This window comes from Burkholderia sp. AU27893, from assembly GCF_002223205.1.
Classification (GTDB): domain Bacteria; phylum Pseudomonadota; class Gammaproteobacteria; order Burkholderiales; family Burkholderiaceae; genus Burkholderia.
This window is the reverse complement of sequence record NZ_NKFD01000005.1, coordinates 687,371-744,349: the sequence shown is the minus strand read 5'-3', so window position 1 is coordinate 744,349 and position 56,979 is coordinate 687,371. Positions and strand designations below refer to the sequence as shown.

The window sequence follows — 56,979 nt, the reverse complement described above, 5'->3', positions numbered from 1 at the left end:
CATCGTGAGTCTGTTTCATTCGCACGCGCATGATCATGCGCACCACGGCCATGGCCACGGCCACCACCATCACGTGCATCACGGTGCGCCGCAGCCGCCCGGCGCGTTTCGCCTGCGCGTGGCGGTCGCGGTGCTGTGCGTGCTCGTCGCGCTCGCGGTCGCGAGCTTCGTGCAGGTGCGTGCCGGCGAGGCGTCGGTGATCACGCGCTTCGGGCGGCCTGTGCGCGTGCTGCTCGAACCCGGGCTCGCGTGGCGCCTGCCTGCGCCGATCGATGCGGTGACGCCCGTCGACCTGCGCCTGCACACCACGTCGAGCGGCCTGCAGGACGTCGGCACCCGCGACGGGCTGCGCATCATCGTCGAGGCGTACGTCGCGTGGCGCGTGCCGGCCGATGCGCGCGACATCGGGCGCTTCATGCGCGCGGTCGGCAACGAGCCGGACGAAGCGGCGCGGCAGATCCGCTCGCTCGTCGGCTCCGCGCTGCAGACGACGTCCGCCGGATACGATCTCGCGTCGCTCGTGAACACCGATCCGGCCCAGGTGAAGATCGGCGAGTTCGAAGATGCGCTGCGCCGGCAGATCGATGCGCAGCTTTATGCGGCTTATGGCGTGCGTGTTGCCCAGGTCGGGCTCGAACGGCTCACGCTGCCGGCCGTCACGCTTGCCGCGACGGTCGACCGGATGAGCGCGGAACGCGAGACGGTGGCCGCGCAGCGTACCGCGGAGGGCAATCGCGAGGCCGCGCAGATCCGTTCCGACGCCGAGCGCGACGCGCGCATCGCGCTGGCCGACGCGAACGTGAAAGCGGCCGGTATCGAAGCGCAATCGCGCAAGGATGCGGCCGACATCTACGGCAAGAGCTATGCGGGCAACCCGCATCTGTACACGATGCTGCGGTCGCTCGACACGCTGAACGCGGTGGTCGGCACCAATACGAACCTGATCCTGCGTACCGACGCCGCGCCGTTCCGCGTGCTCGTGCAGGGCCCGGGCGACGCGTCGGGGCAGGCCGCGCCGGCGCCCAACGCGCACAAGGCCGCGCGATGAGCGAGCCGTCCGCACCGCCGCTCGGGCCGGGCGCGCAGGCCGTGCGCCTGTCGTTCTGGTTCGTCGCCGCGCTCGCGGTGCTCGCCGCCTGCGCGTGGGCCGGCTCGAACATCCGGCGGATTCCGGCAGACAGCCGCGCGGTCGTGATGCGGTTCGGCGCGCTCGTGCGCACCCAGGACGCCGGGCTCGTGATCGCGTGGCCGCAGCCGTTCGAATCGGTCCTGCTCGTGCCGGGTGCCGCCCGCGTGCTCGAGCAGCGGATCCGCTCGCTCGACCGCGATCCGCGGGCGCTCGCGCTGTCCGCGAAGGGCGTCGCGCGGTTGTCCGACGCGCTGGCCGGTTCCGGCTACGTGCTGACGGGCGACGGCGGCGCGGTCGCGTTGAGCGCGGTGCTCTATTACCGGGTCAGCGATCCGTACGCGTACGTGCTGCAGCAGGCTCGCCTCGACGCGGCGCTCGAGCGGATCGTGTCCGCGTCGGCCGTCGAAGTTGCGGCGACCCGCGATCTCGACGCGATCCTGGTCGCGCGGCCCGAGCAACTGGCCGCCGACCGGCAGATGGCCGCGCGTCGCGAACGGTTGCGCGGCGATCTCGCCGATGCGATCGCGCGGCACCTGCGTGCACTCGACGCGGCGCACGCGGGGCTCGGCGTCGAAGTCGCGCGCGTCGACGTGCAGCCCGCGTTTCCCGGTGCGGCCGCCGATGCGTTCAACGCGGTGCTGACGTCGCTGCAGGTCGCCGAGCGGACCATCGCCGAAGCCCGCACCGCCGCCGAACAGCGGCGCCAGGATGCGCAGCAGGACGCCGACCGCATCGTCCAGGATGCGCAGGCCCACGCGGCCGAGCGTGTCGCGACCGCGCAGACCGATACGCTCGACATCCGGCAGCTCGACGCGACGCTCCGCGAGAACGGCGATCCGGGGCTGCTGGCGCGGCTGTATCGCGATCGCGTGCAGCGTGTGCTGTCGAAAGCCGGACGCGTGACGACGATCGATCCGCACGATACCTCGAACCTGATCCTGCCCGGAAACGCCCGATGAATTCGCTCGCCGAACCGGCCACGCAGCCGGACGCCGCGCCTGCCGGCACGACCGCCTACGCGCTGTCCTCCGACGAGCGCCGCACGATCACGCGGCAGATCGCGCTGGCGCTGCTCGCGGGCGGCCTGCTCGTGCTGTCGTTCGCATGGCGCATGCTGTCGGCCGGCGGCGACACGCTTGCACAACTGCTCGCCGCGCTCGCGTCGCTGATCGTCGCGGGGCCGGTGTTCGCGAGTGCGTGGCACAGCCTGCGCGCGCCGAGCCTGCACGGCGTGACCGATCGCCTGATCGCACTCGCGATGCTGGCCGCGTGGGCGATCGGCGACATGACGACGGCCGCGCTGCTGCCGATCGTGATGACGTTCGGCCATGCACTGGAAGAGCGCAGCGTGCTCGGTTCGCAGGAGGCGATCCGCGCGCTCGGCCGGCTGACGGCCGGCCGCGTGCGGCGCATCGGTGCCGACGGCCGTATCGTCGAAGTCGCGTACGACGCGCTGCGTGCGGGCGACCGCATCGAAGTGGTGGCCGGCGCGCGCATTCCGGTCGACGGCGTGGTGGTGGCGGGCACGTCGAGCGTCGACAACGGGCCGATCACCGGCGAATCCGTACCGCACGACGTCGAGGCAGGCAGCGCCGTGTATGGCGGCGCATTGAATCTCGATGGCGTGCTGCGCATCGACGTCACGCACACGGGCAAGGATTCGACGCTCGGCAAGATCATCGCGTTGATGCAGCACGCGGAACAGGCGAAACCGCCCGTCACGCAGGTGCTCGAGCGGCACATGGGCGCGTATCTCGCGCTCGTGCTGCTGATCGCGGCGATCGTCTGGTTCACGTCCGCGAATGCCTCGGCGATGCTCGCGGTGATCGTGGCGGCGTGCCCGTGCGCGCTGGTGCTCGCCGCACCGTCCACGGCCATCGCGGGAATCGCGGTTGGCGCGCGGCACGGCATCCTGTTTCGCAATGCCGCGTTTCTCGACAAGATCGCCGAAGTCGATTCGCTCGTGATCGACAAGACGGGCACGCTCACCCGCGGGGAATTGCAGGTGCGACAGGTGTGGTTGCAGCCCGGCGTCGACGGCGCGCACGCGCGGGCGCTGGCCGCGCGGCTCGGCGAGAGCAGCGCGCATCCGGCGAGCCGCGCGCTCGTTCGCGATGCCGCCGCGTCCGGCCTCATCGGCGCAGCGGTTGCGCCGTTCGAACGCACGCGGGAATTGCGCGGGCTCGGTGTCGTCGCCGACACGCCGGACGGCACGGCGGTACTCGGCCGGCCCGCGCTGCTCGCCGACCATGCCGGTGACCTGCCGTCGCCCCCGGAAGGATTCGACGGGCCGCTCGTCGGCCTCGTGCTCGACGGGCGGCTGCTCGCGTGGTTCGGTTTCGCGGATACCTTGCGGCCCGACGCGCGCGACGCGCTCGCCGAACTGCGGACGCTGGGCCTTGGGCGGCAGACGCTGCTGACGGGCGACCTCGAGCGCGTGGCCAGCAAGGTCGCGGCCGAGACGGGCATCGAGACGGTGGTCGCGCAGGCGCTGCCGCACGACAAGCTCGACTACGTGATGCGCGAGATCGGCGCGGGGCTGCATCCGCTCGTCGTCGGCGACGGGCTGAACGACGTGCTGGCGATCAAGGCCGGCTCGACGAGCATCGCAATGGGCGAGCGTGGCGTCGACATCGCGATCGCATCGGCCGATGTCGTGCTGCTGGGCGACGACCTGAAGCGGATTCCGACCTGCATCCGCCTTGGCCGGCAATGCCGTCGCACGGCGACGACCAATGCGGCGATCGGCCTCGCGTGGACGCTCGCGGTGATCGCGCTCGCCGCGACCGGCATGCTCGGCGCGGTATGGGCGGCGATCCTGCACAACGTCGGCACGTTCATCGTGATTGCGAACGCCGGGCGGCTGCTGCGGATCGACGAGGACGTGCACGGCGTGTGAGCGGTGGAGGGGGGTACGCCGTCGCCGGTCGCGGTCGTCACTGAAAGTGATGCACGTACCGCAGCACCATCCGCGTGCCCTGCGGCCGGTTGCGCGCATAGGTCTCGAAGTATGCGTTGAACATCAGATGATCCTGCGGCGAGAAGCTAACCATCGCCCCCGGGCCGATCGCGAACACGGCTTCTCGCGTGCCCGGCACGTCCTGCCCGTTTTCCTTCATGTCGGTGGTCTGGCGCAGCCAGTAGCCGTTCAGTCCCAGCCGCAGGCCGGGACGCACTTCATACTCGGTCGCGAAGTTCGCGTGGATCGCCTGGCCGGCCTGCGTCGACGACACGTCCGGGCCGAGCGACGTGGGCGGCTGATGGTTGGTCGCGTTCCACAGATAATGCAGCCGCCACGACACGGTCCATTTGGGCGTGAGCCACAGCGTCGCCGCCCAGTACGGATCGAACGACCAGACATGGCTGCCGGGATTGATCGCGCGCGAAGGATCGTACGCGCCGGTCGGCGCGATGAACTGGAACTCCACGCGCTGCGCGAAGCGCGGGCCTTGCGCGCCCATCACCGGGTCGAACTGGATGAACGGGCCGATCAGCAGGTCGCCGAAGCCGGCGCGTGCATTCAGCGCGACGTTGCCGATGCCGTCGTCGGTTCGCGCGGACGCGATCCACGGCAGGATCACGTCGAGGCCGGGATGCATGCCCGCGAACGTCCGCGGCGACTGATAGACGAGCTGGCTCAGCCCGGCGAACAGGTCGATGTCCTGCTTCGGCAACCCGACCTTGTTGCCCGCATTGTCGTTGACGCGGCCGGCCGTGTAGTACTGCAGGTACTGCGTGCCGTACCAGCCGGCGCCGGCCGGCGGCATCCCGTCGAGGAAGCTGGTCATGCCGAGGTTGACCGCCGGCAGGTCCGCCGCGCCGGCCGGCACGCTTGCGGCCATGCCGGCGATCGTGAGGCCTGCGACGACGAGCACGCGAGAGCCGAGTTTCATGTTCACCACCTCCTGGTATATTGATTTGTATAACTAATCAAATGGCGCGAAAAAGATCGGGATGATCGGCGATCGCGCGATACTGGCCCGCGTGGAACACCAGCGGTGCACGGCCGAACGTGTCGAACTGCTCGATCTGGCCGATGAAGAGCAGGTGATCGCCGCCTTCGTAATGGCCGACGTTGCGGCACACGAAGCGCGCGCTCGCGCCGTCGAGGCAGGGCACGCCGCCGGTTTCCGAATCGACGTGAAGCACGCCGTCGAACTTGTCGGCGCTGGGCGTCGCGAAGCGGCGCGACAGGTCGATCTGGTCGTGCGCGAGGACGTTGATCGCGAAATGGGTGGCCGCGACGAAATCCGGGCGGCTCGGCGCGACCTTGCGCAGGCTCCACAGCACCAGCGGCGGATTGAGCGACAGCGACGAGAACGAATTGGCGGTGAGGCCCACCTTGCGTCCGTCGGCCGCGCACGTGGTGATCACGGTCACGCCGGTCGGGAATTGCCCGAACGCGGCGCGCAACTGCAGCGGGTCGAGGGCCGGGCGATCGGTAGCGGTCGTTTCCATGTCGGTCACTCCGCACTCACGCTGTGTTCGCGGATCATCGCCGCGCAGGCCGACGGCTCGAACCACCACGGCGAGAACCGGCGCGGATCGTCGAAGCCGTCGACGATCGCCGCGGCGAGCGACGGCAACTGGCCGGCCGCGCCGAGCAGTTCGAGGATGTGCGGCGGTGGCGGCGTGAGCAGCGAGTTGGTCCAGCGCACGACGTGCTGCGCATACGCCCAGTAGCCTTCGAAGGTCTGCTGCATCCAGTCTTCACCGAACGGCGCGGCATCGCGTGCAACGATCGCATCGAAATACGCTTTCGCGCATTTCGCGGCGTTGTTCGATCCCTGGCCGGTGATCGGATCGTTGACGACCACCGCATCGGCCATCCCGAACACCGTGCGGCCCGACGGCAGCCGGAAGAACGGCTTGCGCACCGTCGGCGTGAAGCGCCCGGCGAGCGTGCCGTTCGGATCGGTGAGCTCGACGTCGCGGCAGCGCTCGAATTCCCACGGTACGTACTGCTGCAGGAACGACAGGCTGCGGTCCAGATGCTGGTCGGGCGTCTTCACGTCGGCCCAGCAGTCGAGCGGGCCGCCCGGAATGCCTTCGAACACCATGATTTCGCACGGGCCCGTCGTGGTCAGCGCGGGGAACACGAAGTACTCGCCGATGCCCGGCAGCAGGTTGAAGCGCACGCGCGAATACGGCTGGCTCGGCGTCATCCCTTTCACGTAGGTGAGGGCCAGCGCGCGTTGCGGGCGGTCGAACGCGCTGCGTGCGTCGTCGCGGCCGAGCAGGTTGACGATCTCGCCCTTGCCGGCCGCGAGCAGCACGAGGTCGTGGCTGCGCGCCAGTTCCTCGAGTTCGGGCACGCCGACGTCGGCAATGCGCACGTCCGCGCCCCGGCGCTTCACGCCGTCGAGCCAGTCGGCCATCTTCACGCGCTGGTCGACCGATTGCGCATAGCGCGTCAGCCGCGACGACCAGTCGATCACCTTGCGGCCGTTGCCGTCCGGATGCGGCACCGCGATGCCGATCCCTTCGACGGACGGGCACGCTTCCTCCCACGCGTTCAGGCCGAGATCGCGCTCGATCTGCAACGACGTGTGGAACATGCACTGGCTCGACATGACCTTGCCGGTGCGGATCTGTTCGGCGTCGCGGTTGGTCGCGAGCGTGACGTGATAACCCTGGTCGAGCAGGGCGAAGGCGAGTTGCAGGCCGGACTGGCCGGCGCCGACGATGGCGATGCGTCTCATGGATGTGTCCTTGGTTGGCCGGATGCCGGCCGGAATCGAAATGATGGCGGGAAGCGGCGGTGACGAACGGTCACTCCGCGAGACGCGGAATGGCCGGCACCGCCTGTTCGGGGCCCATCGCGGCATAGCCGCCATCCACCGCGTAGTCGGCGCCGGTCACGAAGCTCGCCGCGTCGCTGCACAGGAACGTCACGACGTGCGCGACCTCGGACGGATCGCCGACCCGGCCGAGCAGGTGGAACGGCGCGGCGACGCGATCCGTCTTCGCGCGGTCGCCGTGCGTCAGCTCGTCCATCACGCGCGACCACGTCCAGCCCGGCGACACCGAGTTGACGCGAATGCGGTCGGGCGCGAGATCCATCGCCATGCTGCGCGTGAGCTGGCGGATCGCCGCCTTGGACGTCGGGTACAGCCAGCGGCCGGTTTGCGCGCACTGCGCCGAGATCGAGCTGAAGTTGACGATCGCGCCGCCGCCGCGCCGGACCATCTGCGGATGTACGGCCTTCGCGAGCATCGCCGCCGACACGACGTTGACGTCCATCGCGGCGAGCCAGTCGTTGCGGGTCGCCTGGATGCCGTTGTCGACGTAGCTGCACGCGAGGTTGACGAGCACGTCGATCGCGCCGAACCGCTCGACGATGGCCGCGACCGCATGCGCGATCGCGCGATCGTCGGTGATGTCGAGCGCGACGAACATCGCTCGCTCGCCGAGCGAATCGGCCACGCGCGCGCCGTTCTGCGCATCGAGATCGAGGATCGCGACGCACGCACCGGCGCGGCTCAGGTCCTGCGCGACCGCGGCGCCGATCAGCGTGGCGCCGCCGGTGACGATCGCGACTTTGCCAGCAAGGGCAGTCATGGGGTGTCTCCGGAAATCGTTGGGTGAGGGAGGGGCCGCGTCAATGCGCACCCGCCGATGGTTCGCTGTCCTGCCAACGGCGCATCAGGCCGTTCGACGGCACGGTTTCGTCGAGCAGCTTGCGGGCCGTTTCGGCGCCCGCGACCGGCAGGCCGGCCGGATCGAGCAGGCCGATCTGCACGAGCACGCTCGCCTGGTCCCAGTAGATGTGCTCGTGATAGAGCTTGTCGCCGCGAAACTTGACGATCGCGACGAGCGGAATCTCGACGCGCTTGCCGGTCGGCGCGACGCCCGGCAGCATCCAGTCGATCTCGGTGGTGTGCGTGAAGCAGAACAGCAGCTCGTCGACGATCTGGCTCGCGCCGACCGTGCGCGAGATCGGCGTGATCGTCGTGTCCGGCGGATTCGCGTGTACGAAATGATGCGTGTAGAAGCGCTTGAGCGCGTCGTAGCCGACGCCGCCCGTCAGCGTCGGAATATGGTTGACGTACGGCTCGGCAACCATCGTCGCCATCGTGGCATCGACGTTGCGCGTGTCGAACTCGTGTTGCAGATGCGCTTCCCACAGTGTGGACAGGTCGTAGTGCGGGCCGAGCGCGGCACGGAACGCGGCGATCGCGCGCTGATGGGCCATGCTCGCGGCGGCCTTGTCGAAATGATCGCCGCCGGCGCGTGCGAACGCGTGATCGACACCCGGATACACATAGACTTCGACGCCGTGGCGCCCGGCGAGCGCTCCGGCGATGCGCTGCTGCGCGTCGGGCGGGCAGAAGCGGTCCTGCCCCGCGATCTGCAGCACGAGCCGGCCGTGCAGGTGCGACGCCTCGTCGAGCGCCTGCTCGATGCCCACGCCGTAGTAGCTGACCGCCGCGGCCACGCCCGGCAGCCGGCACGCGGCGAGATACGCGAGCTTGCCGCCGAGGCAGTAGCCGAGCACGCCGGCTTCGCCGGTGCATTCCGGTAACTGCTTGAGTGCGTCCAGCGCAGCGCCGACATCCTCGACGCCCTTGTTCTCGTCGTATTCCTGATAAAGCGCCATCGCGCGCTCCATGTCGGCGGCTGTGTAACCGAGTTCGATCCCCGGCGCCTGGCGCCAGAACAGGTCGGGCACGAGCACCGTATAGCCTTCCTCCGCGTAATAGTCGGCCGCTTCCCGCATCGTCGCGTTCGCGCCGAAGATCTCGTGACACAGCACGATGCCGGGCCCGGTGCCGCCGGCCGGCGTGCTCAGGTACGCGCGAAACGTGCCGCCGTCCGGCGACGGAATCTCGATGTGACGTCCTTGCATATGTCCCTCCATTCCAGTTCTTTGCTGCGACGGGCCCAGTATTGGCGGACGAAATGGGCACTTCTATCCGCTTTCTTCGGCCGGTATCCGCGAATTCCGGAAACCTGTTGCACCGGCCGCCGCGCGTGGGCAGGCGCGCGGCTGACTGCGGGTATGTGCGGATGCGGAAGCCCCGCACAGTTTTCTACGATGCGCGAACGGTCCGCTTCTTGCGTCATGTGGGCGGGACTCGCGTGCTTGGGCGGCCGGACTGTCCGGATACTCCGGACGCTATCCGGATCGTGCGGCGGATGCCCCCATACCGGGAACGCATGCACGGCGCGAGTGCAACGGAGCATGACGGGAGAACTTCGATGGCGCAATTTTCCGAAACGGGCTGGCTGCCGGATACGGCCTGTTTCAATCACGACAACTTGCTGCTGCAGTCGAACGACGTCGACGAGGTGCGCGCACGCGTCGCCGATGTCTTCAAGCCGCACCGGCTCACGCCGACCGGCGAATCGCGCGCGCTGCACAGCTGCATGCATCACGCGCGCTGGGGCAACCTATCGTTGAACCTGCTCGATTATGGCGGCGGCGTCAGCATCGAGCCCGGCCCGCTCGAGCACTTCTTCCTGTTGCAGATCCCGTTGCGCGGCGACGCGGAGATCGAGTGCGGATCGGCGCGTTTCGTGTCGTCGCCCGGCACCGCGTCGCTGATTTCGCCGACGCTGCCGCTGAAGATGCGCTGGGGCGACGCGTGTCCGCAAGTCATCCTGCGGATCGAGCGCGAAGTGATGGAGCGCCACGCGCAGCGGCATTTCGGCGACGACCGGCGCGCGCCGGTCGAATTCGAGCCGGAATTCAGCCTGTCGTCGTCGCAGGGCGCGTGTCTGATGCAGATGCTGCCGATCCTCGCCGGCGCGATCGCGACGGACGCGCATCCGCTGCGTCATCCGCTCGCGTTCGAGCAGCTCGAATCGACGCTGCTCAACCTGCTGCTGCACGGCCACCCGAACAGCGCGCGCAACGGCACGCGGCACCTGCCGGTGGCGATCGCGCCGTTCTACGTGCGGCGCGTCGAGGACTACATCCGTGCGCATCTCGACGAGCCGCTGACGATCGAACGGCTCGCCGAACTCGCCGGCGTCAGCCCGAGCACGCTGTTCGCCGGCTTTCGCCATCGCCACGGCACCACGCCGATGGGCTTCGTGCGGCAGTTGCGGCTGCAACATGTGCGCGAGGAACTGCTGGCCGACGCGTCGCCGGGGCTCGCGTCGGTGACGGACATCGCGCTGAAATGGGGCTTCGCGCACCTCGGGCGGTTCGCGATCGAGTACAAGCGGGCGTTCGGCGAGTCGCCGTCGGCGACGCTCAGGATGCGGCGCGGGCGCGCCTAGGGCCCGTTCACGCTAATAACGGGCTTGCGCTGGCCCCCAGAAGGGCCGAGCGCAAGGAATGCGACGAAGCGAATACTCGACGTATTCGCAAGGAGCATGACGCGGCGATCGGCCCTTCTGGGGGCCAGCCCCACGAGAGCATTTTTCCAAACAGGGGAACGTGCCTTTCCGCCCGCATTGCGGCGTCGTTCGTCGTTGCAATAGCTACGGCTATTGCGCCTCCTCTCTCCTTGCACTGCGGGCGGAAAGGCACGTTCGCAAGCCCGTTATTAGCGTGAACAGGCCCTAGCGGCTCGCGCGGCAGCCCGCTCGCCGACCCGCTACGGCAGCGGCACGCCCCAGACTGCCGTCACGTCCCCGCCGAGCCGCCATTCGGTGAACGGGCGGCGCGGCGCGATGATCGCCGGCAGCCGCGCGTCGTGAAAGCGCGCGTAGTACGGCTCGACCCAGCTCAGTTCATCGCGGAACGTCCACGGAAACAGATCCTGCCTGACCGGCGTGATGGCCGTGAAGCTGGCGGGATCGTCGACCGCGTTGATGACCAGGTTCGCCAGGCGGCCGATCGCGCCGTCGTTTTCCCGATAGAGATCGATATGGCGCCGCTGCACGAGTTCCGCCGCGAACACGAGCGGGAGCAGCGCGAACGTGTGATAGTGCAGCGCGCGGTTGCCGCGTTTGACTTCGCGTGCCAGCGAACCGTTGGGGCCGATGTCGCGGATGCCTTCGCGTACCCGCAGCAGCCCCGAATCGACGAGGCTCGCGTTGCCGGTCACGGTGCCGATGGCGATCAGGTCGAGTCCGGCCCAGTACACGAGGTTGTTGTGCAGATGGTTGATCGCTTGCGCATCGCGGGTGGCGATCGCGATGCGTTCGAGCCACGGATCGATCGCGTCGAACCGCGCGCGGTTCGCGTCGCGCACGTCGCGCGGCATGCGCAGGATCACCATCGCGAAGTCGGTGCCGGCCCACGAACGCTCGTAGTCGCCCTGGTAACCGGTGATCCGGCCCATCAGCGCATCGGCCCGCGCCCAGCTTTCCAGCAGGCTCACGGCGCATGACCAGTCCCCCTTGTCCGCCGACGCATTGAGCCGTGAAATGAAATCGCGCATCGGCTTGACCGCGCGCGCATAGCCGGCGGCGTCGTCATAGTAGCCGGGCGGATCGATCGTCGTGACGGCGGCCGGGATGTCACAGGCGCGCGCCGGCGGCATGGCGCAGCACAGTGCGCTCACCGCGAGCCACGCGGCGAGCAGGGGGCGAGTCGACAGGCGGCGCATACGGTCCTCGGTGGTGACGTGACGGTGACGCGGCAAACACGGAAGCCGAACCGGGGCGGACACCCTCGCGATGCAGGACGCGCGGCCGCCAAGGCACGACGAACCCCGGTGACGCGCGCGGGCCGTACAGCCCGCGGCCGTTTCCCGTGGCGCACGCAGTCTAGCGTCCCCATCTTTCATCCGCCTTGCCCGGCGCCGGCCGACGACGCACTTTCTTTTTCGAGACTGCGCCACGTTCGCCCGGTATCATCGCTGCGCTCGCGACCGACGCCATGGGCCAGCGCATGCCGACTCGCGCGCAACCAGCATCGCCAGGAAGACAACGCAGGGCGGACGCCGACGGCGCGTCGCGCCGCGATCGGGCCGAATCGGCCACCAGCACGACGGAGCAAGGAACGATGGTAACGGGGACGGGCGCGGCGCGACGCGCGAGGGCGATCGCGGCCGGGAGCGTGTGGGTCGTGGCGGCGACGGGCGGCGCACACGCGCAGGCATCGGGTGCGGCAGTCACGCCGCCGGCCGGCGCGGCGGCGGCCGTGCTGCCGACGATCGATGTGACCGGGACGGCCGACGGCGCGTCGAGCGGGCTCGTCGGGCTGCGCACCACGGCCGGCACGAAGACCGACACGCCGGTGGCCGAGATCCCGCAAACGATCAATCTCGTGACCGCGCAGCAGATCGAGATGACCGGCGCGACCGACCTGAACCAGGCGCTGCGCTACGTGCCGGGATTCGCGACGTTCGGCGCCGACAGCCGCACCGACTGGTATGCGGCGTTGCGCGGCTTCACGCCGACGCTGTACGTCGACGGCGTCGCCGCGCCGAATACGCCGGTGATCGCGAACTGGCGCGTCGACCCGTACACGATCGACTCGATCGCCGTGCTGCGCGGGCCGACCTCGGTGCTGTACGGCGCGGGCGAACCCGGCGCGATCGTCGATGCGCACACGAAGCTCGCCGACGGCGAGCGCATCCGCGAAGCCGGCGTGCAGATCGGCAACGACGCGCGCAAGCAGTTCATGCTCGATGTCGGCGATACGCTCGACCCGGACGGCCGCTATGCGTACCGCTTCGTCGGCGTGGCACGCGACGGCAACGCGGTCACCGGCCCGAACGGCGACCGGCGCGTCGCGCTGGCGCCGTCGTTCCGATGGCGGCCGACCGCCGATACGTCACTGACGCTCTCGGCGACGTTCCTGCAGGACGGCAGCGATATTTCGTCGAACTTCCTGCCCGCGTCGGGCACCGTGTTGCCGAACCCGAACGGCCGCCTGTCGCAGGATATCTACATGGGCGCGCCCGGGTTCAACGACTACCGGAAGAAGCAGTGGTCGCTCGGCTACGCGCTGGAGCATCGCGTGAATGCGATCTGGTCGCTGCACCAGGACGTGCGCTGGTCGCACCTGTCGCTCGACGACGCGACGGTGTTCGGTATCGGCTACGTGCCCCGCAGCAGCATCGACATGATGCGTTACGCGGGGCTGTTCCAGCTCAACTACAGCCGCTTCGACATCGACAACCACGCGCAGGCGCGCTTCGGCACGGGGCCGCTCGAACATACGCTGCTGCTCGGCGCGCAATATGACCGGCAGACGGCGACCCAGAGCGTGTGGCTCGCGCTGGCGCCGTCGCTCAACCTGTATCACCCCGTCTACCGGCCCGTCACGGACGCGATTTTCTCCGGCCCGACGTCGCTCGGCCACGTCGACCAGTACACGGCGATGAACACGTTCGGCGTGTATGCGCAGGACCAGATCCGCTGGCAGCGCTGGACACTGACGCTCGGCGGCCGCGAGGATTTCGTCAATGCGCGGTTCGACGACCGGACGGCCGGCACGCAGGCGCAGCAGGACGTCAGTGCGTTCTCCGGGCGCGTCGGGCTCACCTATCAGGGCGACGCCGGGTTGTCGCCGTACGTGAGCTATTCGACGTCGTTCGATCCCGTCATCGGCGTCAGAATGTACGGCGGCGGCACGCCGAAGCCGACGCGCGGCAAGCAGACGGAAGCCGGGCTGCGCTGGCAGCCGCCCGGCAGGAACCTGCTGCTGAGTGCGGCCGTCTACCAGATCGACCAGACCAACGTCGCGACGCCGACACCGGTGAGTCTCGACCCGACCGGCACGACGTCCGTGCAGACCGGCAAGGTGCGCTCGCGCGGGATCGAGCTGAGCGCGCTCGGCAAGGTCACCCGCGAGTTGTCGATCGTCGCGTCGTATGTGTATCAGGACGTCAAGAACGTGCAGGCGAACGACGCGTCGCTGAACCACTGGCCGGTGGCGGTGCCGCTGCCGCGGCAGATGGCGTCGATGTGGGCCGACTGGACCTGGCGCACGGGTGTCCTGTCGGGCGTCGGCGTCGGCGGCGGCGTGCGCTACCAGAGCGCATCGGCCGGCGCACCCGACAACTCGCTGACCGTGCCGAGCGTGACGCTGGCCGACCTGGCGCTGCACTACGAGATGCCGCACTGGCGGTTCGCGCTGAACGTCGCGAACCTGTTCGACCGGCGCTATGTCAGCGGCTGCCAGTCGTACGCCGTCTGCGTGTTCGGCAACGAGCGGACCGTGCTGGCCACCGCGAAATACAACTGGTAATCGCGTACGCGCGGAACGGCCCTACGCGTCGCGTTGCGGCTCCCGGCGCACGGTGCGTTCGCCGGCGTGACGCTGGCGCCGCCACTCGGTCGGCGTGAGGCCGAAACGTTCGCGGAATGCGGTCGCGAAATTCGCCGGCGTGGAAAAGCCGATCTCCTTCGCGATGCTGGCGATGCTGAGCGACGTCGAATCCAGCAGATCCTGCGCGATTCGCAGCCGCTCGTGCCGCAGATACTCGAATACCGTCTGGCCGAGGTTGTCGCGAAACGCGCGTGACAGCCGCTTTTCGTGCGTGCCGACCGCGCGGGCCAGCTGCTCCACCGTCGGCGGATCGTTCAGCGTCCGTGCCAGGTGGCGGATGGCCGCGCGCACGATGATGTCGTCGTCCTTGCCGGCCACGAACGGGCTGTCCATGTCGACCGGCCGCTCGCGCTTCGCGCGCGCGAGCTGGACGCGAATCCGCGCGAGCACTTCGGCGGGCTCGAACGGCTTCACCACATAGTCGACGCAGCCGATGTCGAACCCCTCGAGGCGCTCGTGCAACGCGCCGGCCACGGTCAGGAAAATCACCGGAATCGCGCACGTCAGCGGATCGGCGCCGAGCAGCCGGCACGCGGTGAAGCCGTCCATGCGCGGCATGCGGACATCCATCAGGATCAGGTCGGGCACGAGCGCCTGCGCGCGCTGGCACGCCTGCAGCCCGTCGGATGCAATGCTGATCCGGCACCCGGTGCCGCGCAGGATGTCGATCAGCAAGCGAAGCTGGTCGGGCTGATCGTCGACGATCAGGATATGGGCGTCGCCCAATGCGGAGGTCGATGGATGCATCGTGCACCTGTTCTGGAATGGCTGCTGGCTGCGTTCCTGCGGGTGGTCGGCCCGGTTCGGATCAATCGTCGGAAGCTGCGCGATGGCGACGTACAAGCGCATCGATAGTCGAATGTCGCCCCACGACACGACGGACGGCCGGTCGGCGTAATGCCCGGCATGGCGGGTGTTGATCACCGATCCGGTAAAGGCGCGGCGTGTTGTCGTCGCGCGCTGAAAGGTGCGCGCCGCCGGTATCGATTCGAGCCGAATTGTAGGGGCATATTTCAATTCTCGCCAGACGCATGAACTCTATTTGCTTCATGTCTTTTTCCGGATGATTCATCGTATATCGTGATTTTCGTTTGCGGTGCGGCATGTCGATGCCTGTCCATTTCCGCCATTTCCATTTGCGCCGCTACGTGCAGTCGCGCAGTTCCGCGTTTTTCGCGATAAACATCGCGATGAATTTTTCTTCAATCCGTTTCAGCAAAGGTTTTATCCGCCCGATAAAACATCTCGATTAATTTCGATGGCGCGAAATCGTTTGCGAGATGCGCGTTTTTATCGCAACACCTTGAATATATTGAATTTTACAATCTATAAAGAATGTCGGCTTCAATAATTTTAAATCGTGTCTCATAATTCGTCCGAACTTTGAGTGCAGGGTTGCACCAAGCAACGCAAGGCACGGCGGGTTGTGACGGACGGTGTGCGGTTCGGGTCCGGGGCATCAATTGATGTGACTCCGAGCGCAGGTCCGTTGGGCGCAAGCGAAAATCCGGTTGCCGTGGGTGAAATAAAAGAAGCGGGGTGGGTCGCGGTCGGCGCGACATCAAATCAGGGGTATCCATAACGGCGGGTTGAATCTCCGGATTCAGTCGCTGGGCGAATTCGCCCATATAAAACGATATGCATTCCTAATGCATCAACCGAATTAACGGAACGGGCCGTCACATGAACGGCGTGCCCGCGCTTTCGAACGTCCCGTCGCCACGGGCGGACGATGCGTGTCGCCCTCGGCACGCTCGAGCCGCGCACGGGCAACGGGTTCCGCACTGAAGTCGCAATCGCAATCGCAGCTGAAGTCTTCAACAAAAGTAAGTAGTCCGTATTCAAACCAAACGCTACAAAACGGAGCAGAAGACCATGAAGAGGAAGCAGATTTCGGCGCTCGCCGCCGCCATGTTCACGGGTGCAGGTGTCCTGATCGCGGGTGCCGCGCATGCGGACAATTTCGTCGACCGCGGCAACCCGGACAACGCGCTGAACGGTCAGTGCATCGACGGGACGAACCCGCTGTGTGTCGCGACCAAGAGCGGGAGTTACGTGGCCGTGAGCACGGCCAACGTCAAGATGGGCACGAATGCCAAGGCCGGCACCAGCGGGATCGCGATCGGCGACCAGTCGAATGCAAGCAGCAATGGCGGCACCAGCAGCGGCGGCGCGATCGCGGTCGGCGTGGGTGCGCAGGCGCTGGCGAACTCGGCCACGGCGATCGGCACGGTAGCCGTCGCACAAGGCAACACGGCGCTCGCCATCGGTCGGCAGTCGGCCGCGGTCGGCGATTTCTCGATGGCGCTCGGCAACGTCGCCGATGCGCACGGCACGAGTTCTATCGCGCTGGGCCACTCGGCGCTCGCCAGCGGCGACCGCTCGGTTGCGATCGGCGGCGCCAACCCGACGTCGAGCGACGGCGTGTCGGCCGGCGCGTCGTATGACGCGGCCACCCAGACGCGTGCCGGCGGCACGCAATCGGTCGCGATCGGCGCAGGCGCGCAGACGAACGACAACAACCAGGTGGCGATCGGTTCGGGCAGTGTCGGTGCGAACAATGGCGGCACGCCGGTGTTCGGCGGCACGGCCGCGCCGGTTGGCGGCGCGGTGTCGTTCGGCGCAATCGGCAAGGAGCGCCAGCTCAAGAACGTCGCGGCAGGCGCGGCCGATACGGACGCCGTCAACGTCCAGCAGCTGAAGAACGTGAACGGCACGCTCAGCACGAGCATCGCCACGGTCGACGCGCGCGTGACGTCGGTCGGCAATTCGCTGTCGACCACGATCTCGAACGTCGACCAGCGCGTGACCAACGTGGGCAACAGCCTCAGCACGAGCATCGTGACCGCCACGAAGAACGTCGTGAAATACACCGACGATTCGCATGCGGCGATCGCACTCGACGGTGCCAACGGCACGACGATCAACGGTGTCGCGGCCGGTGTCGCCGATACCGATGCGGTCAACGTCGGCCAGTTGAAGGGCAGCGTCGCGCCGCTGCAGACGTCCATTTCGACGGCGGCGTCGAACATCACGAACCTGCAGGCCAGCGTTACCGGCATCAACACGTCGCTGAGCACGGCAACCACCAATATCAGCAACCTGCAGGCAGCCGATGCACGCAACGTGAAGTACGACGGGCAGAGCGGCTTCGACTCGGTGACGTTCGCCGGCCCGAACGGCACGACGCTGCACAACGTCGCAGCCGGTGTCGCGAACACCGATGCGGTGAACGTCGGGCAACTGAACGGCGGCCTGTCGTCGCTCAGCACGAGCGTGACGAACAGCATCAGCACGACGCTGGGCAACCTGAGCACGTCGATCACGAACCAGATCGGCAACGCGACGAAGAACGCCGTGCAGTACGACGATGACGCGCACAGCGGCGTGACGCTCGGCGGCAAGGGCGCGCAGTCGCCGGTGGGCCTGCACAACGTCGCGGACGGTGTTGCCGCGAGCGACGCCGTGAACGTCGGCCAGCTCGGCAAGGCGACCGACACGCTGAACCAGTCGATCACGAATGTCGGCAACAGCGTCACGACGCTCGGCAATCAGGTGACGACGAACACGGGCAACATCGCGGCACTCCAGCAGGACGCGTTGTTGTGGAACACCACCCTCGGCGCGTACGACGCAAGCCACGGCGGCAACGGCCCGCAACGCATCGGCAACGTCGCGGCGGGCGTCGCCACCACCGACGCGGTGAACGTCGGTCAGCTGACGAGCACCGTCGCACCGCTGCAATCGTCCATCTCGACGGCGGCGTCGAACATCACGAACCTGCAGGGCACTGTCACAGGCATCAATGCATCGCTGAGCACCGCGACCACGAACATCAGCAACCTGCAGGCAGCCGACGCCCGCAACGTGAAGTACGACGGCCAAAGCGGCTTCGACTCGGTGACGTTCGCCGGCACGAACGGCACGACGCTGCACAACGTCGCAGCCGGTGTCGCGAATACCGACGCCGTGAACGTCGGCCAACTGAACGGTGGCCTGTCGTCGCTCAGCACGAGCGTGACGAACAGCATCAGCACGACGCTGGGCAACCTGAGCACGTCGATCAACAACCAGATCGGCAACGCGACGAAGAACGCCGTGCAGTACGACGATGACGCGCACAGCGGCGTGACGCTCGGCGGCAAGGGCGCGCAGGCGCCGGTGGGCCTGCATAACGTCGCGGACGGCATCGCCGCGAGCGACGCCGTGAACGTCGGGCAGCTCGGCAAGGCCACCGACACGCTGAACCAGTCGATCACGAATGTCAGCAACACCGTGACGACGCTCGGCAACCAGGTGACGACGAACACGGGCAACATCGCCGCGCTTCAGCAGGACGCACTCCAATGGAACGCGACCCTCGGCACCTACGACGCGAGCCACGGCGGCAACGGGCCGCAACGCATCGGCAACGTCGCGGCCGGCAAGAACGGCACGGATGCCGTCAACGTCGACCAGTTGAACGCGGCGATTCAGGACGGCACGAGCCAGCTCGACGCGCTCGCGGTGAAGTACGACGACGCGAGCAAGAAGCAGGTTTCGCTCGGCGCAGGCAACGGCGCGAGCCCGGTGCGACTGACAAATATCGCGGAAGGCAACGTCGCGGCCGGCAGCACGGACGCGGTCAACGGCGCGCAACTGCGCCGCGCGACCGACGGTACCGCAGCCGCGCTGGGCGGCGGTGCGACGGCGAATCCGGACGGCTCGATCAGCGCGCCGGCCTATAAAGTCGGCGGCGGCTCGTTCAACAACGTCGGCGATGCGCTCACGAACCTCGACGGCCGCGTCGGCAGCAACACGACGACGCTCGAGAATCACGAAACGCGCATCGGCAACGCCGAAACGAACATCGCCGGCAACACGGCCGCGATCGCCGGGCTGCAGCAGGACGCGCTCCAGTTCGACCCGAAGGCCGGCGCCTACAACGCGGCGCGCGGCGGCGCACCGACGAAGCTGACGAACGTGGCCGACGGCAACATCGCCGCGGGCAGCACGGACGCGGTGAACGGCGGCCAGTTGTCGGGCGTGAAGTCGTCGCTCGAACAGCAGATCACGCAGGTGTCCAACCAGGCGGGTGAGGCCGTGAAGAACGTCGTCAAGTACGACGTCGACACGAACGGCAACCGGCTGAATTCGGTATCGCTGATCGGCGGCGACACGAATGCGGCCGTCGTGCTGAAGAACGTCGCCGCGGGCACCGACGATACGGACGCGGTGAACGTGAAGCAGCTGAAGGGCGTGCAGTCGAGTCTCAACCAGCTCGGTGCGCTCGCGGTGCAGTACGACGACAGCTCGAAGAGCTCGATCACGCTCGGCGGCGCCGGCGGCACGCGCATCACCAACGTGCAGGCAGGCACGCTCAGCGCAACCAGCACGGACGCGGTGAACGGTTCGCAGCTCAACGCGACCAACCAGCAGGTCGCGAAGAACACGACCGACATCACGAACCTGCAGGGGAACGTGACCAACATCGCGAACGGCAAGGCGGGCCTCGTGCAGCAGCAGGATCCGAACGGCGCGATCACGGTCGGGAAGGACACCGGCGGCACCAGCGTGAACTTCTCCGGCACGTCGGGCGACCGCGTGCTGACCGGCGTCGCGGCGGGGGTGAACAACAACGACGCGGTCAACATGGGCCAGTTCAACAACGCGCTGAAGAACGTCGCGGCCAACGACCAGATCCGTGCGGCGGTGACCGATGCGAACACGTCGTGGATCGCGCGTGCCGATGCGGGTGCGATCGGGTCGACGGCAACCGCAACCGGCAAGAACGCGGTGGCGGTCGGCCAGGGCTCCGTCGCCGATCGCGACAATTCGTTCTCGGTCGGCGCGAAGGGCAGCGAGCGCCAGGTCACGAACGTCGCGGCCGGCACCGCGCCGACCGACGCGGTGAACGTGCAGCAGCTGAACGACAACCTGTCGGCCGCGTCGAATCAGGCGAAGGGCTACACCGACCAGCGCATCGGCCAGGTGTACAACTCGTTCAACGACCTGAAGAAGGACATGTACGGCGGCGTGGCCTCGGCGATGGCCGTGGCTGGCCTGCCGCAACCGACGGGCGCGGGCCGCTCGATGGTCTCGGCGGCGACGTCGAACTATCACGGCCAGCAGGGTTTCGCCGCCGGGTACTCGTACGTGACGGAAAGCAACCGCTGGGTCGTCAAGGCGTCGGTGACGGGCAATGCGCGTTCGGACTTCGGCGCGGTGGTGGGCGCGGGTTACCAGTTCTGACGTTGTTCGCGCAGCAATGATTGACCGGTGGTGCCGGGCAGTGGTCGTGATGTCCGGCACCGGCGGGAAATCCGTGGCCCTGGGGTGGTTTTGCCACCCTCGGGCCATTGACGCTTGATGCGTCGCGCAGCGTTCAGCCGCCGGCGCGGGTGTGCGAAGGCCGGATGCGTTCCGCCCAGTTCCGATCGTTGCAGCGCGCGACACCGCCGATCCGCACCACCCGCCACCCGACGCGCGGTTTGCCGCTCGGCCGGACTTCAAGAGCAAGAAACGGAGTGCCTACCTGTATGCAGCCGCTTACATTGCCGTGATGAACCTCACTCACGGGATGTGAAAACCATGACCTTGCTCGAAGGGAAAGTCGCCATCGTCACCGGTGCGTCCAGCGGTATCGGCCGAGCGATCGCGTTGATGTTCGCGGCGCACGGCGCGTCGGTCGTATTGGGTGCGCGAAGCGAAGCCCCGCTCAATCAGGTGGCCGACGCGATCCGTCGTCAGGGCGGCCAGGCGCGCGCCTGCGCGGGCGACGTCGGCCACGTCGATACGCATCGACGGCTCGTGGCAACGGCGCTGCGCGAGTTCGGCGGTCTCGACATCGCGATCAACAACGCCGGAACGGTCGGGCCGCTCAAACCGCTCGCCGACATGTCGCTCGACGATTGGCAGCAGACGCTGTCTACCAACCTGACGGCGGCCTTCCTGGGCGCCAGCAACCAGATTCCCGTGATGCTCGAACGCGGGGGCGGTTCGATCGTCTTCACGTCCAGCTTCGTCGGAACGAGTGTCGGGCTTCCCGGCATGGCCGCGTATGGCGCGTCCAAGGCCGGCTTGATGGGATTGGTGAAGGGCATCACCGCGGACTACGCGGCACGCGGGATTCGGGCCAATGCACTGATGCCGGGCGGGGTCGATACCGCGATGGCGGGAGACCGTGACCAGAAGGAATGGGCGGCCGGGCTCCACGCGATGAAGCGTATCGCGCACCCCGACGAGATCGCATCCGCGGCGCTGTTCCTGGCCAGCCCGATGGCCAGCTTCGTGACCGGCTCGGCCCTGTTCGCCGACGGCGGCAATGCGGCCGTGAAGTGACGTCCCGATGGCGCGCGCTCAACCGCCGGCGCGGGCCAGCCTGTCGATGACCGCGCGGGTGTCCGAAGGCCGCGTGATTTCCGTCCAGTGCAGATGCGCGAAGGCCGGGTCGTCCCGCAGGGCGGCGAACTTGATGCGATTCCTGGCGAACGTGGTGTACGACCACAGCAGCACCGACTCCCGGGAGAACGCCATCCGCAGCGATTCGCGGTTGCCGTGCGAAAGCTCGGTGCGCATGAACCCGCGGCTCAACGTGCGCCAGAGCACCCGGGAGAATACCGTCCGGCGTCCGAAGTTGAGCCAGACCACGTGCGTGGCGCTCGACCAGAGCACGTCGCGCACGGCGCTGTAGTTCCCGTCGGCGACCCAGCGCTCGCCGGCCGTCGCGGCCCGCACGGCGTTCTCGAACTGCGCCGGCGGCACGGCTGTCCAGTCGGGGCCCCAGTAGAGGCGATCCAGCTCGATGTAAGGGCAGCCGGCTGCTGCCGCCAGTGCGCTGGAGAAAGTGGATTTCCCCGCTCCGCTGGTTCCAACGACGACGACGCGCATGGGTTTGACCGCGGTTGAATGTTGAAGCCGCGTATTGTGCCTCATGCGTCGGCGACAACCGCGTGCACCACCGTTGACCGAGCATGAGCCTTCCGATGCAAAAGACAGTGTGACGTCCACATGCGATGGATTGCGCCGCGCCGCCCCACTCGACCGAACGATTCGTAGAAAGCATTATCTCGGGCGTCGCTCGGCAGTCATTGACTACGAATTTAAAGGCATCGTCGTCTAAAGCGATAAGCGAAGAGCCATTGAAATTTTCATTGGCACGCCGGCAATGGCAACAATCCAAATAAATATTTAATAAAGCAAGTAGTGTCTGCCGCTTTATCCCGGCTTCACCTCATCCGTCCTGCCCGACGCGTGCCGCGCGCCGCCTCGCCCAGGCGGCACGAGCCTCTCCGACACATTCCCCCGATGCAACCTTGTCGATCCCGCCATCGCGACCAACGAGATCATTTCAAGTTTCTCACCAAACCTTGACTCGATTAACAGCGATGACAGAAAAAATTAAACTGTCAGAAAATATCTTGTAATTATAAAAATGTCCTTCTAGCATCCCTCTGCGGTTCGTGACACGTCTTACATCAAAAGTCTGTACTTGATGCATTCCTCGAACATCACCCACTTATAAGCCGGGGGATTACATGAAGAAACTGTCTCGTCTGCTGTCCATCTCCGCGATTACCGTCGCGAGTCTCAGTGCTTTTGCCCAGGCCGGCGACCCGTCGGCTGCGGTCGACAAGGCACTGCAACTGATCCAGCAGAACCCGTCCGCCTTCAGCCTCGCAGCCGGCGGCGCAGCACGCACGTTGAAGTTCGCAGGGCCGCAGGCGAGCGCGCCGGCGGATGGCGATCAGTTCCAGGTGCGCGACGTGATCGTCGACCCCGATGGCACCGAGCACGTGCGTTTCGACCGCTTCCACGCGAGCCTGCCCGTGATCGGCGGCGACGTGGTCGTCCACTCGCGCAACGGGCAGTTGAAGCAGGCGAGCGTGACCCAGCTCGCGCCGATCAATCTCGCCGGCACGATCGGCAAGGTCGGAAACCGCGCGGTGGTACGCAACGCACCCGACATCGGCGCTGCGCGGGTCAAGCGCATCGCAGCCGCGCGTTTCAACTCGGACGTGCGCCGCGTCGAGGACGCGGAACTCGTCGTGTTCGCACGCGACGTCACGCCGACGCTGGCCTACGCGGTACGCGTCTACGGCAAGGCGACCGACGTGCATGGCGACGCGGTGCTGTACTACGTCGATGCGCGCACCGGCACCGTGCTCGACGCGCAGGACCTGATCAAGACGGCCGCCGCGACCGGCACCGGCCGCTCGCTGTACTACGGCAACCTGACGCTCACCACCGACCAGACGGGCACGAACGCGTACCGGATGCTCGATCCGAGCCGCGGCTCCGGCTCGGTCTACGACGGCCGCGGGCTGACCTCGGACGACGTCGAGCAGGCGACCGACCTGCCGATCTTCACGAGCAGCACGAACGTGTGGGGCAACAATACGACTACCGACCGGCAGACGGTCGCCGCCGACATCGACTATGGTCTCGCGCTGACTTGGGACTACTACAAGACGGCGCACAACCGCAACGGCATCTTCAATGACGGCCGCGGCGTGAAGAGCTATGCACACGTGGTGTTCAACACGGGCAGCGGCACGACCGGCGCGAATGCGGCATGGCTGGATTCGCACGTGATGGTGTACGGGGACGGCCAGCCCGGCACCAGCCTGCCGAAACCGGTCGTGTCGGTGGACGTCGCCGGACACGAGATGAGTCACGGCGTGACCGAGGCCACGGCCAACCTGAATTACTCGGGCGACGCGGGCGGCCTGAACGAGTCGACGTCCGACATCTTCGGCACGCTCGTGAAGTACTACGCCAACAACCCGAACGATCCCGGCAACTACGTGATCGGCGCGCGCGTGGTGAGCGGCGGCCTGCGCAAGATGTACAAGCAGGATCTCGACGGCCGGTCGTTCAGCTGTTACCCGTCCGGCGGATTCTCGTGGTCGAATCCGCGCCACGATCCGCATTTCACGTCGGGCGTCGGCAACCGCCTGTTCTACCTGCTCGCGGAAGGCCCGACGGTGCCGTCGACCGATACCGGCCTGACGAAGGCGCAACTGGTCTGCAACGGCGACACGACCTTCAGCGGCGTGGGCCGCGAGAAGGCCGGGAAGATCTGGTACCGGACGCTGACCGTGTATCTGAACGCCAACTCCAGCTACCCGAGCGCGCGTCGTGCGTCGATCCAGGCGGCGAACGACCTGTATGGCGCAAACTCGGCCGAAAGCGCCGCGGTCGCTCGTGCGTGGAGTGCGGTCGGGGTGAATTGATAGTGTCCGTGTGAGTGCGTCGAACGCCCGAAACGCGCGTGGCGGACCCTTCGCTTCGGAGTAGTGCGAACCAGTCGAAGCCACCCGATGCCCGGGCGAATAAAGGGCAGCCGTTGATCGACCGCCTGCGATTGCAGGCGGTCGATTTTTAGCATCCGGTTTTCATTCCACCCGCCGCCCAAACCCCCGTTCCCCCATCCCTCCGCGTTTCGGCACTTTTTCCCCAAAAAATATCTGCCGTGCAATCGTTTGCGCCCGGCCGCGCGGCGTTCAGTTTACTCATCGCATGCCGATATCGTGAAGGCGCGCCTGATCGAAGCGGCATGGCCGCCGCCGCGTCGATCGGGCATGGCATCGGCCCATGCGACGGATAGGGGAAGAAAGGTTTTGGTGACAGTTTTCGGGTGCATCGTTCATCGGCACAACCACTGGCTGGTGTTGCTTGCCGCACTGCTGTGCGCAGGCGGCTCGTGGGTCACCGCGCGCTTGTTCCAGCGCACGGTGAACACCTCCGGCACGCAGCGGATCGGCTGGCAGGTGCTGACGGCCATTTCGGCCGGCGTGGCGATCTGGTGCACGCACTTCATCGCGATGCTCGGCTTCGACGCCGGCGCGCCCGTCCACTTCAACCTGCCGCTCACGCTCGTGTCGCTGCTCATCGCGGTCGTGGGCAGCACGCTCGGCTTCGCGCTGACGACCTGTCGCATCGTCAAGGTCGCGCCCGCGCTCGGCGGCGCGATCGTCGGCATCGCGATCGTGCTGATGCACTACACCGGCATGCTCGCGTGGCGGGTCGAGGGGATCGTGTCGTGGGACGTCGGCTACCTGAGCGCGTCGGTGGTCCTGGCGATGACGCTCGCCGCGCTCGCGCTGCACCTCGCGATGCGGCCGTCGCCGCACGCCGTCAACCAGATGGCCGGCGTGCTGTCGCTCGCGATCCTCGCGCTGCATTTCACCGGGATGTCCGCGCTGCGCATCACGCCGCTGACGCTCGACGGCAACTGGACCGACATGAGCGAGATGCGTCCGCTCGCGCTGGCGGTCGCGGGCACGTCGCTCGTGATCGTCTGCACGGGGCTCGTGAGCTACGTGATCGACAGCAACGTGCGGGCCGAATCGCTCGAGCACCTGCGCCGGCTGGCGCTGAGCGACATGCTGACCGGCCTGCCCAACCGGGCCAGCTTCAACGAGCGGCTCGACCTCGAGATCGCGCTCGCGCAGGAACAACGCACGAAGCTCGCGCTGATCGGCATCGACCTGAACCGCTTCAAGGAAATCAACGACCTGCGCGGCCACCACGCCGGCGACGAGGTGCTGCGCATCCTGGCGCGCCGCATGGCGAACCTGCTGCGCGAAGGCGAATTCGTCGCCCGCATCGGCGGCGACGAATTCGCGGCGCTCTGCCGGATGGACGACGACACGCGCCTGATGGATCTGCTCGAACGGCTCGAGCCGGCGCTCTACAAGCCGGTCAGGCTGGACGACTACGAGGTCGTGCCGGGCGCGAGCTTCGGCGTCGCCATCTACCCGGACGACGCCGCCACCAAGGCCATCCTGATCAACAACGCGGACCTCGCGATGTACCGCGCGAAGGGCGGCATCGGGCAATCGATCTGCTTCTACGAGCCGGCGATGGACCTGATCGTCCGCGCGCGCCGCAGCCTCGCGGCCGACCTGCGCCGCGCGGTGGCCGACAACCAGCTGAGTATCCACTACCAGGTGCAGACGTCGCTCGCGACCGGCGAGATCCGCGGCTACGAGGCGCTGCTGCGCTGGCAGCACGCGACGCTCGGCACGATCCCGCCCGCCGAGTTCATTCCGCTCGCCGAGGAAAACGGCGTGATCCTGGACATCGGCGCCTGGGTGCTGCGCGAGGCCTGCGCGCGGGCGGCCACGTGGGAGCCGCCCTATGCGGTCGCGGTGAACGTATCGGCCGTGCAGTTCATGCACGCGGACCTGACGGCGCTCGTGGCGGACGTGCTCGAAGCCACCCGCCTGCCGGCGTCGCGCCTGCAGCTGGAGCTGACCGAATCGACGATCTTCGCCAGCCGCGAGCGCGCGCTGGACACGCTGCGGCAGATCAAGGCGCTGGGCGTGAGCATCGCGCTCGACGATTTCGGCACCGGCTATTCGTCGCTCGACACGCTGCGCTCTTTCCCGTTCGACCGCATCAAGCTCGACCAGTCGTTCGTCGCGGACGCGGAAGCGAAACCGCAGGATCGCGCGATCATCCGCGCCGTGCTCGCGCTCGGCAAGAGCCTGGGCATTCCGATCCTGGCCGAAGGCATCGAGACGCACGACCAGCTGGCGCTGCTGGCCGACGAAGGCTGTGACGAAGCACAGGGCTTCCTGCTCGGCAGGCCCGCGCCCCTCAACGAGATCGTCGGCAGCGGGCAGATTGCGCTGACCGGCGGCGACCGCGTCCGCACGGCGGTTCCTGCGTCCGAATCGGCCGTCGCGGCCGATTTCGACCCGGACCCGCGCGGGTAACCCTCGACGCCGGACACGGCCGCCCGCTCCCGGGTTGCCGCCGGCAGGCTCACATGAAAATCCTCTACGCACGGATGGCAAGACTGGCAAGCCTCGCGGCGCCGGACCGGAACCCGGACCTGCTCGCGGCGCAATACCGGGTATTCGCCGGCCAGATCCCGGTGTCGTACCTGATCCTCATCTCGAGCACCTGGAGCCTCGCGGTCACGCACCTGGGCAGCACGCCGTGGTGGCTGTCGGTCGCGATGCCGGCCGCGATGACGCTCGCCGCGCTCGCGCGGCTGCTGCACTGGTACCGCACCCGGCTGCTGGCGCCGACGCCGGACACCGTGATGCGCGCGCTCACGGTCACGAACTGGCTGGTGATCCCGGTCGCGGTGACGTTCACCACCTGGGCGCTGCTGCTGTTCCCGTACGGCGATGCGTGGCAAAAGGCCCAGGTGGCGTTCTACATGGCGATCACGATGATCGGGTGCGTCTTCAGCCTGATGTACCTGCGGACGGCCGCGCTGAGCGTGGCCTTGATCGTCAACGTCGCGTTCATCGTGTTCTTCATCTCGACCGGCCAGCCGACGCTCGTCGCCACCGCGGTCAACATGGCCTTCGTGTCGGCGTCGCTGATCGCGGTCATCTCCGTCAACTACCGGAGCGTCCTGCGCACCGTCGACGCGCAGGACGAATCGCGTCTGCGCGAGCAGGCGCAGACGCGGCTGATGCGGATGATCGACGACATGCCGGTGGCCGTGATGACGGCCGACCCGGAGACGTTCCGCATCAACTACCTGAACGCGACGTCGCGCAACCTGCTGCGCTCGATCGAGCACCTGCTGCCGATCCGCGCGGACGACGCGCTCGGCGCGTCGATCGACTTCTTCCACCCGCACCCGCAGCACCAGCGCCGCCTGCTCGCCGATCCGGCGAACCTGCCGCATCGCGCCCGCATTCCGCTCGGGCCGGAAGTGCTCGACATCCAGGTCTCGGCCGTGCGCGACGCCCAGGGGCGCTACATCGGCCCGATGCTGTCGTGGTCGATCGTCACGCAGCAGGCCGAGGCGGAGGCGCGCATCCACCAGCTCGCGCATCACGATTCGCTCACCGGCCTGCCGAACCGCGCGACCTTCCTGGCCGAATTCGACGCGAGCCTGCGCCGTTCGGACAAGGTGCTCGCGCTGCTTTTCATCGACCTCGACGGTTTCAAGCTGATCAACGACGCGTGCGGGCATTCGGCGGGCGACGCCGTGCTGCGCCAGGTCGCGGAGCGCCTGCGCGGGCAGTGCCCCGAGCCGGGGATGATGCTGGGGCGCATCGGCGGCGACGAATTCGCGGTGCTGCTGCGCGACACCGACGCGGACCGCGCGATGGGCGCGGCCGCGCGGCTCGTCGACACGCTCGTCGCCCCCTATGCGCCGTCGCCCGACCGGCCGTTCCGCATCGGTGCATCGATCGGCTGCGTGCTGGCGCCGCATCACGGCAACGACGCCGGCGCGCTGCTGTCCCGCGCGGACATGGCGCTCTATGCGGCGAAGAAGGCCGGGAAGGGCACCTATCGCATGTTTTCGCCGGACATGGAAACGAGCGCGCAGGAGCGGGTCGCGCTCGAATCGAAGCTGCGCGTCGCGCTGGACGAGAACCAGGGGCTGTACGTGTTCTACCAGCCGATCGTCGATGTCCTCACCCGCCGGATCACGGCGCGCGAGGCGCTGCTGCGCTGGCATCATCCGCGCACCGGCTGGATTTCGCCGGGCTGCTTCATTCCGGTGGCGGAGCGCGGCGGCCTGATCGACCGGCTCGGCCGCTTCGTGCTCGAGCAAGCGTGCCGGGAGGCGGCGCGCTGGCCCGACGGTGCGCGCGTTGCCGTCAACGTGTCGGCGGGGCAGCTCGGCCACGGCACGATCGCGCCGATCTTCGCGGCGGCGCTGGCCGGCGCGGGCCTCGCGCCCGACCGGCTGGAAATCGAGGTGACGGAAACCGCGCTGCTGCACGACGAGGGCAAGGCCATCGCGGACCTGCGCGCACTGCGTTCGATGGGCGTGCGCGTCGCCCTCGACGATTTCGGCACCGGCTTCTCGTCGCTCGCGCATCTGCGCGCGTTCCCGTTCGACAAGATCAAGATCGACGGCAGCTTCGTGCGCGATGCCGTCACGCGCCCGGACTGCGCGGCGGTCGTGCGCACGGTGGCCGATCTCGGCAAGCGCCTCGGCGTGACGACCGTCGCGGAAGGCGTCGAGACGGAGGAGCAGCTGGCGTGCATCACCGATGCCGGCTGCCGCGAGGTGCAGGGCTTCCTGATCGGCAAGCCCGCGCCGGGCGAGCAGGATGCGCCGGCCATCCGCTGGATCGAGCGGGCCGCGCTGGCGGCGCAGGCCACGGCCAGGCAGGCGTGAGCGGCGGTGGGGCGGCCAAGGCTATCGTCTTGGCGAACTGAAACAATTTGTTACAAAGAGCCGATTTCGTCCCCCCTTGAAGTGAGCGGGGAGCACCTCTATTTCGCTTTCCGCCAGACAGTGGCACGGCTGCCCGGCCGCGACGCTTGCGTCGCCATGCCCGGCAGGCGGATTCCTTTTTCGAACCTTTATCGCTCAGGAGATGAGAATGCAGATTCGTCCCCTCTACGACCGGGTTATCGTCAAGCGAATCGAAACGCAGCGGACGACGGCCTCGGGCATCGTGATTCCCGATTCGGCCGCGGAAAAGCCCGAGCAGGGTGAAGTCGTCGCGGTCGGCAGTGGCCGGCTGCTGCAGGATGGAACGCTGCGCGCGCTCCAGTTGAAGGCCGGTGACCAGGTTCTCTTCGGCAAATACGCGGGCCAGACCGTCAAGGTCGATGGCGAGGAACTCCTCGTCATGCGCGAGGAAGACGTCATGGGCGTCCTCGAAGCCGATACCGGCGCGTCCCGCAAGGCCGCCTGAGATCCCGGGCAGATCGCGACCCCATCGGGTGTTCGCGACACATCGAATCAACGACTTCTATCCAGAGCAACAAGATGAGTGCAAAAGACGTCAAATTCCACGACAGCGCCCGCGCTCGCATCGTCGACGGCGTGAACGTGCTGGCCGATGCCGTGAAGGTCACGCTCGGGCCGAAAGGTCGCAACGTGGTGATCGAGCGCAGCTTCGGCGCGCCCACCATCACGAAGGACGGCGTGTCGGTCGCGAAGGAAATCGAGCTGAAGGACCGCTTCGAAAACATGGGCGCGCAGATCGTCAAGCAGGTCGCATCGAAGACCGCCGACGTGGCCGGCGACGGCACCACCACGGCCACCGTGCTTGCGCAGGCGATCGTGCAGGAAGGCATGAAGCACGTGGCCGCCGGCATGAATCCGATGGACCTCAAGCGCGGCATCGACAAGGCCGTGGCCGCCGTGCTGGATGAGCTGCGCAAACTGTCCAAGCCGATTTCCACGAACCGGGAAATCGCGCAGGTGGGCTCGATCTCGGCCAACTCCGACGAGGCGATCGGCAAGATCATCGCGGACGCCATGGAGAAAGTCGGCAAGGAAGGGGTCATCACGGTCGAGGATGGCAAGTCCCTCGAGAACGAGCTGGATGTCGTCGAAGGGATGCAGTTCGATCGCGGCTACGTCAGCCCGTACTTCATCAACGATCCGGAAAAGCAGGCGGCGTATCTCGACGACGCGCTGATCCTGTTGCACGACAAGAAGATCTCGAACGTCCGGGATCTGCTGCCGATCCTCGAGGCGGCCTCCAAGGCAGGCAAGCCGCTGCTGATCGTGGCCGAAGACGTCGATGGCGAAGCGCTGGCCACGCTCGTGGTCAACGCGATGCGAGGCATCCTCAAGGTCGTGGCCGTCAAGGCGCCCGGCTTCGGTGACCGGCGCAAGGCCATGCTCGAAGACATCGCCATCCTCACCGGCGCCACCGTCATCTCGGAAGAAACCGGCAAGCAACTGCAGAAGGCCACGCTCGAGGATCTCGGCGGCGCGAAGCGCGTCGAGGTGCGCAAGGACGACACGATCATCATCGACGGCGCGGGCGACGCGCAGCACATCGAGGCGCGCGTGAAGTCCATCCGTGCGCAGATCGAGGAAACCACGAGCGACTACGATCGCGAGAAGCTTCAGGAACGCGTGGCGAAGCTGGCCGGCGGGGTGGCCGTCATCAAGGTCGGGGCAGCCACCGAAGTCGAAATGAAGGAGAAAAAGGACCGCGTCGACGATGCGCTGCATGCCACCCGCGCGGCGGTCGAGGAGGGCATCGTGCCGGGTGGCGGCGTGGCGCTCCTGCGCGCGCGTTCCACGGCGACGAGCCTGAAAGGCGCCAACGTCGATCAGGACGCGGGCATTCAAATCGTGCTGCGCGCGCTCGAAGCGCCGCTGCGCGTGATCGCCGCGAATGCCGGGGATGAACCGTCGGTCGTCGTGGCGAAAGTGCTGGAAGGCAAGGGCAACTTCGGCTACAACGCGGCCACCGGTGAATATGGCGATCTTGTCGAGGCAGGCGTGGTCGATCCGACCAAGGTCACGCGCACGGCATTGCAGAACGCCGCATCGATTGCCGGGCTCATCCTGACGACGGACGCGACGGTGGCCGAAGCGCCGAAGGATCCGAAACCGGCGCAGTCGGTCGCACCCGAGTTCGAGCACTGACCTCCGGCAGCGGGTCGTGTACGCACCGGCCAACAGTCGCGGCCGGTGCGAGTCGTTTGGCGCCGCAGGCTGCCTCACTTCATGCGGCGCCCTTTTTTGCCGATGATCGACATGAAACTCGAACTTTGCATTGACTCGAAACCGCTCGACATCGAGCTGGACGACGTCGTGGCAGGACTGCTGGCCGTTCGGCTCGACTTGCCGGCAAACGCCGATCACCGGGACGCCATCACCCGTTATCTCAACGAGAAGGGGGCGCCCTGGAGCCTCGACGCGGACCACATGCGCCGACGGATTCTTCGCCGACTGATCCTCGATATCGCCGATCCGGCACTCGTGATTCGCTATCTGATGGAGGAAGACTGAATCGGCCTGGCCGGTTCCAGCCGCCACGCGGCGCATGACGCGCGCTGACATCCATCAGTTGTCCTCCTGATTCTGATTTGGCCGGGTGGATGCCAGGCAATCGCCGCGCGCTCGCCGGTTCGCCGCAAAGAATCCCCGCCGGGGTGCCCGGTCTGGGCTACGTCAGCCGATATCGATCGTGCGACTGGTGGACCTGACCGGCTCAGATTTCGGCACGGTCAACGTGAGGACACCGTTGTCGAACTTTGCCAAGGTGTGCTCAGGGTCGGCATCGTCCGGCATCGGGATCGTGCGCACGAAGCGTCCATGGGCGCGCTCCAGCCGGTAGCAGCCGTTTTCTTCGCTGCGCACGTCCTGCCGTTTCTCTCCGCGCAGCACGATCGCCCCGTCCTCGACGCTCACCTTCAGATCCTCGCGCTCCATTCCGGGCAGTTCGGCGGTCACGCGCAGCACCGGGCCTTCATCGACGACGTCGATGCGCGGCTGGAAGCGCGATGAACTGAAGTCGCCGAACCACCGTTCGAGCGCGCCGTGGCCAGCGAACGGGTCATGAAGGAATTCCTCCATGGCGCGCCATGGTTCGCGTGAAAACAGTCGCGAAATGTCGGGCCACGACGCACGCCCCGGCTCGCCTGTCGGCGGACTGTCCGGGCCTTCCGCGTCGGACTTGCGGGTAGCCCCGCGAAGGAACTTGAACGGGTTCCACTTTTTCGGATCGGCATTCATGGTGTCCTCCGGTTGATCTCCAGTCGGTTTCGAGCCTGGCGTCGCCGTCCGGTGCGGACACGCGCCGTGATTCGTGTCACGGGATCGCGTGTCCTCACCGCTAAGCCTGCGTCGACTCAGGCAGCGAAGCGTCGCTGATCCTGTTCTGCGTCGACGCAGGGGCGCGCGCTGCGCCGTGGCTCATGACGCGTCAGCGGGTCTTGATTTCGATGCGTCGTGGACGCGCTTCGTCGCGGCGCGGGATGCTCAGCTTCAGCACCCCGTCCTGAAGGCTCGCCTCGATCCTGGACGAGTCGAGATCCGCCGACAGCGTAAACGTGCGGGCGAAATGCGGCTCCCGAACCTCGGCATGCTGAAGCCGCAGATTGGCCGGCGTCGGCACCATGGCCTCGGCTTCGATCAGGAGGCTGCTGTCGTGAACCTTCACGTCCAGCTTGTCCTTCGTCACGCCGGGCAAATCGGCCCACAGCGTGACGCCTTGACTGTCCTCGTAGACGTCGACGGCCGGCACGAGTGTCATCCGGCGCACGGGCTGTCCGGTTTCGCGACGCGCCACGGTAGACGAGTCGCGTTCTGCCAATTGGGTCGTGTCGTTCATGATCGGCTCCTTCTCTTACTGGATAGCGATGGCGCGCGGCCGGGACGATTCGCGCTTGCCAATGCTGATGGATAGACATCCGTTTTCGTAGTGCGCCTGGACCTTGTCGGGATCGGCGGCCTCGGGCAGCTCGATGACCCGCCGGAACGTTCCGGCAAAGCGCTCTTGCGCATAGGTGCGCCGCTCACCCCCGGCGTCGGGTTGTGCCGGTTTGCGTTCGCCGCCAATGGTCAGCAGCCCCTTGTCGATCGATACATCGAGCGCGGCGGGGTCGACGCCGGGCGCGAACGCGACGATCTCGATGGAATCGTCTGTCGCACCGATATTGATCTGAGGGAACGTGCCGAAACGGCTCGCGCGAATGCTGGACGGGAAACCGCCGAAGCGTTGCGCCATCTGTTGCTGCAGGCGGTCGAACTCGCTGAAGAGGTCGGTTCCGAAATAGAGATCGCTCATGATCTTATCCTCCTGGCTTGTCGCAGCATGGAGGCGAACGGGCCTACGCGCTCCAGTTCGCCTGCCGGACTGCGTGGCAAACAAATCGAAACACGCAGCACGCGGAATGAAGCGACCCGCGTCTGCCTGAGCGAAACTTAAGATAGGAAGTCTGCGGAGAATTTCAAGGGGGAAACCGCCATTTTTTGCCCTTGAAATTGTCGCGCGGAACCCTATCATCGCGGCGAATCGGTACTGCGTTGCGGAGGACACCATGGAATTCGACACGGACTGGGTGACGCTCGGCAGACACCGTATTCGGCTGCGTTCGACGAGGGGGTTTCCGACCGAGTCGATGCGCACCGTGGCGGAGGTCGTCCGACTTGCGATCGACAACAACATGAGTGCGCGGGCGCGACTCGTCGAGGTCGTCTGCCGGCAGGAAAAGACTTACGACGTCGTCGTCGGCACCACGATGGCGGAGGACAAGTTTTGTGCGCCGCAACTCGAAGCGGCCGTCGCGGTGGTGCTGGGCCTGTTGCCTGACCAGATCAACATCACGGTCACGCCCGTCACGCAAAAGGAAGTCGATCTGCACTTCGGCGTGTATGAGCGGATGCTGTCGGAGAAGCTGGGTGCGACGTCGCCGATCCAGTGATCGGCCGGGGCGGCTCGGGGCGGCGCACCCCTAGTGCGTATCGGATGGCGAGCGCACGGGACGGGTACGTGAATTGCTGAGGCCGTATCAGGAGGCCGCCATCATGAACGACCCTGAACCGCTCGAATTCGAGAAAACTGTGCGTGCGCCCACCGGCCCGAACTGGGTACGTCGGCTTGGCCCCGGCTTGATTACCGGCGCGGCCGACGACGATCCGTCGGGCATTGGTACGTATTCGCAAGCCGGCGCGCAGTTCGGATTCGAATTGCTGTGGACCCTCCTCCTGACCTACCCGCTCATGACGGCCATCCAGCTGGTGAGCGCGCGGATCGGGCGAGTGACCGGCAAGGGGCTGGCGTCGAACATGCGGGCTCACTACCCGATGTGGATGCTCTATAGCGCGGTCGTGCTGCTGATGATCGCCAACGTCATCAACATCGCCGCCGACCTGTCGGCGATGGGCGCCGCGGCCGGCTTGCTGTTCCCCGGGCCGCACCAGCTCTACGTGGTCGGGCTGGGTGGCCTGTCGGTCGTGCTTCAGGTGTTCGTTCCCTATGAACGGTACGCACGCCTTCTCAAGTGGACGGCGCTGATCCTGCTCGCTTATGTGGCGGTGGCGTTGATCGTCCCGATCCGGTGGAGCGAGGTGGGCCGTGCGATCGTATGGCCGCATATCGCGCTGACGTCGGACTACCTCACGACGGTCGTCGCTGTCCTCGGTACGACCATCAGCCCGTACCTGTTCTTCTGGCAGGCCTCGCAGGAAGTCGAGGAGCTGGAGTCCGCGCCGCGCGAGGGGCCGCTTCGCCGCGTTCCCCACCAGGCCCCGGCGCAACTGCGCCGAATCAGTTTCGACACCTGGCTGGGGATGGGCGTATCGAATGTCATTGCCTTCTTCATCGTGCTCACCGCGGCGGCGACGCTGCATACGCACCACATCGAGGTCAAGACGTCGGCTGACGCCGCGCGGGCCCTTGCCCCGATCGCCGGTCACTTCGCTTATATGCTGTTCGCGCTCGGGATCGTCGGCACCGGCCTGCTGGCGCTGCCGGTGCTCGCCGGGTCGACCGCCTACGCGGCCGCCGGTACATTCCGCTGGCGCAATAGCCTCGCCCTGAAGTTGACGCTCGCGCGGGAATTCTATGCGGTCATCGCACTGGCAACCGTGGGTGGCGTTGCCATCACGTTCATGCATTTCGATCCGATCCGGGCGTTGTATTGGAGCGCGGTGATCAACGGGGTAACGGCGGTCCCCATCATGGTCGTCATGATGCTGATGGCGCGGAGCAAGCGGGTCATGGGGGAGTTCGCGGTTGCGGGACCGCTTGCGTGGGGAGGGTGGCTTGCAACACTTGCAATGGCAATTGCAGCCGCGGGGATTTTTGTGCCGGGCTGAAGTCCGGCAGGCGGCTCGGGAGTCGCCGAAAAGATCGATTGGCTCGGCGGCCTATTCCCGCCTGGCGGCCTCCGATGCGTGGCCGGTGCCGGTTGGTTTCGGTATTCGACATAGCCGATTCATTCGGCACCGGTCTTCACCTGGAGCGGCAAACGGACGAAGAGGCGCAGAGCGGTGACGCATGACCTTGGCGAGCGCCGAGGAAACTGAACTCGACGCGCTGCTGCTTGTCCATCACGAGTGGCTTGCGTCCATCGCTACCTTGAGGCGATGGAGCGGGCGGCCCGGGCACCGGCCGCTGCGGTGCAGGCGGCAAGCCATGCGATGGCGGCGGATTCGCCTCGCGCGCCGCGTCATCGCAGCGACATCTTTCTCGCGTAAATCTATGGCATTTCGCCAGTCGGCGAAGTACCGTTTTTCTCAAGGAATACCGACCATGGCGGCAAAACGCCTTCGCATCAACATGATTACTCGTCGCCAGTCGACGTTCGATGGCCGGCATCTCGACACCGAGGCGGCACGCCGCTTCGACGCGCACACGCAGGATGCGACGCCTGCTCGTCTGAAAGGCACGCCGGGCGCCGAGGCCGAATGGCTGCCGCGCGTGAAGGTCAGCGAACGATAATCCGGTGACGCCGGACGAGCCGCCGCGCGATAGCGGCGATCTCGCCGTTCGGCGGCTTTTTCAATGCCAGACCGGCTCATGGCCGGCGCGGCAAGGTTGGCGATAAACAAGCCCGCCGGCCAGCCGGACCGCGGCCATGACGCAACGAAACCGCGATGCGCATCCGTGCCGCCCGCTCCATCGTCATCGGGGCCGAGCCGCCCCATTCACTGCCCACGCCAACGCCCTGGATGAAACGCAATACGGTGGGGATAACGGCGCCCTGGATGCCGATCGCTGCGGCAAGTCGGAACACAGCGGTCAGCGGTCAGCGGCCATGCGACCGAGGTGATCGAGGTGATCGACGGTGGGCCGACCGGGACTGCTCACCCTTTATGCGTCTTTCAACCAGGGCATTTCCACGGGTGACACGACCAGTTGCCGGAATTCGCGTTTCAGATCGAAGATGAACCCGACCAGGATCATGGAGTCGGCGTAAGGGATCGGAAAGACATGCGGATTTTCCGGCGTACGCAGCGGGCGCTCGGGGCTGTCGACCGTCGCCGCGGCGTTCTCGCGAACGCTTTCCAGTTCGTCGGCCATGGCCGGGCCACTGATTTGCAGCACACGGCTACGCAGGTCACTGAAGGGCTCGATGCGCGCAGCGTCTTCGTGGTATTCGGGCACTTCGTAAACGAACCAGGACATTTTTCGTCTCCTGTGAGAAGGGGCGCTATTCTAACGCCGCGCGAGGATGCACCGAGCGTCGCGCGGCGGAATTCCTGGACTGGTTTGTGTCGTCAGCCCGAAGCGAGTGCCCCACGCGAGATCTTGATCCTTTTCTCGTTGTACCTGCGTGACATCGAGCCTCCCGTTCACGAGCCCGGTTTATCCCGCTTGCCTGACCGCGGTAGACATGTACTGTTCGCGGACGGCCAGCCCTCCGTATGGCAGGTGGGACGCGGTGACCGTTGCTACGTAATCCGAATAGGCGTAGCTCACCCGTGCAACCGCCACGGGTTTGCCTATCAGCGATTCCAGCGTCGTATCTCCCGACACGGATGTGGGTGCGCCGAGCACATCGTGCAGATTCCGCACGGCGATCTGCCAGCTTCGTCGCGTTTCATCGACGGACATGTCACGACGGTACACATTGATGGCCATCAACGTATGATCCGGCGCGAAACTGAACCATATTTCGCTCACGGGTGGGCCATTCGAGCCGAGCGATTCGGCTGGCACGCCTCGACAGCGCAGGTAGCGCAAGCCTCGGGTCAATTCGACGCACTGCGCGTTGTATCGTGACATTCTTTCCGACACTTCCGCCTCCGTACTGCGATCGAGCTGCAGGCCGAACGCAGGACGGTGGGCGGCCGCCGATACACCTTTCTCCTGCAAAATCGCTTTGTTGCGAATCGACAGCACCGTTCGGGAGTCGACGGAATCCACCGGACACTTCACGCCCAGCTCGGTGAGGAGCCGTCGCCCTTGTGTCGTGTGCAACCCGCCGATGCCGGCAACACTCACGGAGAGTGCCGCAACGACCCACGCGATCACGTGGGTCCTTTGCAACGCCGTCAGCCCGTACATGATGTTGCAACCGTCGGAGGAAGATACACGGGGCCGCCGGGTGTGGCGCTGATGATGGTATTACGCAGGTTGAAGAGGGTGGGTACCGCACTGAACTGGAATTTTGTGCCGACCGGGATGCCGGCAGAGTTTTTCTCGGTGAGCGTGTACGTTCCATTGGTCGTCGACGTCAGTGCGGCAAAGTCCGCGGCCGGGAGCTTGCTTTGCAGCGTCGCGACGAGATCCACCATGAACTGGTCGAACACGCAGCCTGGAACGCCGACGTCGTTATGGGCCGTCGTCATGTCTTGACACATCTCCGGCTGGGCGTCGATGTCGCCGGCCACCTTGACGGGGCCAGGGTAGGTGTACGGACCGCCGAGGAGCGCTTCAAACTGCAGCGTGAGACAGGCTTCAAGCCGCGCAGGGGTGTCATGGGCGGCACTGCTGTGGCTCGCATTACCGGATACCGCCGCGAAATAGGGGGCTTCGACCGGGTCCGCCAACAGGCCTGCGACGGCTGCATTGACCACGCCGGCCACCACGCCGGGGGCCGCCGAATCACCGCCGAGCGCGGTCCAGATGGCCAGATTCTCCGGATGTTGGGCTGCCACGGGCGCAATGTCGTCTCCGCCTCCGCAAGCGCTGAGCGCGAACGGCGCCGCTGCGGCAACGACGATACCGATGAAAAGCTTCATGAGTTGTCTCCTCTGGATGCCATCGCGACGCCATTTCCCGAGGTGGGACACCGAGCACCTTGGCTGGATGACATACGCAGATACGGTGGCGGAGCGAGAGCGGATGCAGGGGCGGGTGAAGACGGGCAGGATTTTCGACACCCGTGCCGTTTCCTGGATCGCGGATCTGTTTGCGATGAAGGGTTCAACCGTGCATCCGCTGCGCGGCTCGATTCGTATCTCCGATTGCTTCCAGCCAACGGCGGCAATTTTACGGAGTACGAAAATGAAATCCTTCAGCAAAGCAAAACTGGGTGGCGTGGCGCTCGCCCTTGCATTCGCAACGTGCATGTACGCGCAGGCCACCGAGGCAGGATCCATGTCGATGGAGCAGACGGTCGAGGTGGGTGGCGCTGCGATGTACCCGTCGAGGAACATCGTCGAAAACGCGATGAATTCTCATGACCACACGACGCTGGTCGCAGCGGTCAAGGCGGGTGGGCTGGTCGACACATTGTCGAGCAAGGGGCCCTTCACGGTATTTGCACCGACCAACGAAGCATTCGCCGCGTTGCCGGCCGGCACGGTGCAGACATTATTGAAGCCGGAGAACAAGGCTGTGCTCGTCAAGGTGTTGACGTATCACGTCGTACCCGGACGACTCACGGCATTCGACCTTGCCAGGGCGGTCGAGCAAGGTGGCGGCAAGGCGACGCTGAAGACGGTCGAAGGCGATTCCCTGGTCGTCAGCCATGGCGCGAACGGGCTGGCCGTGACCGATGACAAGGGCAATGTCGCGCACGTCACGATCGGCGATGTCATTCAGTCCAATGGCGTGATTCACGTGGTCGACTCCGTGCTGATGCCCTGATACTTCAGCTTGTACCGGGAAGAAGGCGTGATGTGCGGAGGCAGGCCGGGCGCTTGCACATCACGTCGCCCCCCGGCTTGTCGTCGGGGCGCCCCCGTCACACGGTCGAGCCCGAACGTTTCAATCGGCCATTCGTGATTCGATTCCGGCTGGCAATCGAGCGTCACTTCATTTGGCTCTGTGTATTCAGGATCTCTACCGCACCGAGGGCGCGCGCACGTGCATCCTGGTGATCCACGATCGGAAAGGGATAATTTGCGCCGAGCGCGATGGATGCTTGTTGCAGCGCTTCAGTGGAAGCGACCCATGGGCTGTGGACCGCTTCGGCGGGGAGTGCAGATAGTTCGGGCACCCATCGCCGCGTGTATTCGCCTTTCGGGTCGAACTTCTTCCCCTGCAAAACAGGATTGAAGATTCGAAAATACGGGGCTGCGTCGGCGCCGCTTCCTGACACCCATTGCCACCCGGCAGGATTGCTTGCCTCGTCCGCGTCAACCAGCGTATCCCAGAACCATGCTTCGCCCTCGCGCCAATCGATCAGCAAGTGCTTGGTGAGAAATGACGCTGTCACCATGCGCACGCGGTTGTGCATCCAGCCCGTGCGCCAAAGCTCGCGCATGCCGGCGTCGACCAGCGGGTATCCTGTTTTCCCCGTTTGCCACGCGCGAAGCGCGTTGGCGTCGGTGCGCCACGGCATGGCGTCGAACTGACGCCGAAAATTGAACTGATGAAGGGGTTTGCAGTGATAGAGAAGGTAATACGAGAATTCTCTCCATCCGAGTTCACTGAAGAACTTGTTCAACGACTCATTTCTGGCATCGTCGATGCGCACAACTCGCCTGCTTCGCAGGGTGTCTACCGCTGATAACGTCGCGTACCACACCTGCCGGGGCGAGATATTTCCGAAGCGAAGATACGGAGAAAGCCGGCTCGTCGCCTGAGCGGCCGGAAAATCTCGAGCGCCGGCATAGTCGGAAAACGAGTTTTCAATGAAGGCCTCGAGTTGACGCCCGGCCGCTTCCTCGCCGCATCGCCAGGTCGCACGCAGACCCTCCGCCCAGTCCGGCGTCGAGGGCTGCAGCGCAAGTTCGGGGAGCGTGCAGACGTGTGCGCTGACGTTTCTGGAGACGGGAAAGAACGTGACCCGGGCGGGCGCCGGCAGCGGGCACGGCGGAAAAAAATTATCGCGGCGGGCGGCTCTCCAGTACGCGGTGAATACCTGGAACGGCAAGCCTTCGCGCGTGACGACTGTCCAGGGTTCCCGCAAAAGATGGCCATTGAATGTCGACACGTCGATACCGCGCCCGATCAAGTCTTGCTTGATCGATGCATCCATTTCCGTTTGCGCTTTCGCGTAGCGGCGATTCCAGAGAACCATTACCGCCTGGGTCTCGACGGCGAGGCTTCTGATGGCTTCGTGTTCGTTACCGCGAAGCACGAGCAGCGAGCCGCCGAGAGCGGCAAGCGAGTCATCGAGTGTTCTCAGGGACTCGTGCAGCCACCACTGTTGCGCGCCCCCCATGGGACGCCCGTGCTTCGGGGCCGGGTCGTAGACGTAGACGCAAACAACAGGATGGCCGGTACTGACCGCATGAGAGAGTGCGGGATTGTCGCCGAGTCGTTGACCATCCCGAAACCAAACGATGACGGGGCGGGATTCATACGGCAATTCGGAGCGGGTCATGTGCGTAGCCTGAGAAGGTGCGTGGGCAATTTGAACGGGATCGGCGATAAAGCCGGCTTGCGGGGCTCCCGGCTCTATCCGGCGCGGGCGTCGTTCATGTCGTCTGCGCCGATTGGCGCAGGAGAATGGTTCGTTACGCCATCCCAATGGCTTGCAATCGCCAGCGCGGCCGGCAAGATGAACGCCCAGCCGGTTGCGATGACGACGAGCGCTGCAGCCGGATCCTTGAAATGAACGGCGCCCAGCGCCGCACCGGCGCGAAAGGACGCCGAGCCCGCGATTGCGCCGACGAGCGCCGAGATGAGCGGTCGCGCTCGAAGCCAGTGCAGCACGGTATTGAGTTGAATCGCGAACAGCGCCCACAGCCCCGCGAGCCAGTACGGCGCTGTCCCTTCGAGAAAAACGCCGTTCGGGTACACGAGCAGGCCGGAATGGGCAACGGCGCTGTCCCATAACCACCCGAACACCGTGACCGTAATCACGATCCGCGCTTCGGCTGTGGGTCGACGCGCGAAGAGAAGATGGCCGACTGTCGCGATCAGCGCATACGTGACGCCCCACGCGGCGTGATGCGCTGCGGCCGTCATCACGCAGACCAGCCATCCTGTTTGGGTCGTCGCGAGATAGACGGACAGGCGAGCGGCATGAGAATTCTGCGTTTTGGACGTCAGTTGATTGGGACTGCTTCTCATGATCGTTCGCGCGTGATCGGCAACGGGATGCTCGCCATGCCGCCCGGTCGACGTTGCATCTTGGGGAAAGCGGCAGGTAGAACGTTCATGGCAGACGGCTCTCACTATCGTCGACGAGCGGATCCACCACCGCACGATTGCTACGTAGGGAGCGATAGTCGGCGTTCCGCGTTGATTCATTTATCCATTCCACATACGGCTCTCCATTGCGGACGGATGCACTTGCGCAGGGAGGATCGGGCTGTCGTTAAGGGGGCGGATGCCGTGCGATGCATGCATCCGTTTGCGCGTAGGCCCCGTAAACGACATACAAGGCGGCGGATGCGGCCGGAATCGCCGGAGATGGGGATCCTCATGAACATGAAAGCCGGACTTGTCGTCCTGTCGGTGCTGCTCGCGGCCGGTCTCCTCGCCGCGTGTAGCCCGGTGCGGCTCCTGAATGCGCTGACGCCGAGCTACACGTTCAGCCTGTTCGCCGGTATTCCGTACGGAGCCGGCGAACGCCACGTGCTCGACGTCTACTTGCCCACGCGCGTCTTGCGTCACTGGCCGGCCGATGCGAGCGCGGGCGCGCCGGTGGTCGTGTTCTTTTACGGCGGAAGCTGGCAGTCCGGCGAACGCAACGACTATCTGTTCGTGGGCGAGGCGCTCGCGTCGCGGGGCTTTGTTGCCGTCTTACCCGACTACAGGACGTATCCGGCGACCACCTTTCCCGGTTTCATCGACGATGCGGCGCAGGCGGTGGCGTGGGCACGCGAGCACGCGGTTGCGTTCGGCGGCGATCCACGTCGCCTGTTTCTGATGGGGCATTCTGCCGGCGCACAGATTGCCGCGTTGCTGGCGACCGACGGCCGCTATCTGGCGGCACGGGAGGTGCGCAAGAGCGATATCGCCGGCGTGATCGGCCTGGCCGGGGCTTATGATTTCCTGCCGCTGCGTGACGCGACGCTTGAAAGGATCTTTCCGGAGGAAGCGCGCGCCGCGAGCCAGCCCATTCGATTCATCGAGGGTACGGAGCCGCCGATGTGGCTGGCCGTCGCGGAGAACGACACGGTGGTCGAGCCCGGCAACACGACCCGCTTCGCGCGCGCGCTGCAAGACAGGGGCGATACCGTCGTGGTCATGCGTTACGGGAACGTGAGCCATGCGTCGATCGTCGGTGTGCTGGGCGCGCCGTTGCGACGCGTGGCGCCCGTGCTCGACGATCTCTCCGCGTTCGTGGATCGCGTCGCGAATGCGTCGAATGCCGGCACCACGAGCACGCCGCCGGCAGCGCCTGCCGCAGTGGCTCGCTCCTCGGTTTCGGCTCGGTGATCGAGGCAAGCCCCACATTGCACGCGAAAGCGCATCGCCGCCTGTCGTCGTGGCAGGCCGGAACGGCCGGCGACGCTTGCCGCGCTACAGCGCCTTCAGTTCCGGCGTCGTTCCGCCCAATCCTTCTTCGCGAAGAATGACGGCCAGCGCCGTCTCGAGCAATTCGGCTGCCCGATTCGCGGCGTCGCCAAGGTGGCGATGCAGCAGCGCATCGGCCGGCGATCGCGACACGCATTCGTCGCTGTATCGCTCGAACGCGCCGAGCTGCATGATCAATTCGGAGAGATGCCGCGGACACTCGCATTTGACGGTGGTGGACAGGCCGCTGAGCGACGCGAGCGTCGCATCGTCGAAGCGTCGCCGCGTGCGCAGCCAGAGCCCGCGATCCGCGTCATTCGCTTGGCGCGACTTCACGACGGCTTGTGCCAGTTTCGACATGATGGCGATCGGGTTGGTCTGGCCTTCCGTCGACCGGAACAGCTCGAACCCCGACAGACGCGCCAGCTCGACCGCCTCTGCCGTGCCGAACCCGTATACGACGGCCACGGCGTGCGCGTTGAGCTGTTGCGCCAGGGCAGCGAGTTGCGAAACGACATCCTCGTGGAGCGACGTGGTCATCGCGATGAGGGCGTCGACTGGCGTATCCGCGTGCGCGCTCGCGCCGTCGAGCGAGTCGATTCGCGCGGCGATCCGGATTCCCATGCGCTCGATCGCGGATTCCGGAATCGACAGCGCGCCGACGACCGCGAGGCTCACGCTTGCCTCGTGAAACGCCGCGTCACGCGTATTCGTCAACGACAGCGCTTCGAGTTCCTCGTGGCTCAGGCTGGCGATCGAGCCGATCGCGTGGCCCTGATTGACGAGCGTTTTCAGCAAACGAATTCGCTGGACGTCGTCGTCCGAGTACATCCGTTGGCCGGACGGCGTTTTGGGCGGAGCAACCACCCCATAGCGCCGTTCCCAGATTCTCAGCGTGGCTGCCGGCATGCGAGCCAGGCGCGCGGCCTCGCCGCTGCGATAGCGATGGGGCGTATCGCGATCCTTGCGAGGGGGCATCGTTGCTCTCCTGAAGTTGACGTACCGTTGTCTCAGGATTGTACGCAGTTTGCGTGAAATACGAAGCAGGAAAGTGATTCAACTTGCGGATTTTCGTCCGAAAAGGTGGTTCGTGAAGCGCGAGCCGGCTAGAATGCTTCGCAGCGGTGCCGCGAAGTGGCGATGCAGGTGTCTCGACAACCCAGGCGGCGATCATCAATCGCGAAGCGTCCCATGAAGACTTTAAGGCTTGTCCTCGGCGATCAGCTGGACCCGAATCATCATTGGTTTTCCGATGTCCGGGCCGAAACGATCTACGTGCTGATGGAAGTTCGGCAGGAAACCGACTACACGCTCCATCACGCTCAGAAGCTGATTGCCATCTTTGCGGCGATGCGCCGCTTCGCGACGCTGTTGCGCGATGCGGGCCATCGCGTGCACTACATCGAGATCGACGACCCGCTCAATCGTCAGGCCATTCCCGCCAACCTGGACAGTGTCGCCGAGCTTCACGGCGCCGCGTGCATCGAGTATCTGCTGCCGGACGAATGGCGGGTCGACCGGCAGCTGAGCGCCTATGCGGCAGCGGCGAGCGTGCCGGTTCGCGCGGTCGATACCGATCATTTCCATACGACGCGCGACGAGGTCGCGCAAGTGCTCGGAGCCGGCCGATCATGGATCATGGATCGCTTCTACCGGAGCATGCGCGTGCGGCATCGTGTCTTGCTCGACGGGGAAGGGCGGCCGGCAGGCGGGCAGTGGAACTACGATGCCGAGAACCGCCAGGCGTGGTCCGGCTCGCCCGCGGAACCGGCCGACTGGCGTCCGCATCACGATCATCGCGCGCTGTGGCAACAGATCGTTGCGGCGGGCGTGCGCAGCTTCGGGGAGCCGTCGGCCGGCGACTTCCGCTGGCCCGTCGATCGAGCCGAAGCGCTCGCCTGCCTCGACGCCTTCATCCTGCACGCGCTGCCGTTCTTCGGGCAGTTCCAGGACGCGATGCACGGGAGCGCGCGGCGCCTGTTCCACTCGATGCTGTCGTTCGCGCTCAATGTGAAAATGCTGAATCCGCGCGAGGTCGTCGCGCGGGCCGAGCACGCGTATCGCAGCGGTGCGGCACCGCTTGCCGCGGTCGAAGGGTTCATCCGGCAGATACTGGGCTGGCGCGAGTTCGTGCGAGGCGTGTACTGGGCACGCATGCCGGGCTATGAAAACAGCAATGCGTTCGGTTATCGCCGCCCGTTGCCGCATTGGTTCTGGGATGGCCGCACGCGCATGGCCTGCATGTCGCATGCGCTGCGGCAGTCGCTCGAAGACGCGCATGCGCACCATATCCAGCGGCTGATGGTGATCGGCAACTTTGCGCTGCTGGCCGGGCTGGATCCGCACGAGGTGCATGAATGGTATCTCGGTGTCTATATCGATGCGTTCGAATGGGTCGAGATGCCGAACACGCTCGGCATGAGTCAATACGCCGACGGCGGGGCAATGGCGACCAAGCCCTACGTTTCCAGCGCCGCGTACATCCATCGGATGAGCAATTACTGCAAGGGTTGCGCGTACGACCGCAATGCCCGAACCGGCGCGCGCGCATGCCCGTTCAACGCGCTGTATTGGGACTTTTTCGACCGGCACCGCGGCGCGCTGCAGCACAACCACCGGCTTGGGATGGTCTATCGGCAGCTCGCGCGCTTTGATGACGAGGCGCTCGAAGCGATTCGCATGCAGGCGGACAGCGTGGTGCGGAATATCGACTCGCTGTAGGCCGTTCCGCGTCGGCCGCCGCCGTTCAGTGCGTGATCAGGGTGTCGGCCACCGCGCCGCCGAGGCCGGTGCCGCTGAGCCACGCGCCTTCGATCTTGCCGCCGCCCAGCCAGTCGCCGCACAGTCCGATGCGCGGGCCTGCCCGCCACGCAAAGCGGCCGGGCGTCGCGACAGACGACGGCGCCGGCTCGGCATAGCGCCAGCGATGGGCGGTTGCCGTGTCGGCGGTGGCGCCCACGATGTCTCGAAAGGCATCCAGCAGCGTGCGCGTTATCTGCTCGGGCGGCGCCTCGAGATGAGCCTGGCTCCAGTCGGGCGTCGCGTGCAGCACCCACGTGCTCGCGCCGGTGCGCCCGGGCTTGGACGTGTCGTGGGCGATCCAGCCAAGCGGGCCGGAATTGACGAATGCGGCGTCGAATCCCGGGTCCGGCAAATGACCGCACTGCGCGATCACGGCCCAGGCCGGGCGCATCCCGGTACGCTGGGCAATCACCGCGAGACCCGGCTCGGCGCGCCGCAGGAGCGGGACGGCCTGCGGCGCCGGCACCGCGACGATGACGACGTCGTGATGCGCGTCCAGCGCGCCATGCTCGGCCGAGATCAGTCGCCAGCCATGTTCGTCTCGCATCAACGCCGTGATCGTCGTCTCGGGCACCGTTTCGATTCCGGCCGACAGGTGCCGAGCCGGTGCAGTCATGCCCGGCATGCCGACATATCGCTGAGCTGGCGCGAGCAGTGCCCGTGGCCAGGCCGAACCGATCGATGCGACGCGCGCGGCCCACGGGGCGGCTGCGCCGCCGGCGACCCATCGCGATATTTCGGCGACGAAGGCCGGATGTTGCGCGGTGAAATACTGCGCGCCGTGATCGGCTTGCCAGCCGTCCGCGCGGCGCGTACTCATTCGCCCGCCGACGCCACGGCTTTTCTCGTACACCGTCACTCGGTGGCCCGCATCGGTGAGGACGCGCGCGCAGGCCACCCCGGCGATTCCCGCGCCGACGATCGCGATGCGGGCACGTGAATCGGAAAATGAGGTCATCTGATTCGTCTTAAAGAATGCAGAATATTGCGCAAATTCTTCGTGCTTATATCGGATTCTACGTCATGTTCGGCATCTGAAGACTATATTTGAGCCAGGCGACACGTATATCGTGACTCATTTTATAAATGTGAGTCGAAATATCGCTTCATTCTGATGAGGGATGGCATAGAATAGAACTCGTAAACGAATGGCACGGCGCGGCCCGCGCCGCGCATCTGGCGGCGGTCGTCAAGCGCCGTGCGCGCGGGGCGCTTGCAAACAGGAGTCACCATGGCTTTTGTCTGGATCTGCGGGGCAACGGGGGCCGTTGGCAGCGCACTTGCGCGGCGGCTGGACGCCAAGGGCGTTTCAATGGTGCTCACCGCCCGACACGCCGACAGTCTCAGCGCCCTTGCCGACACGATGTCGCGCGAGCGCGTGGTCGTTGCGCCCGCCGACGCGACTGACGCGGTGGCGCTCGATCGGGCGCTCGAGGCAGGCATCGAGCGATTCGGCGTGCCGGACGGGCTCGCGCATTGCGTCGGCTCGATCGTCGTCAAGCCGATGCATTCGACTTCGGATTCCGAACTGTACGACGCGTTCGCGGCGAATTACTTCTCGGCATGGAACGCATTGCGCGCGTTCGTACGCGTGTTGCTCGCCGCTCAGGCCGGGGGCAGTGCGGTGCTGTTCGGCAGTGTCGCGTCGAGAACCGGGTTCCCGAACCATGAAGCCATCGCCAGCGCGAAAGCCGCGGTTGGCGCGCTCGCGCTGGTGGCGGCCGCCACCTACGCGGCGCGCGGGATTCGCGTCAACTGCATTCATCCCGGCCTGATCGTCTCGGCGATGTCCGCGCGTCTGACGAGTGCGCCGCAGGTCGCGAAGCGCTTCGCGGACGCCAATCCGCTCGGACGACTCGGCGTCGGCGACGATCCCGCCGCGCTTGCGGCGTTCCTGTTGAGCGCCGATGCGTCATGGGTGACCGGCCAGCAATTCGGCGTCGATGGCGGCCAGGGCGCGCTGATCGTTCCGCCGAGGTCATGACATGCGTGCGGCGCTGCATCGTTACCGCGTTCCCGCAGCGTTGGCACTGGCCGGGCTGGCGCCGTTCGTCGCGCTGTCGTGGCTGAGTGTCCACGCGTCGGCTGCCAATGACGATTACGTGCACGCGCTGCTGAACTACGCCGCGTGTATCGCGTCGTTCGTCGGGGCCGTGCATTGGGGTGTCGCGCTGCGCGCATCCGAATCGCCGCCCCGCCAGCGAATTCTCTACGGGTGGAGCGTGATTCCCGCATTGATGGCGTGGGCCGTGCTCATGATGCCGGGCGTCGGCGCGCGGCTCACGGGAATGGCGATCGTGCTCGTCGCCTGCGCGGCCGTCGACGGCGTCCTGTGGAGCAAGGATTTCATTCCGGCCTGGTATTTCGCGTTGCGGTGCCTGTTGACGACTGTGGCAGGTCTTTCGCTGCTGGCCGCCACGCCTTCGATGAACGGGTGAGCCGGATCCTGCCGTCACGACGTTCCGGGCAGCTCGCCGACCCGAGTGCCGGAAAATCGGATTGGGCGACATCGCGATGAAATATCGCGGGCCTGCGGTCGCGATGCTGCCGCTTCTCCATCGAGCCGGCGGCGCGCTGCCGCCGCCGCAGCACATACCGATTCAACGGCCGCGCGGACCGACCCGCGCAGCGCGATCGAGCCGTGAAGCGATTCGCGTGCTCATTGCTCGAGATACACCTTGAGTCGCATCAGGCTGCGGCGAATCCAGCTCTTCATCGTGCCGAGCGGCACCTGCATGCGTTCGGCCAGCTCCGCGTACGACGCGCCGCCATGAAACGCTTCCCGCAGCACATACGCCTGCCGCTCGCCCAGATGCGCGAGCCCGCGCTCCAGACGCAGGCGCTCCTGGCTCGCCTGCGCACCGAGATCGGGCGTCGGGCTTTCGTCGGGGATCGACAGCGCCAGTTCGTCGTCGATCGGAAGCTCACGGTGCTGCCGCATCCGGTCGATGGTCCGATTGCGTGCGAGCGTCATCAGCCAGGTCATCGCCGTGCCGCGTCCGGCGTCGAATGAATCGGCGCGACGCCACGCCGTCGTGAACACGTCCTGAAGCAGGTCTTCCGCTTCGTGGCGGTCGCGGATCATGCGGACGATCGCGCCGTACAGCCGCGCCGCCGTCAATCGATGCAGCTGCGCGAACGCGTGCTCGTCGCCGGCGGCGACGCGCGCCAGCAACTGGTTGAGCTCCGCGTGCGCGTCGGGTGCTTCGTCGGGCTGAACGACCGCATCGGCGGTGAGTTCGGTTCTGCCGCCGGGGCGCGACCGCGCGCGGGACGCGCCCCGGCGCGGCTGCCTGCCTGAATGCGGCGTCGTCGATCGACCCTGGCCGGAAGACGGGCGGAGTGAGTCGTGCGAACAGTTCATCGGGAACTCCGTATGGCGTTGCGCTTCCTGCTGTTACGCGCACGCGCTGACGAGCGGCGCGGCGCATGGCCGGGCACGGTGCCGGCCCATGCGTCGCGAATGCCTGTCGCGCGCTTTACGCATGCTTTCCGGACAACAACGCGAGAAACTCCCGGCGAAGCGATGCGTCCGCGAGAAATTTCCCGCGCATCACGCTGTTGGTCATTTTTGCCTGGTCGTCCTTGGTGCCGCGCCAATGCATGCAGAAGTGCTCGGCCTCGAGTACGACGGCAAGCCCATCGGGCGAGATGCGCGATTCGAGGAGGTCGGCGATCTGCTTGACCGCTTCTTCCTGGATCTGCGGGCGCGTCATGACCCAGTTCACCAGCCTTCCGTACTTCGACAGGCCGATCAGGTTCGACGCGGCGCTCGGCAGCACGCCGATCCAGATGCGGCCCATGATCGGGCAAAGATGATGCGAGCAGGCACTGCGCACGCGCAGCGGCCCGACGATCAGCAGCTCGTCCAGCCGCTCGACGTTCGGGAATTCGGTGACGGCCGGCGCCACGTCGTAGCGACCCGCGAACACTTCGCGGATGAACATCTTCGCGACGCGCCGCGCGGTTTCCCGCGTGTTGTGGTCGTTGTCGACATCGATCACGAGCGAGCGCAGCACGGCTTCCATTCCCTGCGCCACTTCGTTCTGCAGCGCATCCAGTTCTCCGTCGCGCAGGTGCGCGGCGATGTTGTCGTTTGCATGGAAGCGCGCGCCCGCGTTCTCGAGCCGACGACGGATGATGTGCGACAGAGGAATGCCCTCGTCGATCGCAGTCAAGGTGTGCTCGGGAGCGTCGATCAGATTGCCCATTTCGGTTCGTTTCTCGAGGTTAGGGGGATGCGATGGATCGCGACTGAGGCGATGCGATGGTTTGCCTGTATTCGTTGCGTAAAAATCGGGCGAACGCCGCCGCTATTTCGGCGACGCGTCGACCGGGTGACGCTCACCGGCGCGCGCGCGGGCGTGCATGGCGGTCCGGCAACGTCACCGGAGATCCGGCCCGGATCCCGCACGGCGGACCCACTGGCGTTGCGGGGGCCCAGCCGCCGACGTCCCGGCGGAACCGCGCCATGGGGTCGTTCGCCGTCGGCGTGGCTGCGAGCATGACGGCGGCGGACTGTTGCAACGTGGTCAGGACGAATGTGTGGTCGATGCGCCCGCCCACCGAGCGAAACAGGTGGAACCCTGCCAGGCGGATCAACGCGAGGGCCTGCACGCTGCCGTACTCATAGATGATCGCGGCCGCGCGGACACGGCGCGCCTGGGCCAGCGACACGAATTGAATCGCCAGATTCATCTGCAACGACGAAACCTCGGCGATCAGCGCGTCGACGGCCTGGCCGGGCTGTCGTAGTGCCCGAGACACCGATTCGACGCGCTCGCTGACGTGCAGGCCGGCTTGCTCGATCGTTTCGTCGGAGGCGGTCAGGCCGCCGGTGACGAGCAGCGTCGGACATGCGCGAGCCGCGGCGGGGTTCGATTGCCGTTCAGGCAGTGCGCCGTTCGGGCTGGCGCCTGCGCACCGGTCGGTCAGCTGTGGCGAGCGGCGCCGGCAGCGTTGGCCGCGCTGCAGCGCAGCGACCCGCAAGCGCGCTGCAATCGGCCGGTCCGGCGCCGCACCGGCGTGGTGTGACGGGCTGCGTGCCGGGGCGACGGACACGCGCGCCATCCATGAAGCCGGACACGCCGGAAACCGGCGCGGCTTGATGTCGTGATTGCGTGTTGGCACGGGGCCTCCCTCGGTCGATTCATGCGTCACAGCTGGATTGTATGCAAATTTTCCGGAAAGTGAAGCGGAAAAGTGATTCAAGAAATAATCTGTACCGGAAATTTGTGCGTCAAGTACCGCTTCAACATCGGGAAATTGCGTTATCAGCACGTGATCGCTCATTTTTATAAGCGTATTGCGTGTCTTTGGCGCATTCGAAACGCCTTTCGGGGTCAATGGGATGCTGACCAAGATGGGTCAATATGGGCCAGGAAGTACGCCGGAAGGCATGCGATTTCGATGCATGAATCGATCTTGTCTCACATTTGTGAGTCGATGCTGCGGGATCCGGTCTGCGGCCGCTCGCGCCAACCAACATGGCCGGGCGTTCACGCAGGCGTCGGGCAACTGGACAGGGCGGAGTGAGCCGTCTGAGGGCAACCGGGCATGCAGCAAGCCAGACGGCCGCGAGGAAGGGGGGCGCTCTCGCGAGCGCGCCTGCGCGCACCGGTGCCGATCGATCCCGGTTGCCCGAAACAGGGGCGAGCATTCCGTCTCGGCTCAAGCGAAGCGCTATCCAGGCCCGCGCGCCGCTCGCGACCGGCTCACCAATGCGAAGTCAACGACGCGCAGCGTTTGTCTTCATGCGGGCACGCGGCCGCCGGTTCCGACGGCAACGCTCCGAGCAATATCGCACTTCGTCCCAAGCGGCTTTCCATTTCTTTCTCCAGCTGAAAGGCAAGCCGCAGGTCTCGCAGATCTTCTCAGGCAAGTGCATCTTGTCGACCATGGCGAATCACGTATCGAGACGGATCTCTGACGAACTGCCCGTCCGAGCGGCGTTGCCGCGTCGACACACCGGGCCCGTCGCCATCACTCACCGTCGACTCAGCGCGCCTCGTCGCCCAGCAACTGACGGCGCAACGACTTTGCCCGCGTGCGCGGGTCGAGCCAGATCGAGAAGAATGCGCGTGCGAACGCCGGGTCGGTCACGTCGGCCGTGAGGCGGCCGTTGGTGTAGAAACGTGCGCCGCGCTCGGGCACATACACGCCGCACAGCACGTCGCCGCGCGATACGTCGGTAAACGCCCGTTCGATATCGCGGCGCCATGCATCGAGCGTCGCGGCCGGCAATGGCGCGGGTGCGAGGCGCTCGATCTCGTCCATGCCCGTCGAGACGAGCCGCTCGCCTTTCACGTCATGACGGTAGGCCAGCGACAACGCAAACGGCGTGTCGAACGCGCCCGGCGGCCGGGGCGCCCATAGCTCGGCGTCGTACAGACAGATGCCAAGGATGCAGAACCGGCCGGATCCGATCAGGCGGGCCGATGCGATGTCGTCGACGCAGCTCGCGCCGGCGAACAACGGCGCAACCAGCGCCGCGGCCGCGGCGAGCATCGCAAGCCGGCGCCTCATGTCAGCCGCCCGACGACACGATGAAATGCATCACGTCGGTCCGCCGCTCGGCAAATCCCGCTTCGCAATAGGCGAGATAGAGGCGCCAGGTGCGAATGAACGTCTCGTCGAACCGTTGCGCGCGCACCGAGTCGATGCGCGCCTCGAACGCGGCGCGCCAGGTGCGCAGCGTGCGCGCGTAGTCGTCACCGAACGCGAACACCGGTTCGGCGGCCAGGCCGGCCCGCCGCGCGGCATCGACGAAACGCTCCGGGCTCGGCAGCATCCCGCCGGGAAAGATGAACTCGCGAATGAAGTCGCTGGACGTGCGGTACGCGTCGAACAGCGACTCGATGATCGTGATCGACTGAATCAGCGCGCGTGCACCGGGCTTCAGGCGCTGCCGGAGCGTGTCGAAGTACACCGGCCAGAACGTTTCGCCCACGGCCTCGAACATCTCGATCGACACGATCGCGTCGTATTGGCCGTCGACGTCGCGATAGTCGCGCAATTCGAGCGTGACGCGATCGGACAGCCCGTCGCGCGCCATGCGCTCGCGGGCCAGCGCGTATTGCGCCTGCGAGACGGTGACGCCATGCACGCGGATGCCTTGCCGTGCGGCGTGCGCGGCGAACCCGCCCCAGCCGCAGCCGATCTCGAGCACGTGCATGCCGGCGCGCAGGCCGAGCGAATCGACGATGCGCTGATACTTGGCCGTTTGCGCGTCGGCGAGCGAACGCTGCGCGTCGCCGTCGAAGCAGGCGCTCGAATACGTCCACGTGTCGTCGAGCCACAATCCGTAAAAGTCGTTGCCGAGATCGTAGTGCGCGTGGATGTTGCGGCGGCTGCCGGCCCGCGTATTCATCCTCAGCCGGTGACGCAGCGCGTACCAGAGGCGTGCCAGTCGGCCGCCGGTCACGGTCTTCGCGATCACCGGCTGGTTGCGGATCGCGAGGCGCAGCAGCGCGACGAGCTCGGGCGTGTCGATCCAGCCGGCGCGATACGCTTCCGCGAATCCGATGTCGCCCGCGCGCAGGATCGCACGGCATGCCCGCCAGTCGCGCACCTGCAGCGTCGCGGCCGGCTGGCGGTGCGGATCGCCGAACACATGCTGCGCGCCTTCGGGCGTCACGAGCGTCAGGTGACCGTCGTGGATTTGCCGGAGCAGCGCGATGAACATCCGGGCCGAGAGCGGCATCGCCGGTTGCGAGGCGGAAGACAGCAGGCGCAGCAAGGTCATGGTCGAGCCTCGTGATCGGACATCGCCGAGCGGCCGCGTGGCGACGCGCCCGGCGAACGGGACAATGGCAAATCGGCAGCGGCGGAACGGCCGGGGGGCGTCTTGCCGTGGAACGGCACGCGCGCGAGCCACAGCCGCAGCGCTTGCCAATGAATGCGAATGACGACGTTGATCGCGTTCAGCGGCTGTCGGGCCAGCGCGCGCCATGCGCGTGCCGCCGTCAGCGGCGCGGACCGCATGCCGATTGCCGTGCGCAGCAGCAGACCGTCGTCGTCGCGATAGTCGATCGCCACGCTCAGATGGTCGCCGCACTGACGCACGCGAAACGCGTAATCGCCGACGATGTCGCAAAACGGCGAGACATGAAACGTCTTGCGGCAGACCAGCACGGTGTCGGCGTCGATCGGCGCGTGACCCATCGCACTCAGCAGGTAGCCGTGGTGCGCACCGAACGTATTGCGCACATCGGCGTACAGCGCGCGCAGCCGGCCCGCGCGGTCGTAGCAGTACCAGAAGCTCACCGGATTGAATGCGTAGCCGAAGGTGCGCGGGATCGTCTGCAGCCAGATCGGGCCGTCGGCGGGAATGCCGGCGTGCGCGAGGACCTCGCGCATCCACGGGCCGAGCGCACGGCCGTCGCGCGGGCCGTAGTCGCGGGAAGCGAGCCCGAGCGGGGCCCAGCGATCGATGCCGAACCAGCCCGCGTCGATCTCGTCCAGCCGCTCGACGTCGCAGCAGACCTGGAACATCGGATACGCGAACGCATGGCGCACCGGCCGCAGCCGTTCATGCATCACGGTGCCGACGAGCAGCCGGGCGGCCGTGCCGTCGCGGGCAAAGGGCGCGTTCATGGGCGCGCCCAGGACGGCGCGACGCCGAAGCTGCGGGCGACGCGCAACGCCGATTTCAGTCCATCCTCATGGAACCCGTAGCCTGTCCACGCTCCCGCAAACCACGTATTGCGCCGCCCCTGCAGCATCGGCAGGCGATGCTGCGCATCCACGGCCGCGAGGTCGAGCAGCGGGTGCGCGTAATCGTAGCGGCCGAGCAGGGTGTCGGGCGCGGGCTCGTCGACCGGATTCAGCGTGACGACGACCGGCGAGCGGAACGGCAGCGGCTGCAACTGGTTGAGTAGGTAGCTCACGCACACGGGCGATTCGCCGCCCGTGCGCCTCGGCCGGCCGCCCAGGTAGTTCCACGCCGACCACACGCGCCGCCGGCGCGGCAGCAACGCCGTATCGGTATGAAGCACCGCGACGTTGTGCTGGTAGCGCACGGCGCCGAGCACGTCGCGCTCGGCCTTGCTGGCATCCGCGAGCAGCCGCAGGCTGGTCGGTGCATGGCACGCGAGCACCACCGCGTCGAAACGCTCGTGACCGGCTGTATCGGTCGCCACCGTCACGCCCGCGTCGTCGCGCCGTATCGCGCGCACCGGCGTATTCACGCGCACGTCGTCGAGCGTCGCGGCGATGCGCTCGACGTACTGCCGCGCGCCGCCCGCGACGGTGCGCCAGGTCGGCCGGTTGTTGACCTGCAACAACGCGTGATTCAGGCAGAAGCGCAGGAACGTCGCCGCCGGAAACCGCAGGATGTCGTTGGCTGCGCTCGACCAGATCGCGGCCGCCATCGGCAGCAGGTAGTGATGCTGGAACGATGCGCCGTAGCCGCCGGCCGTGAGCAGTTCCCCGACCGAAAGGCGCTGCCGGTTCGCCGATTCGAGGTGATCGTGCGCGGACGCGTTGAAGCGCAGGATGTCGCGCAACATCCCGAGAAAGGTCGGCGAGAACAGGTTGCGGCGTTGCGCGAACACCGTGTTCAGGTTGCTGCCGGCCCATTCGAGCCGGCCGCCGTCGACCGAAACCGAAAACGACATGTCGGTCGAATGGGCGGCCACGCCCAGTTCGTCGAACAGCGCGATCAGGTTCGGATAGGTCCGGTCGTTGAACACCAGGAAGCCCGTGTCGACGGGGTGGCGCGCGCCGTCGAGGTCGACGTCGACCGTGTGCGTGTGACCGCCGAGATAGTCGGCGGCCTCGAACAGCGTCACGCGGTGACGGCGGGCCAGCAAGTACGCGCTGGCCAGGCCCGCGATGCCGGCGCCGACGACGGCGATCCGCCGGCCGGGCCGCGACATTGAAAGTTCCGGGTGCATCGCGAAGGGTCTCCGTCAGTCACAAGTGCAGGTTCTGGCATCACATGTGCTCATATACGACGCACCGCGCGCGGCGGATGCAGGCGCGGTGGTCATTCGCGATCGCCGGGCGACGCGAAGCCCGGCTTGCCGAGCTGGTCCGGGGTTTGCGGCACCCGCCTGAAGCGCGACGTGTCGTAACCCATCGCATCGAGCCGGGCGAGCAGCGCGCGATAGGTGGCGTCGTCCATCGTCGGCTCGCGCGAGAAGATCCAGCCGAGCGTCTTGCCCGGGTAGCCGAGGATCGTGTACCGGTAGTCGGGGTCGACGTAGAGCGTCAGTTGCGTGACATACACCGGCCAGAACAGCCGCACGCGCCATTCGCCGCCGCCGCTGCCGGGCTTCACGGCGTCGACGAACCGATAGCGCTTCTCGGGCTGGTCGAAGCCGCCCTTGCGGCCGACGAATGCGTCGTCGATCCGGCCGTCATCGCGCAGGCGCCACTCGGCCCGGCTGCCGACGTAGTCGCGTTCCGCGAAATACGGGATGTTCGCGATCACGTACCAGCGGCCCATGTAGCGCGGCAAGTCGACGGGTACGGTCGACAACGGAACGGCGGCGCGCGGATTCGGGTTCGGCGGGCCGCCCGAGCACCCGGCGGCCCCCATCGCGAGCGCCGTCACGACCGTGGCGGCGACGGCGACGCGGCGGAGAACCCGATGCGCGATCGCGGCCCTCATGCGAGCCCCCGGCGCTTGTCGAACAGATAGTGGGCGACGCCCCATTCCTGCCCGTCGGCATAGCCGAACAGCTCGGCGACCGCCATGTAGAACATCCGCCAGCGCTGGAACCAGAGGCGGGCGTCGGCGCCGTAGACCGTCTCGAAAATCGGCATGATCCGGTCGCGCGCCGCATCGAGCGACGCGAGCCACTGATTGGCCGTGCGGGCGTAGTGCGTCCCGTCGAGCCACCATTGGCGGGCGATGCGCACGTCGTCCTGGAACCGCAGCAGCAGGT

Annotated in this window: 50 protein-coding genes and 1 pseudogene (1 of these 51 running past the window's edge); 21 read left to right on the top strand and 30 right to left on the bottom strand. The window is 66.4% G+C overall.

Features of this window, described 5'->3' with window-relative positions:
- The first annotated feature begins 4 nt into the window (after window positions 1–4).
- The 3 genes from hflC to CFB47_RS35560 are packed head-to-tail and all read left to right on the top strand — an operon-like array spanning window position 5 to window position 4,028.
- Entirely contained in the window at window positions 5–1,048 is a 1,044-nt protein-coding gene (gene hflC / locus CFB47_RS35570) for a protease modulator HflC (protein WP_089464039.1), read from the top strand.
- Window positions 1,045–2,088 carry a protease modulator HflK gene (hflK, locus tag CFB47_RS35565; RefSeq protein ID WP_089459426.1) on the top strand — a complete coding sequence of 348 codons (1,044 nt, stop codon included), beginning with the start codon at window positions 1,045–1,047 and terminating at the stop codon, window positions 2,086–2,088. Before hflC ends, hflK begins: the two co-directional genes overlap by 4 nt.
- Entirely contained in the window at window positions 2,085–4,028 is a 1,944-nt protein-coding gene (locus CFB47_RS35560; RefSeq protein ID WP_089464038.1) for a cation-translocating P-type ATPase, read from the top strand. Before hflK ends, CFB47_RS35560 begins: the two co-directional genes overlap by 4 nt.
- Before the next feature lie 37 nt (window positions 4,029–4,065).
- Here the strand turns inward: CFB47_RS35560 and CFB47_RS35555 are convergent, their stop codons facing one another.
- From CFB47_RS35555 to CFB47_RS35535, 5 genes are all read right to left on the bottom strand, one after another.
- Window positions 4,066–5,022: a transporter gene (locus tag CFB47_RS35555; RefSeq protein WP_089464312.1), complete on the bottom strand. Its 957-nt coding sequence runs from the start codon at window positions 5,020–5,022 to the stop codon at window positions 4,066–4,068.
- A 37-nt stretch (window positions 5,023–5,059) separates the two neighbouring features.
- A complete protein-coding gene (locus tag CFB47_RS35550; RefSeq protein ID WP_089464037.1) occupies window positions 5,060–5,587 on the bottom strand; it encodes a flavin reductase family protein in 528 nt (175 codons plus the stop codon).
- Between the two features lie 5 nt (window positions 5,588–5,592).
- Window positions 5,593–6,831 carry a styrene monooxygenase/indole monooxygenase family protein gene (locus tag CFB47_RS35545; RefSeq protein WP_089464036.1) on the bottom strand — a complete coding sequence of 413 codons (1,239 nt, stop codon included), beginning with the start codon at window positions 6,829–6,831 and terminating at the stop codon, window positions 5,593–5,595.
- Between the two features lie 70 nt (window positions 6,832–6,901).
- The gene (locus CFB47_RS35540; RefSeq protein WP_089464035.1) at window positions 6,902–7,690 is read right to left on the bottom strand and encodes an SDR family oxidoreductase; all 789 of its coding nucleotides are present in this window, start codon (window positions 7,688–7,690) and stop codon (window positions 6,902–6,904) included.
- Window positions 7,691–7,730: 40 nt separating this feature from the next.
- Window positions 7,731–8,978, bottom strand: a complete 1,248-nt coding sequence (locus CFB47_RS35535; protein WP_089464034.1) for a dienelactone hydrolase family protein — start codon at window positions 8,976–8,978, stop codon at window positions 7,731–7,733.
- Window positions 8,979–9,331: 353 nt separating this feature from the next.
- On the opposite strand from CFB47_RS35535, the gene CFB47_RS35530 reads away from it, so the two are divergent.
- Window positions 9,332–10,357, top strand: coding sequence for an AraC family transcriptional regulator (locus CFB47_RS35530; RefSeq protein WP_089444292.1), 1,026 nt, complete (start codon window positions 9,332–9,334; stop codon window positions 10,355–10,357).
- A gap of 320 nt (window positions 10,358–10,677) precedes the next feature.
- Here the strand turns inward: CFB47_RS35530 and CFB47_RS35525 are convergent, their stop codons facing one another.
- Window positions 10,678–11,634 (bottom strand): mannuronate-specific alginate lyase, encoded by a 957-nt coding sequence (locus CFB47_RS35525; protein WP_089464033.1) that lies wholly within the window; start codon window positions 11,632–11,634, stop codon window positions 10,678–10,680.
- 398 nt (window positions 11,635–12,032) lie between these two features.
- Here CFB47_RS35525 and CFB47_RS35520 point away from each other — a divergent pair, with 398 nt between their 5' ends.
- Window positions 12,033–14,225 (top strand): TonB-dependent siderophore receptor, encoded by a 2,193-nt coding sequence (locus tag CFB47_RS35520; RefSeq protein WP_089464032.1) that lies wholly within the window; start codon window positions 12,033–12,035, stop codon window positions 14,223–14,225.
- Between the two features lie 21 nt (window positions 14,226–14,246).
- Here the strand turns inward: CFB47_RS35520 and CFB47_RS35515 are convergent, their stop codons facing one another.
- Window positions 14,247–15,053: a response regulator gene (locus tag CFB47_RS35515; protein ID WP_089464311.1), complete on the bottom strand. Its 807-nt coding sequence runs from the start codon at window positions 15,051–15,053 to the stop codon at window positions 14,247–14,249.
- 61 nt (window positions 15,054–15,114) lie between these two features.
- On the bottom strand, window positions 15,115–15,378 hold the full coding sequence (locus tag CFB47_RS40900; RefSeq protein ID WP_143330910.1) for a hypothetical protein: 264 nt from the start codon (window positions 15,376–15,378) through the stop codon (window positions 15,115–15,117).
- A gap of 803 nt (window positions 15,379–16,181) precedes the next feature.
- Between CFB47_RS40900 and CFB47_RS35510 the strand changes: the two genes are divergently transcribed.
- Both CFB47_RS35510 and CFB47_RS35505 read left to right on the top strand, forming a co-directional pair.
- The gene (locus CFB47_RS35510) at window positions 16,182–20,537 is read left to right on the top strand and encodes a YadA-like family protein (RefSeq protein ID WP_089464031.1); all 4,356 of its coding nucleotides are present in this window, start codon (window positions 16,182–16,184) and stop codon (window positions 20,535–20,537) included.
- A 339-nt stretch (window positions 20,538–20,876) separates the two neighbouring features.
- On the top strand, window positions 20,877–21,626 hold the full coding sequence (locus CFB47_RS35505) for an SDR family oxidoreductase (RefSeq protein WP_089444288.1): 750 nt from the start codon (window positions 20,877–20,879) through the stop codon (window positions 21,624–21,626).
- 18 nt (window positions 21,627–21,644) lie between these two features.
- On the opposite strand, the gene CFB47_RS35500 is transcribed toward CFB47_RS35505, so the two are convergent.
- Complete coding sequence (locus CFB47_RS35500; protein ID WP_089459416.1) at window positions 21,645–22,175, bottom strand: toxin; 531 nt, start codon at window positions 22,173–22,175, stop codon at window positions 21,645–21,647.
- Between the two features lie 647 nt (window positions 22,176–22,822).
- Between CFB47_RS35500 and CFB47_RS35495 the strand changes: the two genes are divergently transcribed.
- The 6 genes from CFB47_RS35495 (at window position 22,823) to CFB47_RS35470 (ending at window position 31,983) form a co-directional block, all read left to right on the top strand.
- Complete coding sequence (locus tag CFB47_RS35495) at window positions 22,823–24,520, top strand: M4 family metallopeptidase (RefSeq protein ID WP_089464030.1); 1,698 nt, start codon at window positions 22,823–22,825, stop codon at window positions 24,518–24,520.
- A 390-nt stretch (window positions 24,521–24,910) separates the two neighbouring features.
- Window positions 24,911–27,010, top strand: a complete 2,100-nt coding sequence (locus tag CFB47_RS35490) for a bifunctional diguanylate cyclase/phosphodiesterase (protein WP_256946833.1) — start codon at window positions 24,911–24,913, stop codon at window positions 27,008–27,010.
- Window positions 27,011–27,063: 53 nt separating this feature from the next.
- Window positions 27,064–29,394, top strand: coding sequence for a bifunctional diguanylate cyclase/phosphodiesterase (locus CFB47_RS35485; RefSeq protein WP_089444284.1), 2,331 nt, complete (start codon window positions 27,064–27,066; stop codon window positions 29,392–29,394).
- A gap of 208 nt (window positions 29,395–29,602) precedes the next feature.
- Window positions 29,603–29,920, top strand: coding sequence for a co-chaperone GroES (groES, locus tag CFB47_RS35480; protein WP_089444281.1), 318 nt, complete (start codon window positions 29,603–29,605; stop codon window positions 29,918–29,920).
- 74 nt (window positions 29,921–29,994) lie between these two features.
- Entirely contained in the window at window positions 29,995–31,617 is a 1,623-nt protein-coding gene (groL, locus tag CFB47_RS35475; RefSeq protein WP_089464028.1) for a chaperonin GroEL, read from the top strand.
- A gap of 111 nt (window positions 31,618–31,728) precedes the next feature.
- Window positions 31,729–31,983 carry a hypothetical protein gene (locus CFB47_RS35470; protein ID WP_089430122.1) on the top strand — a complete coding sequence of 85 codons (255 nt, stop codon included), beginning with the start codon at window positions 31,729–31,731 and terminating at the stop codon, window positions 31,981–31,983.
- Window positions 31,984–32,145: 162 nt separating this feature from the next.
- On the opposite strand, the gene CFB47_RS35465 is transcribed toward CFB47_RS35470, so the two are convergent.
- The 3 genes from CFB47_RS35465 to CFB47_RS35455 all read right to left on the bottom strand — a co-directional run bounded on the left by CFB47_RS35465 (window position 32,146) and on the right by CFB47_RS35455 (window position 33,763).
- Window positions 32,146–32,709: an Hsp20/alpha crystallin family protein gene (locus tag CFB47_RS35465; protein WP_089444279.1), complete on the bottom strand. Its 564-nt coding sequence runs from the start codon at window positions 32,707–32,709 to the stop codon at window positions 32,146–32,148.
- Window positions 32,710–32,899: 190 nt separating this feature from the next.
- Window positions 32,900–33,307, bottom strand: a complete 408-nt coding sequence (locus CFB47_RS35460) for an Hsp20/alpha crystallin family protein (protein WP_089464027.1) — start codon at window positions 33,305–33,307, stop codon at window positions 32,900–32,902.
- A 15-nt stretch (window positions 33,308–33,322) separates the two neighbouring features.
- Window positions 33,323–33,763 carry an Hsp20/alpha crystallin family protein gene (locus CFB47_RS35455; protein WP_089444277.1) on the bottom strand — a complete coding sequence of 147 codons (441 nt, stop codon included), beginning with the start codon at window positions 33,761–33,763 and terminating at the stop codon, window positions 33,323–33,325.
- Between the two features lie 253 nt (window positions 33,764–34,016).
- Here CFB47_RS35455 and CFB47_RS35450 point away from each other — a divergent pair, with 253 nt between their 5' ends.
- The 3 genes from CFB47_RS35450 to CFB47_RS41930 all read left to right on the top strand — a co-directional run bounded on the left by CFB47_RS35450 (window position 34,017) and on the right by CFB47_RS41930 (window position 36,421).
- Window positions 34,017–34,400, top strand: a complete 384-nt coding sequence (locus CFB47_RS35450; protein WP_089444276.1) for a hypothetical protein — start codon at window positions 34,017–34,019, stop codon at window positions 34,398–34,400.
- 103 nt (window positions 34,401–34,503) lie between these two features.
- Window positions 34,504–35,796 (top strand): NRAMP family divalent metal transporter, encoded by a 1,293-nt coding sequence (locus tag CFB47_RS35445; RefSeq protein WP_089464026.1) that lies wholly within the window; start codon window positions 34,504–34,506, stop codon window positions 35,794–35,796.
- 181 nt (window positions 35,797–35,977) lie between these two features.
- Window positions 35,978–36,421: a hypothetical protein gene (locus CFB47_RS41930; protein ID WP_256946832.1), complete on the top strand. Its 444-nt coding sequence runs from the start codon at window positions 35,978–35,980 to the stop codon at window positions 36,419–36,421.
- A 74-nt stretch (window positions 36,422–36,495) separates the two neighbouring features.
- On the opposite strand, the pseudogene CFB47_RS41925 reads toward CFB47_RS41930, so the two are convergent.
- The 4 genes and pseudogenes from CFB47_RS41925 to CFB47_RS35420 form a co-directional block, all read right to left on the bottom strand.
- Window positions 36,496–36,701, bottom strand: a pseudogene (locus CFB47_RS41925) (MFS transporter); the annotation flags it as partial.
- A 92-nt stretch (window positions 36,702–36,793) separates the two neighbouring features.
- On the bottom strand, window positions 36,794–37,108 hold the full coding sequence (locus CFB47_RS35430; protein ID WP_046546935.1) for a hypothetical protein: 315 nt from the start codon (window positions 37,106–37,108) through the stop codon (window positions 36,794–36,796).
- 180 nt (window positions 37,109–37,288) lie between these two features.
- Window positions 37,289–37,990: a hypothetical protein gene (locus tag CFB47_RS35425; protein WP_089464025.1), complete on the bottom strand. Its 702-nt coding sequence runs from the start codon at window positions 37,988–37,990 to the stop codon at window positions 37,289–37,291.
- Window positions 37,978–38,667, bottom strand: coding sequence for a hypothetical protein (locus tag CFB47_RS35420; protein ID WP_089459408.1), 690 nt, complete (start codon window positions 38,665–38,667; stop codon window positions 37,978–37,980). The genes CFB47_RS35425 and CFB47_RS35420 overlap by 13 nt, the downstream gene beginning before the upstream one ends.
- Window positions 38,668–38,995: 328 nt before the next feature.
- On the opposite strand from CFB47_RS35420, the gene CFB47_RS35415 reads away from it, so the two are divergent.
- Window positions 38,996–39,517 (top strand): fasciclin domain-containing protein, encoded by a 522-nt coding sequence (locus tag CFB47_RS35415; protein ID WP_242808803.1) that lies wholly within the window; start codon window positions 38,996–38,998, stop codon window positions 39,515–39,517.
- A gap of 163 nt (window positions 39,518–39,680) precedes the next feature.
- On the opposite strand, the gene CFB47_RS35410 is transcribed toward CFB47_RS35415, so the two are convergent.
- Window positions 39,681–41,201: a deoxyribodipyrimidine photo-lyase gene (locus CFB47_RS35410; RefSeq protein WP_089464024.1), complete on the bottom strand. Its 1,521-nt coding sequence runs from the start codon at window positions 41,199–41,201 to the stop codon at window positions 39,681–39,683.
- A 74-nt stretch (window positions 41,202–41,275) separates the two neighbouring features.
- Window positions 41,276–42,073 (bottom strand): DUF2878 domain-containing protein, encoded by a 798-nt coding sequence (locus tag CFB47_RS35405; RefSeq protein ID WP_256946831.1) that lies wholly within the window; start codon window positions 42,071–42,073, stop codon window positions 41,276–41,278.
- Between the two features lie 174 nt (window positions 42,074–42,247).
- Between CFB47_RS35405 and CFB47_RS35400 the strand changes: the two genes are divergently transcribed.
- On the top strand, window positions 42,248–43,207 hold the full coding sequence (locus CFB47_RS35400) for an alpha/beta hydrolase (protein WP_089464310.1): 960 nt from the start codon (window positions 42,248–42,250) through the stop codon (window positions 43,205–43,207).
- 84 nt (window positions 43,208–43,291) lie between these two features.
- Here the strand turns inward: CFB47_RS35400 and CFB47_RS35395 are convergent, their stop codons facing one another.
- Complete coding sequence (locus tag CFB47_RS35395; RefSeq protein ID WP_089464022.1) at window positions 43,292–44,263, bottom strand: MerR family transcriptional regulator; 972 nt, start codon at window positions 44,261–44,263, stop codon at window positions 43,292–43,294.
- Window positions 44,264–44,476: 213 nt separating this feature from the next.
- Here CFB47_RS35395 and CFB47_RS35390 point away from each other — a divergent pair, with 213 nt between their 5' ends.
- On the top strand, window positions 44,477–46,006 hold the full coding sequence (locus CFB47_RS35390) for a cryptochrome/photolyase family protein (protein WP_089464021.1): 1,530 nt from the start codon (window positions 44,477–44,479) through the stop codon (window positions 46,004–46,006).
- A 25-nt stretch (window positions 46,007–46,031) separates the two neighbouring features.
- Here the strand turns inward: CFB47_RS35390 and CFB47_RS35385 are convergent, their stop codons facing one another.
- Window positions 46,032–47,045, bottom strand: coding sequence for an NAD(P)/FAD-dependent oxidoreductase (locus CFB47_RS35385; protein ID WP_089464020.1), 1,014 nt, complete (start codon window positions 47,043–47,045; stop codon window positions 46,032–46,034).
- Window positions 47,046–47,318: 273 nt separating this feature from the next.
- Between CFB47_RS35385 and CFB47_RS35380 the strand changes: the two genes are divergently transcribed.
- Together CFB47_RS35380 and CFB47_RS35375 are read left to right on the top strand one after the other, a co-directional pair.
- On the top strand, window positions 47,319–48,071 hold the full coding sequence (locus CFB47_RS35380) for an SDR family NAD(P)-dependent oxidoreductase (protein ID WP_089444265.1): 753 nt from the start codon (window positions 47,319–47,321) through the stop codon (window positions 48,069–48,071).
- A 1-nt stretch (window position 48,072) separates the two neighbouring features.
- Window positions 48,073–48,525: a DUF3429 domain-containing protein gene (locus tag CFB47_RS35375; protein ID WP_089464019.1), complete on the top strand. Its 453-nt coding sequence runs from the start codon at window positions 48,073–48,075 to the stop codon at window positions 48,523–48,525.
- A gap of 221 nt (window positions 48,526–48,746) precedes the next feature.
- On the opposite strand, the gene CFB47_RS35370 is transcribed toward CFB47_RS35375, so the two are convergent.
- The 10 genes from CFB47_RS35370 to CFB47_RS35325 form a co-directional block, all read right to left on the bottom strand.
- A complete protein-coding gene (locus CFB47_RS35370) occupies window positions 48,747–49,451 on the bottom strand; it encodes a sigma-70 family RNA polymerase sigma factor (protein ID WP_089464018.1) in 705 nt (234 codons plus the stop codon).
- Window positions 49,452–49,566: 115 nt separating this feature from the next.
- Complete coding sequence (gene folE / locus CFB47_RS35365) at window positions 49,567–50,298, bottom strand: GTP cyclohydrolase I (protein ID WP_089464017.1); 732 nt, start codon at window positions 50,296–50,298, stop codon at window positions 49,567–49,569.
- Window positions 50,299–50,431: 133 nt separating this feature from the next.
- Window positions 50,432–51,379 (bottom strand): hypothetical protein, encoded by a 948-nt coding sequence (locus CFB47_RS35360; RefSeq protein WP_256946830.1) that lies wholly within the window; start codon window positions 51,377–51,379, stop codon window positions 50,432–50,434.
- A gap of 436 nt (window positions 51,380–51,815) precedes the next feature.
- Window positions 51,816–51,974, bottom strand: a complete 159-nt coding sequence (locus CFB47_RS35355; RefSeq protein WP_373453178.1) for a DUF2256 domain-containing protein — start codon at window positions 51,972–51,974, stop codon at window positions 51,816–51,818.
- Window positions 51,975–52,084: 110 nt separating this feature from the next.
- Window positions 52,085–52,612, bottom strand: a complete 528-nt coding sequence (locus CFB47_RS35350; protein WP_089464014.1) for a chalcone isomerase family protein — start codon at window positions 52,610–52,612, stop codon at window positions 52,085–52,087.
- Window position 52,613: 1 nt separating this feature from the next.
- Complete coding sequence (locus CFB47_RS35345) at window positions 52,614–53,831, bottom strand: cyclopropane-fatty-acyl-phospholipid synthase family protein (RefSeq protein WP_089464013.1); 1,218 nt, start codon at window positions 53,829–53,831, stop codon at window positions 52,614–52,616.
- Window positions 53,828–54,682, bottom strand: a complete 855-nt coding sequence (locus CFB47_RS35340) for a DUF1365 domain-containing protein (protein ID WP_089464012.1) — start codon at window positions 54,680–54,682, stop codon at window positions 53,828–53,830. Before CFB47_RS35340 ends, CFB47_RS35345 begins: the two co-directional genes overlap by 4 nt.
- On the bottom strand, window positions 54,679–55,965 hold the full coding sequence (locus tag CFB47_RS35335; protein ID WP_373453172.1) for an NAD(P)/FAD-dependent oxidoreductase: 1,287 nt from the start codon (window positions 55,963–55,965) through the stop codon (window positions 54,679–54,681). Before CFB47_RS35335 ends, CFB47_RS35340 begins: the two co-directional genes overlap by 4 nt.
- 110 nt (window positions 55,966–56,075) lie before the next feature.
- Window positions 56,076–56,702, bottom strand: a complete 627-nt coding sequence (locus tag CFB47_RS35330) for a lipocalin family protein (protein WP_089464010.1) — start codon at window positions 56,700–56,702, stop codon at window positions 56,076–56,078.
- Window positions 56,699–56,979, bottom strand: the 3' portion of a protein-coding gene (locus tag CFB47_RS35325) for a cyclopropane-fatty-acyl-phospholipid synthase family protein (RefSeq protein WP_089464009.1). The gene runs 820 nt beyond the window's last position; only the last 281 of its 1,101 coding nucleotides appear in the window; its start codon lies beyond the right edge, outside the window; it ends in the stop codon at window positions 56,699–56,701. The genes CFB47_RS35330 and CFB47_RS35325 overlap by 4 nt, the downstream gene beginning before the upstream one ends.

Coding starts and splice junctions, on each gene's coding strand:
- CFB47_RS35390 (WP_089464021.1), top strand. CDS start 44,477: ATGAAGACTTTAAGGCTTGTCCTCGGCGATCAGCTGGACCCGAATCAT.
- CFB47_RS35415 (WP_242808803.1), top strand. CDS start 38,996: ATGTACGCGCAGGCCACCGAGGCAGGATCCATGTCGATGGAGCAGACG.
- CFB47_RS35350 (WP_089464014.1), bottom strand. CDS start 52,612: ATGAGGCGCCGGCTTGCGATGCTCGCCGCGGCCGCGGCGCTGGTTGCG.
- CFB47_RS35420 (WP_089459408.1), bottom strand. CDS start 38,667: ATGAAGCTTTTCATCGGTATCGTCGTTGCCGCAGCGGCGCCGTTCGCG.
- folE (WP_089464017.1), bottom strand. CDS start 50,298: ATGGGCAATCTGATCGACGCTCCCGAGCACACCTTGACTGCGATCGAC.
- CFB47_RS35530 (WP_089444292.1), top strand. CDS start 9,332: ATGGCGCAATTTTCCGAAACGGGCTGGCTGCCGGATACGGCCTGTTTC.
- CFB47_RS35355 (WP_373453178.1), bottom strand. CDS start 51,974: ATGCACTTGCCTGAGAAGATCTGCGAGACCTGCGGCTTGCCTTTCAGC.
- CFB47_RS41930 (WP_256946832.1), top strand. CDS start 35,978: ATGACCTTGGCGAGCGCCGAGGAAACTGAACTCGACGCGCTGCTGCTT.
- CFB47_RS35520 (WP_089464032.1), top strand. CDS start 12,033: ATGGTAACGGGGACGGGCGCGGCGCGACGCGCGAGGGCGATCGCGGCC.
- CFB47_RS40900 (WP_143330910.1), bottom strand. CDS start 15,378: ATGAATCATCCGGAAAAAGACATGAAGCAAATAGAGTTCATGCGTCTG.
- CFB47_RS35410 (WP_089464024.1), bottom strand. CDS start 41,201: ATGACCCGCTCCGAATTGCCGTATGAATCCCGCCCCGTCATCGTTTGG.
- CFB47_RS35400 (WP_089464310.1), top strand. CDS start 42,248: ATGAACATGAAAGCCGGACTTGTCGTCCTGTCGGTGCTGCTCGCGGCC.
- CFB47_RS35510 (WP_089464031.1), top strand. CDS start 16,182: ATGAAGAGGAAGCAGATTTCGGCGCTCGCCGCCGCCATGTTCACGGGT.
- CFB47_RS35345 (WP_089464013.1), bottom strand. CDS start 53,831: ATGACCTTGCTGCGCCTGCTGTCTTCCGCCTCGCAACCGGCGATGCCG.
- groL (WP_089464028.1), top strand. CDS start 29,995: ATGAGTGCAAAAGACGTCAAATTCCACGACAGCGCCCGCGCTCGCATC.
- CFB47_RS35470 (WP_089430122.1), top strand. CDS start 31,729: ATGAAACTCGAACTTTGCATTGACTCGAAACCGCTCGACATCGAGCTG.
- CFB47_RS35485 (WP_089444284.1), top strand. CDS start 27,064: ATGAAAATCCTCTACGCACGGATGGCAAGACTGGCAAGCCTCGCGGCG.
- CFB47_RS35535 (WP_089464034.1), bottom strand. CDS start 8,978: ATGCAAGGACGTCACATCGAGATTCCGTCGCCGGACGGCGGCACGTTT.
- CFB47_RS35460 (WP_089464027.1), bottom strand. CDS start 33,307: ATGAACGACACGACCCAATTGGCAGAACGCGACTCGTCTACCGTGGCG.
- CFB47_RS35395 (WP_089464022.1), bottom strand. CDS start 44,263: ATGCCCCCTCGCAAGGATCGCGATACGCCCCATCGCTATCGCAGCGGC.
- CFB47_RS35375 (WP_089464019.1), top strand. CDS start 48,073: ATGCGTGCGGCGCTGCATCGTTACCGCGTTCCCGCAGCGTTGGCACTG.
- CFB47_RS35430 (WP_046546935.1), bottom strand. CDS start 37,108: ATGTCCTGGTTCGTTTACGAAGTGCCCGAATACCACGAAGACGCTGCG.
- CFB47_RS35445 (WP_089464026.1), top strand. CDS start 34,504: ATGAACGACCCTGAACCGCTCGAATTCGAGAAAACTGTGCGTGCGCCC.
- CFB47_RS35360 (WP_256946830.1), bottom strand. CDS start 51,379: ATGAGCGATCACGTGCTGATAACGCAATTTCCCGATGTTGAAGCGGTA.
- CFB47_RS35545 (WP_089464036.1), bottom strand. CDS start 6,831: ATGAGACGCATCGCCATCGTCGGCGCCGGCCAGTCCGGCCTGCAACTC.
- CFB47_RS35340 (WP_089464012.1), bottom strand. CDS start 54,682: ATGAACGCGCCCTTTGCCCGCGACGGCACGGCCGCCCGGCTGCTCGTC.
- hflK (WP_089459426.1), top strand. CDS start 1,045: ATGAGCGAGCCGTCCGCACCGCCGCTCGGGCCGGGCGCGCAGGCCGTG.
- CFB47_RS35405 (WP_256946831.1), bottom strand. CDS start 42,073: ATGAATCAACGCGGAACGCCGACTATCGCTCCCTACGTAGCAATCGTG.
- CFB47_RS35370 (WP_089464018.1), bottom strand. CDS start 49,451: ATGAACTGTTCGCACGACTCACTCCGCCCGTCTTCCGGCCAGGGTCGA.
- CFB47_RS35560 (WP_089464038.1), top strand. CDS start 2,085: ATGAATTCGCTCGCCGAACCGGCCACGCAGCCGGACGCCGCGCCTGCC.
- CFB47_RS35525 (WP_089464033.1), bottom strand. CDS start 11,634: ATGCGCCGCCTGTCGACTCGCCCCCTGCTCGCCGCGTGGCTCGCGGTG.
- CFB47_RS35380 (WP_089444265.1), top strand. CDS start 47,319: ATGGCTTTTGTCTGGATCTGCGGGGCAACGGGGGCCGTTGGCAGCGCA.
- CFB47_RS35505 (WP_089444288.1), top strand. CDS start 20,877: ATGACCTTGCTCGAAGGGAAAGTCGCCATCGTCACCGGTGCGTCCAGC.
- CFB47_RS35335 (WP_373453172.1), bottom strand. CDS start 55,965: ATGTCGCGGCCCGGCCGGCGGATCGCCGTCGTCGGCGCCGGCATCGCG.
- CFB47_RS35425 (WP_089464025.1), bottom strand. CDS start 37,990: ATGTACGGGCTGACGGCGTTGCAAAGGACCCACGTGATCGCGTGGGTC.
- CFB47_RS35540 (WP_089464035.1), bottom strand. CDS start 7,690: ATGACTGCCCTTGCTGGCAAAGTCGCGATCGTCACCGGCGGCGCCACG.
- CFB47_RS35330 (WP_089464010.1), bottom strand. CDS start 56,702: ATGAGGGCCGCGATCGCGCATCGGGTTCTCCGCCGCGTCGCCGTCGCC.
- CFB47_RS35500 (WP_089459416.1), bottom strand. CDS start 22,175: ATGCGCGTCGTCGTCGTTGGAACCAGCGGAGCGGGGAAATCCACTTTC.
- CFB47_RS35450 (WP_089444276.1), top strand. CDS start 34,017: ATGGAATTCGACACGGACTGGGTGACGCTCGGCAGACACCGTATTCGG.
- CFB47_RS35555 (WP_089464312.1), bottom strand. CDS start 5,022: ATGAAACTCGGCTCTCGCGTGCTCGTCGTCGCAGGCCTCACGATCGCC.
- CFB47_RS35385 (WP_089464020.1), bottom strand. CDS start 47,045: ATGACCTCATTTTCCGATTCACGTGCCCGCATCGCGATCGTCGGCGCG.
- CFB47_RS35465 (WP_089444279.1), bottom strand. CDS start 32,709: ATGAATGCCGATCCGAAAAAGTGGAACCCGTTCAAGTTCCTTCGCGGG.
- CFB47_RS35455 (WP_089444277.1), bottom strand. CDS start 33,763: ATGAGCGATCTCTATTTCGGAACCGACCTCTTCAGCGAGTTCGACCGC.
- groES (WP_089444281.1), top strand. CDS start 29,603: ATGCAGATTCGTCCCCTCTACGACCGGGTTATCGTCAAGCGAATCGAA.
- CFB47_RS35495 (WP_089464030.1), top strand. CDS start 22,823: ATGAAGAAACTGTCTCGTCTGCTGTCCATCTCCGCGATTACCGTCGCG.
- CFB47_RS35550 (WP_089464037.1), bottom strand. CDS start 5,587: ATGGAAACGACCGCTACCGATCGCCCGGCCCTCGACCCGCTGCAGTTG.
- CFB47_RS35515 (WP_089464311.1), bottom strand. CDS start 15,053: ATGCATCCATCGACCTCCGCATTGGGCGACGCCCATATCCTGATCGTC.